Origin of the sequence: Flavobacterium cellulosilyticum (assembly GCF_004349355.1) — a bacterium.
Classification (GTDB): Bacteria; Bacteroidota; Bacteroidia; order Flavobacteriales; family Flavobacteriaceae; genus Flavobacterium; species Flavobacterium cellulosilyticum.
The window spans coordinates 1-57,671 of record NZ_SMFK01000010.1; the positions used below are offsets into that span (position 1 = coordinate 1).

At 33.4% G+C, this 57,671-nt stretch carries 39 protein-coding genes, 2 rRNA genes, 1 other RNA gene and 2 pseudogenes (1 of these 44 running past the window's edge); 29 read left to right on the forward strand and 15 right to left on the reverse strand.

Translation table 11 applies throughout. The annotated features are described in order from the left end of the window. The 3 genes from E0F76_RS13475 to rnpB all read left to right on the forward strand — a co-directional run. A 23S ribosomal RNA gene (locus tag E0F76_RS13475) occupies positions 1–164 on the forward strand; the annotation flags it as partial. Between the two features lie 178 nt (positions 165–342). Beyond that, positions 343–452: ribosomal RNA gene (gene rrf / locus E0F76_RS13480) — 5S ribosomal RNA — on the forward strand. Positions 453–631: 179 nt separating this feature from the next. Continuing rightward, positions 632–944, forward strand: an RNA gene (rnpB, locus tag E0F76_RS13485) — RNase P RNA component class A. Positions 945–1,048: 104 nt separating this feature from the next. Here the strand turns inward: rnpB and E0F76_RS13490 are convergent. Beyond that, positions 1,049–1,426, reverse strand: a complete 378-nt coding sequence (locus tag E0F76_RS13490) for a DoxX family protein (protein WP_132007022.1) — start codon at positions 1,424–1,426, stop codon at positions 1,049–1,051. Between the two features lie 95 nt (positions 1,427–1,521). Here E0F76_RS13490 and E0F76_RS13495 point away from each other — a divergent pair, with 95 nt between their 5' ends. The 4 genes from E0F76_RS13495 to E0F76_RS19355 all read left to right on the forward strand — a co-directional run bounded on the left by E0F76_RS13495 (position 1,522) and on the right by E0F76_RS19355 (position 6,655). Then, a complete protein-coding gene (locus tag E0F76_RS13495; RefSeq protein WP_132007025.1) occupies positions 1,522–2,808 on the forward strand; it encodes an anthranilate synthase component I family protein in 1,287 nt (428 codons plus the stop codon). Between the two features lie 69 nt (positions 2,809–2,877). Further along, on the forward strand, positions 2,878–4,188 hold the full coding sequence (tilS, locus tag E0F76_RS13500) for a tRNA lysidine(34) synthetase TilS (RefSeq protein WP_132007028.1): 1,311 nt from the start codon (positions 2,878–2,880) through the stop codon (positions 4,186–4,188). Further along, positions 4,185–6,224 carry a protein-disulfide reductase DsbD family protein gene (locus E0F76_RS13505; protein WP_132007031.1) on the forward strand — a complete coding sequence of 680 codons (2,040 nt, stop codon included), beginning with the start codon at positions 4,185–4,187 and terminating at the stop codon, positions 6,222–6,224. The genes tilS and E0F76_RS13505 overlap by 4 nt, the downstream gene beginning before the upstream one ends. A gap of 266 nt (positions 6,225–6,490) precedes the next feature. Continuing rightward, positions 6,491–6,655 carry a hypothetical protein gene (locus E0F76_RS19355; RefSeq protein ID WP_165932707.1) on the forward strand — a complete coding sequence of 55 codons (165 nt, stop codon included), beginning with the start codon at positions 6,491–6,493 and terminating at the stop codon, positions 6,653–6,655. A gap of 195 nt (positions 6,656–6,850) precedes the next feature. Here the strand turns inward: E0F76_RS19355 and E0F76_RS13510 are convergent, their stop codons facing one another. The 7 genes from E0F76_RS13510 to E0F76_RS13540 form a co-directional block, all read right to left on the reverse strand. Continuing rightward, entirely contained in the window at positions 6,851–8,161 is a 1,311-nt protein-coding gene (locus tag E0F76_RS13510; protein WP_132007035.1) for a TolC family protein, read from the reverse strand. 5 nt (positions 8,162–8,166) lie between these two features. Beyond that, positions 8,167–9,249, reverse strand: a complete 1,083-nt coding sequence (locus tag E0F76_RS13515; protein WP_132007038.1) for an efflux RND transporter periplasmic adaptor subunit — start codon at positions 9,247–9,249, stop codon at positions 8,167–8,169. A 6-nt stretch (positions 9,250–9,255) separates the two neighbouring features. After that, the gene (locus tag E0F76_RS13520) at positions 9,256–12,351 is read right to left on the reverse strand and encodes an efflux RND transporter permease subunit (protein WP_132007041.1); all 3,096 of its coding nucleotides are present in this window, start codon (positions 12,349–12,351) and stop codon (positions 9,256–9,258) included. Positions 12,352–12,503: 152 nt separating this feature from the next. Next, a complete protein-coding gene (locus tag E0F76_RS13525) occupies positions 12,504–12,908 on the reverse strand; it encodes a hypothetical protein (protein ID WP_132007044.1) in 405 nt (134 codons plus the stop codon). 293 nt (positions 12,909–13,201) lie between these two features. Then, the gene (locus E0F76_RS19725; protein ID WP_246022064.1) at positions 13,202–13,360 is read right to left on the reverse strand and encodes a peptide-methionine (R)-S-oxide reductase; all 159 of its coding nucleotides are present in this window, start codon (positions 13,358–13,360) and stop codon (positions 13,202–13,204) included. 361 nt (positions 13,361–13,721) lie between these two features. Further along, positions 13,722–13,931, reverse strand: coding sequence for a hypothetical protein (locus E0F76_RS13535; protein ID WP_132007047.1), 210 nt, complete (start codon positions 13,929–13,931; stop codon positions 13,722–13,724). Beyond that, entirely contained in the window at positions 13,932–14,978 is a 1,047-nt protein-coding gene (locus E0F76_RS13540; RefSeq protein WP_342773091.1) for a LacI family DNA-binding transcriptional regulator, read from the reverse strand. 133 nt (positions 14,979–15,111) lie between these two features. Here E0F76_RS13540 and E0F76_RS13545 point away from each other — a divergent pair, with 133 nt between their 5' ends. From E0F76_RS13545 to uxuA, 11 genes and pseudogenes are all read left to right on the forward strand, one after another. Continuing rightward, positions 15,112–16,119, forward strand: coding sequence for a sugar kinase (locus tag E0F76_RS13545; protein ID WP_132007053.1), 1,008 nt, complete (start codon positions 15,112–15,114; stop codon positions 16,117–16,119). Between the two features lie 43 nt (positions 16,120–16,162). Beyond that, positions 16,163–17,212 (forward strand): sugar kinase, encoded by a 1,050-nt coding sequence (locus tag E0F76_RS13550; RefSeq protein ID WP_132007056.1) that lies wholly within the window; start codon positions 16,163–16,165, stop codon positions 17,210–17,212. A gap of 10 nt (positions 17,213–17,222) precedes the next feature. Beyond that, positions 17,223–17,672, forward strand: a complete 450-nt coding sequence (locus tag E0F76_RS13555; RefSeq protein WP_132007059.1) for a YhcH/YjgK/YiaL family protein — start codon at positions 17,223–17,225, stop codon at positions 17,670–17,672. 5 nt (positions 17,673–17,677) lie between these two features. After that, positions 17,678–18,343, forward strand: coding sequence for a beta/alpha barrel domain-containing protein (locus E0F76_RS13560; protein WP_132007062.1), 666 nt, complete (start codon positions 17,678–17,680; stop codon positions 18,341–18,343). A 467-nt stretch (positions 18,344–18,810) separates the two neighbouring features. Further along, positions 18,811–18,960, forward strand: a complete 150-nt coding sequence (locus tag E0F76_RS19360) for a hypothetical protein (protein WP_165932708.1) — start codon at positions 18,811–18,813, stop codon at positions 18,958–18,960. A 172-nt stretch (positions 18,961–19,132) separates the two neighbouring features. Next, entirely contained in the window at positions 19,133–19,309 is a 177-nt protein-coding gene (locus E0F76_RS19365) for a hypothetical protein (protein ID WP_165932709.1), read from the forward strand. 179 nt (positions 19,310–19,488) lie between these two features. Beyond that, complete coding sequence (locus E0F76_RS13565) at positions 19,489–19,875, forward strand: cupin domain-containing protein (RefSeq protein ID WP_132007064.1); 387 nt, start codon at positions 19,489–19,491, stop codon at positions 19,873–19,875. 474 nt (positions 19,876–20,349) lie between these two features. Then, positions 20,350–20,949, forward strand: a pseudogene (locus E0F76_RS13570) (polysaccharide lyase family 7 protein); the annotation flags it as partial. 123 nt (positions 20,950–21,072) lie between these two features. Further along, positions 21,073–21,360 (forward strand): annotated as a pseudogene (locus E0F76_RS13575) (FadR/GntR family transcriptional regulator); the annotation flags it as partial. A gap of 604 nt (positions 21,361–21,964) precedes the next feature. Beyond that, positions 21,965–22,777 carry an SDR family oxidoreductase gene (locus tag E0F76_RS13580; RefSeq protein ID WP_132007070.1) on the forward strand — a complete coding sequence of 271 codons (813 nt, stop codon included), beginning with the start codon at positions 21,965–21,967 and terminating at the stop codon, positions 22,775–22,777. A gap of 18 nt (positions 22,778–22,795) precedes the next feature. Then, positions 22,796–23,956 carry a mannonate dehydratase gene (uxuA, locus tag E0F76_RS13585; protein ID WP_132007073.1) on the forward strand — a complete coding sequence of 387 codons (1,161 nt, stop codon included), beginning with the start codon at positions 22,796–22,798 and terminating at the stop codon, positions 23,954–23,956. A gap of 756 nt (positions 23,957–24,712) precedes the next feature. Here uxuA and miaE read toward each other — a convergent pair. Next, positions 24,713–25,294, reverse strand: coding sequence for a tRNA-(ms[2]io[6]A)-hydroxylase (gene miaE, locus E0F76_RS13590; RefSeq protein ID WP_132007076.1), 582 nt, complete (start codon positions 25,292–25,294; stop codon positions 24,713–24,715). A gap of 106 nt (positions 25,295–25,400) precedes the next feature. Between miaE and E0F76_RS13595 the strand changes: the two genes are divergently transcribed. Then, entirely contained in the window at positions 25,401–26,642 is a 1,242-nt protein-coding gene (locus E0F76_RS13595) for a glycosyltransferase (RefSeq protein ID WP_132007079.1), read from the forward strand. A gap of 53 nt (positions 26,643–26,695) precedes the next feature. Here E0F76_RS13595 and E0F76_RS13600 read toward each other — a convergent pair whose 3' ends face one another. The 5 genes from E0F76_RS13600 to porU all read right to left on the reverse strand — a co-directional run bounded on the left by E0F76_RS13600 (position 26,696) and on the right by porU (position 35,174). Then, on the reverse strand, positions 26,696–28,333 hold the full coding sequence (locus E0F76_RS13600; protein ID WP_132007082.1) for a pyruvate dehydrogenase complex dihydrolipoamide acetyltransferase: 1,638 nt from the start codon (positions 28,331–28,333) through the stop codon (positions 26,696–26,698). A 6-nt stretch (positions 28,334–28,339) separates the two neighbouring features. Continuing rightward, entirely contained in the window at positions 28,340–29,338 is a 999-nt protein-coding gene (gene pdhA / locus E0F76_RS13605; RefSeq protein ID WP_132007085.1) for a pyruvate dehydrogenase (acetyl-transferring) E1 component subunit alpha, read from the reverse strand. Between the two features lie 237 nt (positions 29,339–29,575). After that, positions 29,576–30,058: a cytidine deaminase gene (cdd, locus tag E0F76_RS13610; protein ID WP_132007088.1), complete on the reverse strand. Its 483-nt coding sequence runs from the start codon at positions 30,056–30,058 to the stop codon at positions 29,576–29,578. 69 nt (positions 30,059–30,127) lie between these two features. Continuing rightward, the gene (porV, locus tag E0F76_RS13615) at positions 30,128–31,300 is read right to left on the reverse strand and encodes a type IX secretion system outer membrane channel protein PorV (RefSeq protein ID WP_132007091.1); all 1,173 of its coding nucleotides are present in this window, start codon (positions 31,298–31,300) and stop codon (positions 30,128–30,130) included. A gap of 37 nt (positions 31,301–31,337) precedes the next feature. After that, complete coding sequence (gene porU, locus E0F76_RS13620) at positions 31,338–35,174, reverse strand: type IX secretion system sortase PorU (RefSeq protein ID WP_132007094.1); 3,837 nt, start codon at positions 35,172–35,174, stop codon at positions 31,338–31,340. A gap of 216 nt (positions 35,175–35,390) precedes the next feature. Between porU and gldJ the strand changes: the two genes are divergently transcribed. From gldJ to E0F76_RS13670, 10 genes are all read left to right on the forward strand, one after another. Next, positions 35,391–37,073 carry a gliding motility lipoprotein GldJ gene (gldJ, locus tag E0F76_RS13625; protein WP_132007097.1) on the forward strand — a complete coding sequence of 561 codons (1,683 nt, stop codon included), beginning with the start codon at positions 35,391–35,393 and terminating at the stop codon, positions 37,071–37,073. Between the two features lie 69 nt (positions 37,074–37,142). Next, entirely contained in the window at positions 37,143–38,426 is a 1,284-nt protein-coding gene (locus E0F76_RS13630) for a UDP-N-acetylmuramoyl-tripeptide--D-alanyl-D-alanine ligase (protein ID WP_132007100.1), read from the forward strand. A gap of 559 nt (positions 38,427–38,985) precedes the next feature. Beyond that, positions 38,986–40,320 (forward strand): T9SS type A sorting domain-containing protein, encoded by a 1,335-nt coding sequence (locus E0F76_RS13635; protein WP_132007103.1) that lies wholly within the window; start codon positions 38,986–38,988, stop codon positions 40,318–40,320. Positions 40,321–40,431: 111 nt separating this feature from the next. Beyond that, on the forward strand, positions 40,432–43,248 hold the full coding sequence (locus E0F76_RS13640; RefSeq protein WP_246022065.1) for a helix-turn-helix and ligand-binding sensor domain-containing protein: 2,817 nt from the start codon (positions 40,432–40,434) through the stop codon (positions 43,246–43,248). A gap of 344 nt (positions 43,249–43,592) precedes the next feature. Continuing rightward, the gene (locus tag E0F76_RS13645; RefSeq protein ID WP_132007106.1) at positions 43,593–46,715 is read left to right on the forward strand and encodes a glycoside hydrolase 5 family protein; all 3,123 of its coding nucleotides are present in this window, start codon (positions 43,593–43,595) and stop codon (positions 46,713–46,715) included. 12 nt (positions 46,716–46,727) lie between these two features. Further along, positions 46,728–48,605: an Ig-like domain-containing protein gene (locus tag E0F76_RS13650; protein WP_132007109.1), complete on the forward strand. Its 1,878-nt coding sequence runs from the start codon at positions 46,728–46,730 to the stop codon at positions 48,603–48,605. Between the two features lie 13 nt (positions 48,606–48,618). Further along, positions 48,619–49,455, forward strand: a complete 837-nt coding sequence (locus E0F76_RS13655) for a glycoside hydrolase family 16 protein (RefSeq protein ID WP_132007112.1) — start codon at positions 48,619–48,621, stop codon at positions 49,453–49,455. Positions 49,456–49,603: 148 nt separating this feature from the next. Continuing rightward, a complete protein-coding gene (locus tag E0F76_RS13660; protein ID WP_132007346.1) occupies positions 49,604–53,077 on the forward strand; it encodes a hypothetical protein in 3,474 nt (1,157 codons plus the stop codon). Positions 53,078–53,130: 53 nt separating this feature from the next. Beyond that, complete coding sequence (locus E0F76_RS13665) at positions 53,131–54,561, forward strand: MFS transporter (RefSeq protein ID WP_220398926.1); 1,431 nt, start codon at positions 53,131–53,133, stop codon at positions 54,559–54,561. Between the two features lie 10 nt (positions 54,562–54,571). After that, positions 54,572–56,275 carry a family 16 glycosylhydrolase gene (locus E0F76_RS13670; protein WP_246022066.1) on the forward strand — a complete coding sequence of 568 codons (1,704 nt, stop codon included), beginning with the start codon at positions 54,572–54,574 and terminating at the stop codon, positions 56,273–56,275. A 46-nt stretch (positions 56,276–56,321) separates the two neighbouring features. Here the strand turns inward: E0F76_RS13670 and E0F76_RS13675 are convergent, their stop codons facing one another. After that, a protein-coding gene (locus tag E0F76_RS13675) for a triple tyrosine motif-containing protein (protein WP_132007118.1) crosses the window boundary here: on the reverse strand, positions 56,322–57,671 show its end. Its footprint extends 1,524 nt past the window's final position; 1,350 of the gene's 2,874 nt are visible here — the last part of the coding sequence; the start codon falls outside the window, past its right edge; it ends in the stop codon at positions 56,322–56,324.

The following is a 57,671-nucleotide window of genomic DNA, read 5'->3' on the forward strand; positions in this document are numbered from 1 at the left end:
GCTACGTTTGGAAGGGATAAGCGCTGAAAGCATATAAGCGCGAAACCCACCACAAGATGAGATTTCTTTTAAGGATCGTGGGAGATGACCACGTTGATAGGCTATAGATGTAAAGGCAGTAATGTCATAGTCGAGTAGTACTAATAATCCGTAAGCTTATGTACACCCTTTTCCCTGGGGCAACTCAGGGAAGAAACTTTCTAATTCAATACTTTTTTCTTTATCTCAGTATGTTAAGATATTTGTCCGCCGCGCGGACAGTCTGAAAGTCAAAAGTCAAAAGTCGAAAGTGTCCTAGGKACATTAAGACATTAGACATTGAAACTTTACGACAAATAGCCTTAAGGTGGTTATTGCGGCGGGGCTCACCTCTTCCCATCCCGAACAGAGTAGTTAAGCCCGCCTGCGCAGATGGTACTGCAGTTATGTGGGAGAGTATGTCGTCGCCTTTCTTTATTGAACCCCAACCTGAAAAGGTTGGGGTTCTTTTTTTTATTGGTATGCCCTGTTCACCTAAGGGCTCGGTTCGTCGCATTTCTTGGATCAAGCGGAAAAGTTGAAAAAGGATAGTAAAAAGATGTTAAACTAAAGACCTAACAATAGGAAACCATATTAAAAGTACTAAATTTGCAATGCAGACCACCTTATCGTCCATGCGTTGGTATGGGAGGAAAGTCCGGACACCACAGAGAAGCATAGCGGGTAACGCCCGTCGGTTCCAATATCGGGATTAGGACAAGTGCAACAGAAAGTATGTACAGGTAATGCTGTAGTGAAACCAGGTAAACTCTATGCGGTGAAATTTCAAGTATATCGGCATTTAAGGGTTCTCGCCCGTTGTCGAAGGGTAGAAAGATGGAGTGCGTGAGTAATTACGTGCCTAGATAAATGATAAGGCTCCGATTTATCGGAGACAGAATCCGGCTTATAGGTCTGCATTTTTTAAAATTAGTTAAAGCATCTTTGAAAGCTGCAATTTTATCCCAGATTTGCAAATTAGATTAAATTTTAAATGGAAATATGTAATCTGCAAATCTGTGGGTTTAAATTATTTGGCTTTAAACAGACTTTTGTAATTTTCCCAATGAGAAAAGATCAAAAATAGGTTTCCAAAAAACACAAATAAAGCGAATGGAATTCCTTGTGGAGTTAAGAAAAAATTAATAAAAACAATATTAATGGTTACAGGAAAAATAAGGATATTCGCGAGGGTTACATAGCGGCCAGTAATAAAAGAGAGTCCGCAAATTAATTCTACTGATTTTGCTAATGGCATCAAATAAGAGGAAGCTACTAGACCTAATTGAAATGCCTTGAAATCACCTTCAAATGTTGGTTGGGGAAACAACTTCAAAAAGAAGCCAATAGAGGTCACAAGAAATACAATGCCGATTGTAATTCGAATAAATAATGTAGCATATTTCATAGCATACTGTTTTAAAGGTTAATAGTATCATAAATATAAGGAAAAATCTCAATATAATTTATCGTATTTTTGTTTTTTTTAATAAAATTATTCTTTTGAGAACATCAATAATAAAAAGGATCCAAAATCCGAGCCAGTTCAAACAACTATTATTATCATGGGCACATCATTATCGGGAAGTAATTTTCATGGACAGCAACGATTATCCACAAAAGTATTCCAGTTATGATTGTATTCTTGCAATTGATGCATTTACAACCATAAAAACCGATTGTTTTAATGCCTTCGAAGATTTAAAACAATACCAGCAAAAGAATAAAGATTGGCTTTTTGGTTATTTGTCTTATGATTTGAAAAATGATATTGAAGCATTAAATTCTGCAAATTTTGATGGGTTACAGTTTTCTGATTTATTTTTCTTTCAGCCTAAAAAACTGTTTTTATTAAAAGGAAATGAACTCGAGATTCAATATCTTAGGATGTGTGATGATGAAATAGAGGAGGATTTTGAGAAAATAAGTACTGAGTGTTCAGTACTTAGTATTCGGTCTTCTACAATTGATATAAAGCAGCGAATATCTAAAGAAAAATATCTTGAAAAAGCTTCTAAAATATTAGATTATATTCATCGAGGAGATATTTATGAAGCTAATTTTTGTATGGAATTTTTTGCTGAAAATGCAATCATTAATCCATTAGATAAATTCATAAAACTCAATGAAATTTCGAAATCACCTTTTGCAGTGTATCTTAAAAACAACACTCAATTTTTACTTTCTGCTTCTCCAGAACGCTATTTAAAAAAAGAAGGAGAAAATCTTATTTCTCAACCTATAAAAGGAACGGCAAAACGATTTATTGATGCTTTCGATGATGAAAAGTCTAAAAACAAATTGGCTTTGGATCCTAAAGAACGTTCGGAAAATATTATGATATCGGACTTGGTTAGAAATGATTTATCAAAAACTGCTCAAAAAGGATCTGTAAATGTAGAAGAATTATGTGGTATTTATTCTTTCGAACAAGTACATCAAATGATTTCTACAATAACAGCAAAACTCGACAGTCAATACACTGTTGTAGATGCAATAAAAGCTTCGTTTCCAATGGGAAGTATGACCGGCACACCAAAGGTTTCAGTTATGAAAATTATCGAAGAATTAGAAGAGACTAAACGAGGTTTATATAGTGGAGCAGTAGGTTATTTTACTCCTAATGGTGATTTTGATTTTAATGTGGTTATTAGAAGTATTTTATACAATCAAAAAAATAAATACATTTCTTTTTCGGTTGGTAGCGCCATAACTTCGCTATCTATTCCTGAAAATGAATATGAAGAATGTTTACTCAAAGCAAAAGCAATGCTTGAAGTATTGAGTTAATGTATAATCATAAATTTGGTTTATAATTAATATTTTGTACTAATTCAGTTGAAATAACTAAATTTGAAAATGCTAGAAAAACTCCAAATTCATATTGCTCAAAATTTCGATTTTCTTAAGAATAAAAAATTACTACTGGCTACCAGCGGTGGTCTGGATAGCATGGTGATGGTGCATTTACTGCATAAGATGTCTTTTACTATTGCAATTGCCCATTGTAATTTTCAACTTCGTGGTGTAGAAAGTTTTGAAGATCAAAATTTTGTAAATGAATATGCTAGAGCAAATAAAATTCCAATATTTATCACCCAATTTGATACTAAAGCTTTTGCCGAAGATTATAAAGTTTCGACGCAAGTGGCTGCTCGCGATTTGCGTTACAGCTGGTTTTATGAGCTTTTAGAAAATGAAGCATTCGATTATATACTAACAGCGCATCACGCCGATGATAATATTGAAACATTTCTAATCAATCTCGTTCGAGGAACAGGTTTGGATGGTTTGACAGGAATTCCTGCTATAAATGGCAGTGTCATTCGTCCGCTAATGATTTTTTCTCGTCTAGAAATTGAGTCGTATGCTATAGAAAATACTATTTCATGGAGAGAAGATAGTAGTAATGCATCGGATAAATATTTACGAAATAAAATCAGACATCATCTAGTTCCCCTATTGAAGGATTTGAATTCGGATTTTCTTTCTACTTTTCAAAAAACGCAAGCTTTTTTACAAGAAGCCCAAACACAAGTCGAAGATGCATCGATTATGGTCTACCAGCAGGTTGCAAAAGAAAAAGATGATCAGGTTTTTTTTGATTTAAATCAATTGAAACGATTGCCCAATTACACTTCTTATTTGTATCAATGGCTCAATGAATATGGTTTTATGGCCTGGCAAGATATATATAACTTGGTTGATGGACAGTCAGGAAAACAAGTGTTTTCTACTAAGTACAGATTGTTAAAAGATAGAGATTTATTAATTTTGAGCTCTTTTAATCTTGAATTAGAACAGAGAGTATATAGCATCGAAAAAGACCAAATAGAAGTTAAATTTCCCTTAAATCTCTCCTTTTGCAAAGTAGCTGACATTAGCTTAGGTTCAAATAAAGCTATCTTTGTTGATGAAGATGAACTTGTTTATCCATTACGATTACGTAAATGGCAAAAAGGTGATAGTTTTCAACCATTTGGGATGGAGGGTCAGTCAAAAAAAATAAGTAAATATTTTAAGGACGAAAAATTGTCTTTGATAGAAAAAGAAAAAATCTGGCTTTTATGTTCCGAAAATAAAATCATTTGGGTTGTTGGTTTACGCCAAGACGAACGATTTAAAATTAAGAATACAACATCAACTATTTTACAAATAAAATTAGAATGAAGAAAAATATTATTTTTTTATTGGTGGCAATTTTGGCTTTTGTCAATGGACATGCACAATTATTAGATCCAGTAAAATGGACAACTAGTATAGAGAAAAAATCAGAAACTAATTATATATTGACATTTAAAGGTGTTATTGAAGCTGATTGGCATTTGTATTCCCAGTTTACTCCAGATGGAGGTCCATTGGCACTCGAAGTCGTTTTCAAGAACCAAAAAGGGAATTATACTTTAGTGGGCAAAGCCAAAGAAAGTAAAACAAAAACAGCTTACAATGATGTTTTTGAAGTGAATGAAACTTATTTCGAGAAGAAAGCACAAATTCAACAAGAGATTGCAATTGTAAATTCCAAAAACACAAAAGTTGAAGTTTCTTTAAACTATCAAGTGTGCAAAGAAGTTTGTATTAATCAAGAAAAGAAATTCAGTTTTGAAATTCCTACTAGTGCTGCTGCAACACCAAAAGTTGCAGCCGTTGAAAAAACTATTGTAATTCCTGCTGAAATTGACACTGCCAAAGTAGATTCATTGGCACCAAGTTTAGGAACGAGCTATTCCATGGAAGCAGTGCCTGAAAAAGCTGTTCCTGCAGAAAATAAAACCGAATCGCAACGCGGATTATGGTCCATCTTTTTTATTGCATTCCTTTCAGGATTTGCGGCTTTGCTTACGCCTTGTGTTTTTCCAATGATACCTATGACGGTAAGTTTTTTTACAAAACAAAGCAAAACAAGAGCAGCCGGAATTAGAAATGCTATTATTTATGGGGTTGCAATCATCTTAATATATGTATTATTAGGTCTTTTGGTCACTTGGATTTTTGGAGCCGATGCTTTAAATGCACTTTCTACTAATGTGTGGTTTAATATTATTTTCTTTCTATTATTAGTTGTTTTTGCATTCTCGTTTCTGGGAGCATTCGAAATTATGTTGCCTAATTCTTGGTCTAATAAAGTAGATAGCCAAGCCGATAGAGGAGGAGTAATTGGAATTTTATTCATGGCTTTAGCATTAGCTATTGTTTCCTTTTCATGCACAGGACCCATAGTTGGAACCCTTTTAGTCGAAGCTGCTTCTAAGGGTGGAATAGCGCCAGTAATCGGAATGTTCGGTTTTTCATTAGCCTTAGCTTTACCCTTTATGTTATTTGCTATGTTTCCGGGATGGTTGCAATCGTTACCAAAATCAGGAGGATGGCTCAACACGGTAAAAGTAGTTTTAGGATTTCTTGAATTAGCATTAGCTTTTAAGTTTTTATCCAATGCGGATTTAGTCTTACAATTGCATTTATTAGAAAGAGAAGTTTTCTTGGCGATTTGGATAGCCATTTTTGGAACATTAGCGTTTTATTTATTTGGAAAAATTACTTTGCCACATGATAGTCCAATAGCTCATATTTCAGTAGGTAGGTTGTCTTTAGGAATAGTTGTTTTATCCTTTACCATTTATATGATTCCGGGACTTTGGGGAGCGCCTTTAAAATTAATAAATGCTTTCCCACCACCTATGGAGTATAGTGAAAGCCCATTAGGATTTGGGGGTTCGGGTGTAAGTGTTGCAACTGATAAATTGCCGGAAGGTGCAAAATTAGGACCACATCAAATTGTAGTTTTCGATGATTATGATAAAGGAATGGCTTACGCCAAAATAGTGAACAAACCTATAATGCTCGATTTCACAGGTTTTGCTTGTGTAAATTGTCGTAAAATGGAAAATAATGTTTGGTCGGCCCCAAAAGTTTTGTCCATTTTGAAAAACGAAGTGGTACTGATATCCTTATATGTTGATGATAAACGTGATTTGCCAAAAAACGAGCAATTTGTTTCTAAATCTACCGATTCAGAAATTGTAACAATTGGTGATAAATGGACGGATTTTATGATTACGACTTATAAAACAAACACCCAACCTTTGTATGTATTAACAGATTTAAAAGGAAATTCTTTGAATGTAACAAAACCAACAATTAGTTATGTTAATGTTGATGAATTTGAAAGTTGGTTAAAAGTAGGGATCTCAAAATTTAAAAAATAAATAAAGTAGGTATTGCTATTTTATCTAAGATAAACAGCTACAATTACAAAGCTGTTTTTCTATGATTTATGATTTTTTTAATAAATCTGTGAAAATCTGTGGAATCTGTGTCAAAAAACGAGTTTTTCAACTAATTAATTTAAATCTGACAGATATATTTGAACTTGCTTTAAGTATCGATACCCTTAAAAAATACAAACCAGACCCAGAAACTTATAAATGGGACGCAACTAAATTAAGTCAGCAACCGCAAAATATGATCATGATTGCAGCACACAGATAAGATTTTAGCCGGAGCAATAAATGCCGGGCTGCAAAGTGGTTTTATAATGCGTGAAGGCCAATCGTTGTATTCCCTTTCGGATATTCCTACTTATGAAGTCAAATATATTTATGAAATGGCGCTAGTTGTAATCGAAAAATACAAATAATGATTTACGGAAGTCAATAAAAAAAGGGAACTAAATTGAATTAATTCCCTTATATGACTGTCCGTTACTACTATCAATGTGTTTTATTTTGCCATTTCGAGAGAGGATTTGGTAAAAATTTACCAAAATAGTTTTAGTTTCATTGGGTATTAATTCATAAAAAGTGCGATTGAGAAATCGCACTTTTTTTTAGGTCTATAAATTATCTCCTTTTGCCACTTTCAAAGCGTATTGTGCTTTATTAAAATCAGAAATAATTTTTAAATAATCCAGTTGTGCCTGCAGATTAAATTGCTGTGCCTGATAGACTTCAAAGGGTTTTGCCGTACCTATTTTTTGGCGTTCAATACTTTGATTTACGGCTTCGATTGAAAAGGCCAATGCTTGTTTTGCAACGGAAATTTGCTCTTCTGCCATTTGAATTTCGGTAGTTGCCACGACAATTTCCTGCTGATACTGATTTTTAAATTGCGATACTTTATTTTCTTGCAAATCAATTCTCGCTTTCCCTTTTTTAATATCGCCCTGGTATGAAAATCGCCCAAACGGAATATTCCAAAGCAAGGAAACGTTGACCTGATAGGTTGTGTGCAAATTATCCGAGTACCTCCCAAAAGCACCGTTATCAGCACCGATTCGGAGCTTTGGCAACAACAATCCTTGATTTACTGTCTTATTTTCGGTTTGCAATGCATGTAGTTCCGATTGTAATCCTAAATATTGAGGATGCGTTTCAATCGTTTTTTCTTCCGCTAATGAAGGAGTTAATTCGAAGGGAACCAAGTTGGTTTCGGTACTGATCAGCTGCGTTTGTTGTTCCAAATTTAAAAGATTCGACAGCAATGCTGATTTTTTATACCATCCTAATTTTGCCTGAAACATTTCAATTTTTAAATGATTGAAGTTGCTGTTTGCCAATAAATATTCCGATTGATAACGCAATCCGGCATCAACCTGAATTTTCAATTGTTGCGACAAAGTATCGGCCTGACTCACTAATCGTTGCAAGGAAATATATTTCAATTGCTCGTTTTGCATATCAAAATACACTTCAATAGACTGAAGTATTGCTTTGTTTTTTTCGGCAATACTAAAATAGTCGGCTGCCTGTACTTTTTGTTTGGCTGCCAAAGTCTGGTAAATGCCTTTGCTAAAATCTATTTCGGCACTGATCCCTAATCCAGCCCAAAGGTTATTTTGTTCAACATCAGTAAATATTCTGCCATCGGTATTCATAGCGGCACCGCTTAAGTAATGAGTCGTAAATCCGGCATAAAGATTGGGCAACCACCACTCTTTGGCTTTGGCTTGTTCAGCAACTGCCAGTTCGTGTTTTAACAGATACTCTTGAACGGTAAGGCTATTTGCACCTGACAATTGCATGACCGTTTCCAAATCGATTGGGAATCGTTCTTGCGCATGTGTCGGGCAAGAAAGTACAACCATGACCATAACTCCTAAGAGCTGTTGCATTGGTTTTATAAAGTTTCTTTTCGTTATTTTCATTCTTTTTATTTTAAAATAGGTGCAACAATTTGTCCTTCATTAACCAATCCTTTTCCATTAGTAATAACCTGCGTTTTTGGAGTGATTTCGGCATTTATAACCTCAAAATATTCGGTATCTGACAATCCCATTTTAACAGGAATACGTTTGACTACATTGTTTTCTACCACTAATACAAATACTTCATTCTTATAATTTACTTTGGCAACAATGGGCAATGATAAAATATTCTCCCTACTTTGAAGACGAAGCAAGACTTTAGCATACATTCCTGTGATTATTTTCCCTTTGCTGTTGTCAATATCTATTTCAACCTGCATCGTACCGGAGCCACTATCAAGTACTCCCGAGCTTCTGCTAATAGTAGCCTTGTAGATTTCACCTGACAATTCTGGAAAAGTAACCTGCACAGCAACACCGGTTTTTATGGCAACAGCATCTGATTCTGGAACCGGAAGACTGAGCCTAACAGGATTTACTTCCTGAATTTCAACAATGGCTTTGGGGTTCGATTCTTCTAATCCGTTTTGCAACATTGCGCCATTATCCACAAAACGCTTGCTGATGATTCCTGAAAAAGGCGCTTTTATTGTTAGAAACGAAATCCTGTTTTCGATGGCATTTAAACTTGCTTTTGAAACTACGAAATCGGCCTCGGCATTTTCAACAAACTGGATTGGCGTTAAGGCCGGGGTTTTCTCAAAAACAGATTTTAAGCGATTATAAGTTGTTTTTTTTGCCTCGAATTCGGCTATTAACTTTATTTGCTGTTGCATTAATAACGGGTTTTTTAATACAGCAATCGTTTCTCCTTTTGAAACTTTGTCACCAATATCTTTTGAAATACGGGACAAAACCCCACTTTCCATAGCATAAATGGTGACCACTTGATTGGGTTTTGCTGTTCCTGTGATTAGAACCTCTGCAGTAAACGATCTATTTTTGGGCAACTCTACTGCGACTGTCTGCGCGTTATCTGATTTTTTATTTGGATTATTCTTAACTTGATTTTCATTTTTGCAGGCTGAAAATAAGAATCCAACTAATAACAGAAAGATTCCTTGTTTTATATTTAATAATGATTTCATGAATTTTTATTTTTTTGCGATAAGTGAATAAAATATAGGGATAATGTAAAGCGTGATCAGCATCGCCATAAATGTTCCGCCAATGACTACAATGGCCAATGGGACATTAGCCTCTGAACCGGGGTTGGTTGCTAAAGCTGTTGGCAACAATCCTAAAATAGTGGTCGAAGCGGTCATCAATACTGGTCTAAAACGGTCTGAAGATCCTTCGATGATGGCTTCTTGTTTTGATTTGCCTTCTATTAATAATGCATTGATTCGATCTACCAAAATGTTTCCGTACGAAACTGAAATTCCCACCATCATAATAATTCCCATGATGGCTTGAATGCTCATATAAGTTCCTGTAATCCACATTAAAAAAGCTACCCCGATAATCCCGAAAGGAAAGCTCAGAATGATAATCAACGGTTTTCTAAACGATCTGAAAAGTGGCGTAATGATCAAAAAAGCTAGTATAACTGCCAGTGCCAATCCCATTCCTAAACCGCTAAACGACTCTTTAATAATAGCAACTTCCCCCTGAAAATTAATTTCATAACCTGAAGGAACTTGCATATTGCTGATGATTTCCTGGATTTCATCTGAAACGCTTCCTACATCCTTTCCTTCTACATTGGCGTAAACATTAAATTCTCGGCTAAGCTTATGATGATTGATTTCCACAGGGTTTGAGCCATCGGTAATTTTAGCAAAATTGCGAAACGGAATAGTTTTATCTTGCAAACTGCTTCCAACACCTACGTTTTCCAGCACAAATTGATTATTTATTTCACTCTCCGGATAGGTAACTCCAACATAGTAGTGGTTTCCGTTGCGTTCATCAATCCAAAAAGATTTGTTGAAAGTAACAGATGAATTTAAGGCTGAAACCATGTTTTTAATCGCATCAACGGGTTCAATACCTAACGATGCTGCTTTTATTCGATCAATATCAATATTTTTGGCTGGCTGATCCAATCGCTGCAACACCCGCACGTCTCTGGTGGCAGAAAGTGCCGCAACGGTATCCCTGATATTTTCGGCCAATTGGCGTAAAACTTTTAAGTCGTTCCCTTTCACCTGAATGTCTATTGGAGCTGGTTTTCCTTCGTTCAAAGCGGCCGTAATCATGCCGCCTGTATTAAAACTGACTTCTACTCCAGGAAATTTTTCGTGAAACAATTTTCGCAAGCGACGAGCATATTCAAACGTACTCGTTTGATGACTTTCTTTAAGTTGTACACCAATAAAAGCATCTTGTGTTCCTGAATTTGGCGTATAAGCCGCAGGCAAGTCATAGAATACACCTACATTTCCAATAATTTGTTCCAAATCATCAGCCGTTTCCTTTCGAATAACCTGCTCCATTTTGGCAATCGTGGCATTGGTGTTTTGTAGGGTTGTACCGGATTCCATACGCACCATAATTTCCATTTGCCCCACATCAGATTGCGGAAATAATTCGTATCCAGTGTTTTTTAGTATAAAAATAGATAGCATAAAAAGCACGATTGTTATCGCTAAAATTGGTACTCTAAATTTCAGAACTGTGGGTAAACTATTTTGATATTTTCCTCCCAACCGATCAATATAGCGTTGAAATTTTCCCAAGAAGTTTTTCTTTGGCTTTTCATCTGATTTTGGCAATTGATTTCTAAAGAAAAAAGCCGCCATCAAGGGAATTAGCGTTAGGGCAAATAGGTAAGAACCAATCATAGCTCCGGCAACGGTTATGGCTAAGGGCGAAAAAAGAAACTTTGTTATTCCTGTTAAAAAAAACACCGGAAAAAAGACGACTATAATTACCAAAGTAGAAGCCAATACTGGGTTTGCAACTTCTAGTGCGGCATCCTTGGCTGCTGCAAAAGAACTTTTACCCATTTTTAAATGTTTGTCTATATTTTCTAATACTACTATGGAATTATCTACGAGAAGTCCCAATACCAAAGCCAATCCGCCCAAGGTGATGCTGTTAATGGCTTGTCCCGAAATAGACAGCACAATAAAGGCAAACAAGACTGAAAGTGGTAAGCTGATAGCGACAATCAGTGCCGATTTAAAGTTTCCTAAAAATAAGACCAAAATAATCACCACTAAAATTAATCCGCCTAAACCCGCATTTTCCAGACCAGAAATTGCATTTTTCACATAAGAAGATTGGTCAAAAATCACGTTCAATTTTACATCCTTTGGCATTCTTTCTTTCAAACTTGGCAAAGCAGCTTTTACGGCCTCTACGGCCGCAATCGTATTGGCTCCCGGACGTTTAAAAATAGGTAAATACACTTGCTGTTTCCCGTCTACTCGGGCAATGTTGGTTTGGATCGCACTGGCATCTTTGGTTTGTCCAATGTCCTTAATAAAGATAGGTTTCCCGTTTTTGTGAGTAATTACGATGTCGTCAAAATCTTTTACATCTACGATAAGTCCTTTGGCATCTACACCGTAACTTATAGTTCCTATTTGGGCAATTCCCGATGGAATCATGGTCGTGTTTTTTTGAATAGCATCCGAAACTTCTGTTTGAGAAATTCCCAAAGCTTCCATTTTTAAAGGATCAACATACACATAAATCATACGCAAGGAACCTCCGTAAGCCGCAGGAGCAACAATACCTTCTACCCCGCTTAACATCTGGCGCAAGTTCAAATAGGCTACATCGTACAATTCTTTTCCGCTTTTTACATCACTGCTTACGGTGAGTAACATCAATGGTTTTGAAGCCGTAGGATCGAAAGGCTGAATCATTGGAGGCATTGTTCCCGGTGGCTGATAATACATATCGCTTACTGCATAGGAGGAGGTATTTGCCATTGCTTCGGCGGGCTCAACATCTTCTCCGTAGAAATTGGTAACAACACTCACTCCCATAATACTTTTGGAGAGTTGTTTTTCAATTCCGGGCGACTGACCAGTCCAGCGCTCCATGCGACTGGTGATGTCTTTTTCGACTACTTCGGCTGGCATTCCCGGATAAAGGGTAATAATTTGCATCGCCGATTTTTTAAATTGTGGCAGTATGTCCACAGGCATTCGTGGGATAAGTACCCCGGCAATTACCGCTACGATAATGGAAAAGACCAGTACCAAATAGGGGTTTTTGAAAGATGTTTTAATCATTATTTGTGCTTTAGTTTAAAAATTGTTTTTGATAAATGCCATAGCATAGTACGCTGTAAACAATAGTAAAACACTACTGAAACAGGCATAAACAAGTACGCCTTTCTTGATTGAAAGCGAATAAAAGCTATTGCAATCTGTCAGAAAGGGGATTAAACTAAAGGGGGGCCGCGATGCGGATGGTCTGAAATGATGCTTGCCGAACGGCAATTGGGTTCTTCAAGAAATAAATGAGGTTTTATTGCTTTTGAATTGAAAGTAAATTCATAATTAGAAGTAATTACGACAAAAGGACTAACGGATAAAATTAGGCAGTCAATTTGTGGTTGTTGAAACTTTGCTGATTTCAAAACCTCATGTTTGCAATGCATTGGTGGCCAAATAACGGATTGTTCACCCGTGTATTGTCTTCTTAATTCGCAATTTGAAATTTTTTTATGATCCGAATCTCCCGCATGGTCATGTTCGCCTAATGGATGTGCCAAACAAATTAATTGCCACGGAAATAGAATTATTCCCATCAAAAAAAGTAATAGTATGGACTTTTCTTTTTGCATTGTGACAAATCTACCAAAAATTGTCTGGATAGAAAAGCAATAGTTGTACTATCTATACTAACGATATGTCCACATATTTTTTCTTATCAAATCTTATTGCAGAGTAAGGAGTTATAAAAAATGATCTTGACATTTACATCGACTCAGATTGTGATCTTAAAAGCTTTTAATTCTTCCAAAAATGCACTTATATTTTGGTTGGCAACCTAAGCAAACTTCTTGATTCATTTCTTCGGAAGAAAAATATTTTTAGATGTGGGTTTCATTTGAAAAAGAATATAAATCAGTATTCCTTAATTTATTTTTTGAAAGAACTTCGCTGATGAATTCATACAATAACGCAACCTTGTTGGATTAGGTCCATCGTCAAAAAGATGACCTAAATGACAACAGCGTTCGCAGATAATTTCACCACGAACCAATCCTAGGCTTTTATCAACTATTTCTATCACTCTGTTATTATTAATTGGAGCATAAAAACGTGGCCAGTCCCTTCCGGAATAAAACAGCGGTAATTACATCCCGCACAAGAATAATTGACTTTTTTATGATTATCATTAAATTCATTTTGGAAAGGTCGTTCAGTTCCTTTTTACGCAAAATGTAGTTTTGATTTTCGATTAAGTCTTTTTTCGATTTATTATCTGTTTTTATAACTTTCTTTAAAGAAGTGTCATTCGTTGACAATATTTGTTCCTGAACAATTCTGGACTAAACGATTCCAATCTCCATTGGATTTCTTATAGGCTATAAACCCTAGCGCAACAACAGGCCATAATAATAGGTGTTAGTATACTTTCATGACTTTACAAATTAGGTTTTAATTTTTGGAACATATGAATAAGTATAATCTTTATTGTAAGTCATAAGATTATTTCCCCCTGCATAAGAAGAGCGTACACCTAAAAGGGGCAAATTTTGTTCAACTGTTGAGGGATTTAATTGACTACCCTTATCTTTTACTACATCATCCACCGTTTTCAGTACTACAACAGGATAGCATTTTTTTTTATTTAACTCCAATTATTTATCCTTATTTGGAATATAATTTTCTCGTACGATAATTTCTAAAGGGATAATGGGAAGCTCATCAATAGCTTCTTTTAATACCACTTTTTTATACAAATGATTGATACCTAGATAACCTTGTTCTTCAGGCTTTTGATGAATTAAAAAATCGATAACACCATTATTCAGGTATTCTAAATTTTGTTTTAACAATTCATAACCAACAATTCGAATCCCTTTCAATTCGTTTTCTTTAATAAATTTAGCTACGACATGAACTCTAGAATTAGGAATAAAAACACAATCAATCCCATTAAACATATCCGTTGATAAGTGATTTTCAGTGTCGTATTTTATACTTACTTCAGTGAAATTAAATTTTGGAAGTTCTTTTTTTTCTTCAAAGTAAGAATAAAATCCTTTGATTCTTTGCAAATATACATTGGTTCTAGAGGTGCTTTCCAAGAAACGTGTTATTTGAATAATCAAGACATTAGTTTCTTCTTTCATGCCAAAACTGATTAGTTTTCCACCTAAATAGCCACTTTGATATGAATCTTGACCTATATATGTAATAGTATCAATTTCAGGTATGTTAGAATCAATTAACACAATTGGACTGTTTTTTTTCTTGTATTCAGTCAAAAAAGAAACCGATTCTTCATAAAAAATGGGTGCAAATAACAAGCCGTCATATTCATTTTCCAAGATATTATTTGCATTAGTATTAAAAGAAGTAGTATTATAATCGTAATAATAATAGTCAATTGTTACACCAAAATTAGCAAACTCCTGAGCCGCTTTGATTATCCCAATTACGGGTGCTTTCCAATATTCAAGTCCTTCATTTGAAGGAAGGAAAACTGCAAATATGAATTTTTTATTAAACGCCAAATTACTGGCAAAAATATTCTTTTTATAACCATGCTCTTTAATAATTGCATTTACTTTGGCTATGTTTTCTTCAGTAACTTGACCACGATTGTGTATAATTCTATCGACCGTTCCTACTGAAACATTAGCAATTTCTGCTATTTTTTTAATTGTTATGATAGCTATTATCTTTTATATTTTTTGTAAATTTAACTATTTTTCAAAATAATGACTATTTTTTTGGTTTAATTTTGTTAGTATTTAGTTTAAATATTTTTATATTTGCAGCCCACGTGTGCGAACACGATAAAATAATAATTTTATGTCTAATCGAATTGTAACTTTCGGTGAAATTTTATTAAGGCTTTCACCTCCAAGTCATTTGCGTATTACGCAAGCTACATCTTTTGACTCCTATTATGGTTGTGCAGAGGCTAATGTAGCTGCTTCATTATCTAAGTTTGGTTTGCCTGTAAAATTTGTTACTGCAGTTCCAGATAATGAATTAGGAGAATCATCTTTGAGTATGTTGCGTTCGTTTGGAGTGAATCCGATTGTATCGGTGCAAGGAAAAAGATTAGGTATTTATTATTTTGAGCAAGGAGCTTCTGAACGTCCTGGGAAAGTAGTTTATGATCGAGAAGATTCTTCTTTTTCGACGTTAAAAATGGGAATGATTGATTGGAGAACTATTTTTAAAAAAGCAAATTGGTTTCATTGGTCTGGAATAACTCCATCTTTGTCTCAGGATTTGGCTAATTTGTGTAAGGAAGCTTTAGAGGTTGCGACTGAAATGGGATTAACTATTTCGGCCGATTTGAATTACAGACCCAAGCTTTGGCAATATGGCAAAAAAGCCAATGAAATAATGCCTGATTTGGTACAGCATTGCGATCTCTTATTAGGTGGCGTAGATGAATCTGAAAGTGTTTTAGGAGTACCTAGAAATGAATTAGATACAGACGATATTGTTTTTGCTAATTGGATGAAAGTGTATCCTAGATTAAAAAATATAGTCTCCACACATCGTATGGACGCCAATGCTTCATCTAATGGTATTAGCGCTTCATTGTGGAATGGAAAAAAATTACTGCATTCTCGCAAATACAATATTTCTCATATTATTGATAGAATAGGTGCAGGAGATGCTTTTATGGCAGGAATTATTTACGGATTGATTACCTGGCCAGAAGATCATCAAATGGCCTTGGAATATGCAGTAGCTGCTACCTGTTTGAAACATTCTATTTCGGGCGATATCAACTTGGCAACCGTAAATGAAATAAAAGCACTTGTAAGTGGCGCTGGAGGCGGAAGAGTTTCCAGATAAAATTTAAATTATAAATACAAATTACAATTAAAAATAAAAAAAAATGGCGAAAAAAGTAGTAACGTTTGGTGAGATAATGTTAAGATTAGCACCACAAGGATTTTTAAGATTTTCACAAGCAGACAATTTTGATGTTGTATATGGTGGTGGAGAATCTAACGTAGCAGTTTCATTAGCAAACTATGGGATTTCAGTAGATTTCGTAACTCGATTACCAAAAAATGATATTGGTCAATGTGCGATGATGGAAATGCGTAAAAGAGGCGTTGGAGTAGATAAAATTATTTGGGGTGGTGAGCGTTTAGGAATTTATTTCTTAGAAACTGGAGCTGTATCTAGAGGAAGTAAAGTAGTATATGACAGAGCACATTCTTCTATGTCTTCTATCGAACCAGGAATGATCAATTGGAAAGAAGTTTTTGAAGGAGTAGAGTGGTTTCACTGGACTGGTATTACTCCAGCAATTTCTCAAAGTTCTGCTGATGCTTGTTTAGAAGCGGTTAAAGCGGCTAGCGCTTTAGGAATTACAATTTCTACGGATTTGAATTACCGTGCTAAATTATGGAATTTCTGTGATAGCGCACAAAGAGAAAAAATCATGACTGAATTAACATCTTATTGTGATGTTGTTTTAGGAAATGAAGAAGATGCTGAAATGCACTTTGGAATCAAACCTGCTGGAGCAGCAGTTCAAACACATGGACATGATGTGAAAGCAGAAGCTTTCTTATCTGTTTGTCAACAAATGATGGAAAAATTCCCAAAAGCCAAAAAAGTAATCACTACTTTAAGAGGTTCTATATCTGCATCTCATAATACATGGGCTGGAGTTTTATACGATGGAAAAGAAATGTTACAAACGCGTCAATATCAAATTACGGATATCGTTGACAGAGTAGGTGGTGGTGATTCATTCATGGGAGGTTTAATCTACGGATTATTAACTTATCCTGATAATGATCAAAATGCTTTAGATTTCGCAGTTGCAGCTTCTTGCTTAAAACACACTATCAAAGGAGATGCTAACTTGGTAACTGTTGATGAAGTAAATAAATTAATGGGTGGTGATGCTTCAGGTAGAGTTGCTAGATAATTAAGGAATTATGATACTAGATACACTAAATAACGGATCACAATACACAAGCTTACATCCTTTGTTTGCAAAAGCTTTTGATTTCATGAGTCAAAATGACTTAGTAAACTTGGAAGATGGTGTTATACAAATTGAAGAAGGTCTAAAAGTAATTGTTAGTAAAGCAAATGGAAAAACGGCAGAAGCTAGTTTAACTAAATTTGAATGTCACGATAAAAACATAGATATTCAGGTTTGTGTAAGCGGATTGGAAACGATTTATTGGAAACCAAGAGAGAAATGTGTAACTCCAAACGGTGATTACAATCCTGAAAAGGATGTACGTTTCTTTAATGATACTCCAGACATGAAATTTCAATTAACAGACGGACAGTTTGTGATATTTTATCCAGGCGATGTTCATGCTCCAATGATTGGAGAAGGTGAAATCAAAAAATTGGTATTTAAAGTTAAAATTTAAAAAAAATGAGTAAAATTCAAAATGTAACTGACGCAATTATTGCACAAGGAATGCTTCCTTTGTATTTTAATGCAGATGAAAACGTAACAATAGAAGTATTAAGAGCTATTTATAGAGCGGGAATCAAAGCGGTAGAATACACAAGCCGTGGAGAAACGGCTTTAAGCAACTTTACTAAAATGGTAGAAGTTCGTAATGCTGAAATGCCTGATTTATTATTAGGTATTGGAACTATTAAAAACCAAAAACAAGCAGAAGAGTATTTTGCTGTTGGAGCTGATTTTTTTATCAGTCCGGGTTTTGTTCCAGAAGTAGCAACTTATTTAGCTGCTAAAGGTGTTTTATATAGCCCAGGTTGTATGACTCCAACTGAAATAATTGCTGCTGAAAATGCCGGAGTAAAATTCATCAAATTGTTCCCTGGAAACATGCTAGGACCTGATTTCTTAAGCGGAATCAAAGATATTTTCCCAAATCTTGTATTTATGCCAACTGGTGGTGTTGATACAACTTCTGAAAATATAAGTGGATGGTTTAAAGCAGGAGTTTCTGCAGTAGGAATGGGAAGCAAATTAATCAGCAAACAATTAATGGCTGATAAAGATTACGCTACAATCGAATCAGAAACTGTAAAAGTTTTGGCTCTTATTAATACAATTAAGAGTAAATAATTTTTTGTTTGAACTTAATCATAAATGATTTTAGTATAGTCTAATCTATTTTATTTTAAGTTTCTCAACCATTTAAAGGCTGTCTTTTATAAGACAGCCTTTTTTGATTTTAAATTTTTTTTAAATAATTATTCAGTATATTTAGCTAACCTAATTGGTAAACCAATCAAATAACATGAAAAATAACACTCTTTTATTTCTTTCTCTATTTTTATTGTTAAATGGATTCATGCATCGTAATGAAAATTCTACTAATCCTGAATTGGTTCGCAATGCAAAAGAATGTAATAGTATAGAGATGAAAATTCTCAATTTGTTGGAAAAGGAACAGACGGTACAAATTTAGGATTAATCCATAAAAAATAACAATGGAAATTAAAACCAGACCATTTATCAAAACACTTGCATTAGGACTATTGTTCTTATTTAATTGTATTGCAACTGCGCAATAACACCCTTGTTTGGTTTTGACTAAAGAAGGAGTTCGTGAAATCCGATCTCAATTAGGAAAATTGCCACTATTTGATACATCACTGGCAGATGTAAAAACGGAAGTCGATGCTGAAATTGCTTTTGGTATCGTAGTTCCGGTTCCAAAAGATTACTCTGGTAGATAAACCCACGAACGGCACAAAAAAAACTTTAGAACCTTTTGGTAAATCTAATGGTTATCAACATTTATGGAATGAAGGTTCTGCACTTTTGACATCAACTACAAATTCAAAAATATTGTGGATGAATGAGGGAAGTTTTTATACGTTAACTTGAGCTATTTAGCCTAACGATCAAGTGTACTTTGTTAGAACAGGTGCCAATGACCACAACTTTGATATAAGAAGAGATCCAGGAATTGTATTTAGAAAAAAGAATACTCAAAATACTACTTTTATATATGTTATCGAAACACATGAAAGTTATAGTACCGTTTCAGAATTTGCAAAGAATGCAACTAGTAATCTAGAATAAGTAAAAGTTGTTTTTTAGACACCAATTATAGTCCAGTAGAAATAAAAGATAAATCAGGTGTTTGTAACCTATTTATTTTGGCAACAAAATACAATAAAGAAACTCAAAAACATAGTTTATAAATCAACAACAAAACTTACCAATGGGTAGGGCCGTATTATAAATAAAAATTTAAAAAAATGGAAAGATTTAGTCAAAAGTTTATTGTCACAAAAGAAATGGAATGGGAGAAATTGGGTGGCGGAGTATCAAGGAAAATTTTAGGATATGATAATCAAATCATGATGGTACTAGTGAAATTTGAAAAAGGGGCATTAGGTGCTCCACATCAACATTTTCACACGCAAGCTACCTACTGTGTTTCAGGTAAATTTGAATTTGAAATTGATGGAATAAAGCAAATTGTAGAAGCAGAAGATGGGGTTTATATTCAGCCTAATTTGTTGCATAGCGCAGTTTGTTTGGAAGAGGGAATGCTGATTGACACCTTCAGTCCCGTAAGAGAGGATTTCTTAAGGGGTGGTGCTGTGTCTTATTTCGGAGATAAAGACGATAGCTATTTGTAGTCAGAAATTTGACACTAACTAAAAATACTATTTTATAGGTATAATTGATTAAAGTGGACAATTTGAAATGACAATTGGTGATACAACCAAGATTTTTAAAGGAGGAGAATTTTTTATATAGAACCTGAAGTAATTCATGGAGCGATTTGTCTTGAAGATGGAGTTCTAATTGATTTTTTTAGCCCAATCCGTGAAGATTTTATGGAATAATAATTTAAAATAGGTTTGTTTCGTTTCATTCATTTTTTTTTAAATATTTAATTGATTATTAAATAGTTAAAAAAAATCCATTAAAAACACACAATTATTTTTTTTTAATGGAATATGCTTGTGTATTTGGTTTTCCAATTCGGTAAGCCAATTATTTAAAGAGTGTAATTTTGAAATTTAAAATGAATACATTATTTAAATAAATGGATGTATAATACTGAAAAAGACAAATCTATTGTTTTTTAGGCATTACCATCAGGTACAACTACAGCTAATAGTCATTATTCTAGGTCAGAATTAAGAGAAACAATGGATTCTGGAAATAAGAATAGAAATTGGACATTCTCTGAAGGTGGGTATTTTAAAGAAACGTACAGAATTGATGCTGTTTCAAAAGAAGCAGATGGAAAATACAGTCTTGTAATTATTGCTCAAATTCACGGTCGTTTAACGGATGAACAACGAAATTTAATTGGTCAAAAAGACAATAATGCGGCACCAATTTTATAAATCTATTGGGATAAAGGTAAAATGCGAGTTAAAACAAAAGTGCTTAAGAATCTTAATGCTTTTGAGAAAGAAATATTAACTGCTGAAGCTTGGGGAAATGACCAAGGAATCAATTTTAAAGATAAAGTTGATTTTGACAAGTTTACTTTAGAAATTAAAGTTTCAGATGGCCGATTAGAAGTAATTCTTAATGGGAACGAATCACTAGTTTACAATGATATTAACATTAAAAAATGGGGGATTTTTGACAATTATTTCAAATCTGGAAACTGTTTTCAATCAAAGGAATCTAATGCTTTCGCTAAAGTAAAAATTTATTTACTAGAAACGTTTCATTATCAGTTTTTTACGTGATGAAAATAATTAGTTATTAAATTTTTCATATTGTTTTTTTTTGTTAAAACCAATCTGGTTAACCAGAAATTAATTTAATCTTGAAACAATGAAATTAGAAGTAATCACTAAGAAAGATAATAAAAAGTGTTCAATGGTGAAGATGCTGTTCAAGAAGATTTATTGTTTCATTTAGCTATTGCTAAAGCAAATGGAAATAGTACAATAAATAATTTGATGTTAATTATTACTCCAGAGATCATTACCAATTTTGCCACATACCATGTACGTGATGATAATCAAGCAGTGGTAGGAATAAAAGAGCATGAAGCAATTTTTCAAGCTATAAAGGAAAAAAACCCTCAATTGGCCAAACTAAAAATGAAAAAACATTTTAAAGCTTTGTATAACTATTGCTATGAAACAATATAAAATTATTAAACTGATATAGTAAGGCCACTTTATTTAAATACTATTTTACAGAAAAAGTTTGTAAATTAAAGTCACTTATTAAGATAAAACTATTCATGCAAATCATTTAAATTAAAAATTCTGGAGAAATTAAATTAGAGCAAAATTTGAAACAAAAAATGATGTATTAGATTAAGGCTAAATTTTTCAGCTATATATAAAAAAATCTAATGTAAATGTTAGATTTTTTTTTTGCTTCACTATTTTTCAAAACTTGATATTTATTATCCTTAACTTCGGCCGATTAATTATTTAATATCTGCATAAATTTTAAATTTTAGGATTAATTAAAGTGGGACATTTGTAGATTAATAGTTTTAATACTTTATTATTCTTATTCCTTTTTTAGAGTTAAAAAATAACATATTATATGATTTTACAATACAAGTTAAATTTTGTAAAGATCTTAATCTAATTGAAAATGAGTTTCTTACTATTACAAATTGAAACTAAACTCATTTGAAAAACGTCAAATATATAATTATTGGGTTTGTTAAAAAGTATTAAACTACTGACGAGTTTAATTAAATATCAAGAATAACTATAAATAAATAAAAATTAAATAATGAATTCAATATTCAATCTTAAAGGAAAAGTGGCTCTCATCACAGGTGGTGGTGGTGTATTAGGAAGCAATATGGCTGAAGTATTAGCGAAGCATGGCGTAATTACAGGAATATTAGGGCGTACTTTGGATAAAGTCGAAGCTACAGTTACTAAAATAAAAAATGCTGGAGGAGAAGCTTTTGCAGTCAAAGCGAATGTACTCAACAAAGAAGAATTGGAAGCCGCTAGAGATTTTGTAATTGAAAAATACGGACAAATAGATATATTGATAAATGCAGCTGGAGGAAATATGCCTGGAGCTACTATTGGTCCAGATCAAGCTGTTTATGACATGCAATTGGACCAGTTACAAAAAGTTATTGATTTGAATATCATTGGAACGATATTGCCATCTCAAGTGGTTTCGGAGATTTTTGCTAAACAAAAATCAGGAATTATTATTAATATTTCATCAGCAGCCGCTCAAAGACCTTTGTCAAGAGTAGTTGGATATTCCGCTTCAAAAGCAGCCATTGATAACTTTACCAAATGGATGTCAGTAGAATTAGCGGTTAAATATGGTGAAGGGATACGTGTAAATGCCATTGCGCCTGGTTTTTTTATTGGCGAGCAAAATAGAGCATTACTATTGTCTCCAGATGGTAGTTTAACGCCCAGAGGGAATAAAATTATTGAGCATACGCCAATGGGAAGGTTTGGAACTCCAGAAGATATAGAAGGAACATTACTGTTTCTATGTAGCGATATGTCCAAATTTGTTACAGGAATCATTATTCATGTTGATGGCGGTTTTGGCGCTACAAGTATATAAATTTTCAATTAAAATAGTATGGAACAAACATGGAGATGGTACGGACCCAATGACCCAGTGCAATTATCAGATGCTAGACAAGCAGGTGCAACAGGAATAGTAACGGCCTTGCATCATATAAAAAATGGACAGGTGTGGGAAGTAGATGAAATCATAAAACGAAAAAATGAAGTAGAAGCTGCTGGAATGAGTTTTTCAGTAGTGGAAAGCATACCCGTTCATGAAGACATTAAAAAGCAATCAGGCGATTATTTAAAGTACATAGAAAACTACAAACAAAGTATAAAAAACTTAGCGAAGTGCGGAATTTTTGTTGTTTGCTATAACTTTATGCCGGTTTTAGATTGGTCTAGGACGGACTTGTCGTATGAAATGCCAGATGGCTCTAAAGCATTGCGTTTCGATATCAATGAATTTGCTGCTTTTGAATTGTTTATTCTGAAAAGGCCAGGTGCAGAAAACACCTATACCGAAGAGCAAAAAGTCAAAGCCAAGTCGACTTTTGAAAAATTGACCGATGCTGAAAAAATAAAATTGCAGCAAAATATAATTGCAGGTTTACCAGGCGCTGAAGAATCCTATTCCGTTGTAGATTTCTTAAAAGTGCTCAAAGGATATGATGGTATCGATGCCACTAAATTAAAAGAAAATTTATATTATTTCCTTCGTGAAATTATACCTGTCGCTGAAAGTGTAGGGGTGAAAATGGCTATTCATCCAGATGATCCACCTTATCCAATTTTGGGATTGCCTCGAGTGGTTAGCACTGAAGCAGATTTGAAACAGTTGCTAAATGCTATTGATTCTCCCTCCAATGGATTTACGATGTGTACGGGGTCTTATGGAGTGATTGTCGAAAATGATTTACCTGGAATTGTAGATCGTCATGGCGATAAAATGAATTTTATCCATTTGAGAAGCACCCAACGCGATGTAGAGGGTAATTTTTATGAAGCGAATCATTTAGAAGGCGATGTAGATATGTATGAAGTGGTGAAATCGATCTTGAAAAAGCAAAAAGAAACCAATCGAATTATTCCAATGCGTCCTGATCACGGACATCAAATGTTGGACGATTTAAATAAAAAAACAAATCCTGGCTATTCTGGAATTGGACGACTACGCGGACTTGCCGAATTGAGGGGTTTAGAAATGGGAATTGAGCGAAGTTTATTTTAGTATTACTACGCCCGAAATATTTTTTTTGCAGATGATTTTATAATTTGTAGTGAACTAGCTTTAAAGTTATATTATGGTTTTGCAAAACGACAACCAATTTATATCTATCATTAATTCATTGCCGAAGAGCTACAGTTTGAAAACTTAGCTCAAATTTGGATTGATGGACATCATTATAAATAAAGAGCTATGCATGTAAAGGGAGTGAACGAAAAAATCATTTGAAACCGATATGGCATATTAATAGTGATTCATGGGATTTAAGCGGGACACTTTTTTTTCTATTTGTCTCATTTGCTATTTAATAGGTCGGACCAAACTGACATTCCTTGTTCCAAAATGCATACCCATTACAGATTTTTAAAAAACAGTATTCATTCATTTATTAGAGGCTGCCCGAAAATTACTTTTCGGACAGCCTCTTTTTTTATGTCTAGTATTATAATATATAGCACTTCTTTAATTTTTATTATGGACAAATGAAGTGTTAGTTCTTTAGTATTTGTATAAAATAATCAATTATTTTCATATAATATTGTACTATTCTGATGATAGAAGCATTTATACTTTAGATGAATTTAGCAAGTTGAAATATAAGTTTTAGCTCACTATTTAGAAGTAAAATAAAGGTGTCGTTCTTTCTTTTTAAATTGGAAAGTCAAATTTATTGACAGGAAATTGTTGTTTAAAATAAGAAAATCACTCCCTATTTTATAAATATGGAATGATTTTTAAATGTTTGAATGTGTGTAATGGTTATCCGTGAACAGTTTCGCTTTTGCCATAATTGGTTATCAATTTGCCTTCGAAATCAATCCATTCTTGCCAACGTTTGTCTATATCCACTTTTTCTGAATATTTTCTGGCAAAACGTAAAAAGGTTGTGTAATGTCCGGCTTCACTGATCATTAATTCTTTGTAAAATGCCGCTAATTCTTGATCTTCTATGTTTTGAGAAAGTACTTTAAATCGTTCGCAGCTTCTTGCTTCAATCATTGCAGAGAACAATAATCGGTCTACAAAAGCGTCGTTTCTACTTCCGTCTTTTTTTAAGAATTTAAACAATTCGTTGACGTAATGGTCTTTTCGTTCTCTTCCTAATTTCAATCCACGCGCTTTGATGATGTTATGCACCATTTGGAAATGCTCTAATTCTTCTTTGGCGATTTCCAACAAATCCGTTACCAATTCTTCGTGTTCCGAATTATAGGTGATAATGGTGATGATATTTGTGGCGGCTTTTTGTTCACACCAGGCATGATCAGTCAAGATTTCTTCTATGTTCGATTCTACTATGGTTACCCATCTTGGGTCGGTGGCTAATTTTAATCCTAACATCTTTTTGTATTTTGGAAATTATATGCAAAAATACAGTTTTTATTTGTGGTTAAATAGCTTAGTTTGCCGAATTATTTCCCTTATTTTGTGTTGAAAATATTTTTTTATGAATGGGAATCAGCGTGTTTTAATTATTGGATTTGTTTGGCCGGAACCTAATTCTTCTGCTGCCGGAGGAAGAATGATACAGTTAATTGCTTTTTTTAAAGAAATGGGATTTGAAGTAACCTTTGCCAGTCCTGCAATGGACAGTGATTTTATGGTTGATTTAGAATCTTTAGGGGTAATCAAAAAATCAATTGCTTTAAATTGTTCCAGTTTTGATGTTTTTGTAAAAGAGTTAAATCCTGGAATTGTTTTATTTGATCGTTTCATGATGGAAGAACAATTTGGATGGCGTGTTGCCGAAAATTGTCCTGATGCTTTACGCATGTTAGACACCGAAGATTTACACTCCCTGCGATTAGCTCGTCAAAAAGCGTTCAAAGAAAAACGACCCTTTTCGACGGACGACTTGCTGGTTGAAGATGTTGCCAAACGAGAAATTGCTAGTATTTTACGTTCCGATATTTCTTTGATGATTGCTGAATATGAAATGGAATTATTGAAAACCGTTTTCAAAATTGATGCTGCTTTATTGTATTATTTACCGTTGTTTCTGGATCCAATTGAAGAATCATCTACTCAAAATTTACCTTCATTCAAAGAACGTGAAAATTTTATTTTCATTGGAAATTTTCTTCACGAGCCCAATTGGAATGCCGTTCAGTATTTGAAAGAAACCATTTGGCCACTCATCAGAAAGCAGCTGCCAGACGCTATTTTGCATATTTATGGTGCTTACCCATCTCAAAAAGTGTTTCAATTACATAAGCCTGCCGAAGGTTTTCTTATTATGGGCCGTGCCAAAGATGCCCAAGAAGTAGTTCGGAAAGCTAGAATTGTTTTGGCTCCTTTACGATTTGGCGCAGGTATAAAAGGAAAATTACTTGAAGCCATGCAATGTGGAACGCCAAGTATAACTACAACTATCGGATCCGAATCGATGTGCAGTGATTTGCCTTGGAATGGAAAAATTTCAGATGATGCAGAAACTTTTGCAGTCAAATCGGTACTTTTATATCAGGATGAAAATCTTTGGCTAAAATCCCAAGAAAATGGTTTCAAGATTATAGAAAAATGCTTTTTGAAATCTTTGTACAAAGATCATTTTATGCTACATATTTTAAATGTTCAAACTAATTTAAAACAACATCGTTTGCATAATTTTATGGGAACATTATTGCAACATCATACGTTGACGAGTACAAAATACATGTCGAGATGGATAGAGGAGAAGAATAAATAAAAAATCCCGTTCTATTACTAAAACGGGATTTCTATTATAAAGTAACAAGCTAATTATGCTAGCATCGTCACTGGGTTTTCGATGTATTGTTTCAAAGTTTGCAAGAACTGTGCTCCGGTTGCACCGTCGATAGTTCTGTGATCGCAAGCTAATGAAAGCATCATTGTATTTCCAACTACAATTTGACCGTTTTTAACCACTGGTTTTTCTACGATTGCTCCAACTGAAAGGATGGCAGAATTGGGTTGGTTAATGATTGAATTGAATTCAGTAATACCGAACATACCAAGGTTAGAAATTGTAAAAGTACTTCCTTCCATTTCGGTAGGTAATAATTTTTTGTTTTTCGCTCTTCCTGCTAAGTCTCTAACGCTTGCACCAATTTGAGATAAACTCATTCCATCGGTAAAAGGTAAAACGGGAACAACTAATCCATCTTCAACAGCAACGGCTACACCAATATTCACATGATAGTTGATGATAATGTTATCAGCAGTCCATTGTGAATTGATTTTTGGATGTTTTTTCAATGCTAAAGCAGAAGCTTTGATTATCATATCGTTAAAAGATACTTTGGTGTCTGGAACGCTATTAATTGTAACTCTTGATTTCATTGCTTCGTCCATTGTTACCTCGATTACTAAGTTGTAATGAGGAGCAGTGAATAATGATTCAGCCAAACGCTTCGCAATGATTTTACGCATTGTAGAGTTTTTGATTTCTTCAGTAGCAATTTGTCCTGCTGGAACATAAGGTTTTGCAGCCGGAGCAGCAGATTCAGTTTTTACTGGAGCGCTACTAGTTGCAGCCGGAGCAGTTGCGGCTTTTGGAGTAAAGTTTTCGACATCACTTTTAGTGATACGTCCGTTTTCTCCAGAACCTTTCACTTGTCCTAATTGAATGCCTTTATCAGATGCAATTTTTTTCGCCAATGGCGAAGCTAAAATTCGTTGACCGTCAGTAGCTGGTTCTTGTTCAACAGCTGCAGCTTTTTCGGCTGATGCTGGTTTAGCTTCTTCTGTAGCAACTGGAGCAGATCCACCAGCGGTGAAACGACTTGCGATACCACTGATATCAGTTCCTGCAGGTCCAATAATAGCTAATAAACTGTCAATTGGAGCTGATTCACCTGCTGCAATTCCGATGTATAATAAAGTTCCTTCATTGAAAGATTCGAATTCCATAGTTGCTTTGTCGGTTTCGATTTCTGCAATCATGTCACCTTCGGATATTGAATCTCCGACTTTTTTCAACCAAGTGGCAACAGTGCCTTCAGTCATAGTGTCGCTCAAACGGGGCATTGTAACTACAATAACTCCTTCAGGTATTGCTGCAGCAGCGGCAGCTACTTCTGTTTTTGCTTCTGAAACTTTTGCTTCTTCTTTAGCCGGAGCTTCTTCTTTAGCTGGAGCTGTTGAAGCACCACCTGAAATTAAAGCAGAAATATCTTCTCCTTCATTCCCAATAATTGCTAATAAAGAATCGATTGGTGCTGTTTCGCCTGCTTGAATTCCGATATAAAGTAGAGTACCTTCGTTGAAAGACTCGAATTCCATTGTTGCTTTGTCAGTTTCAATTTCAGCAAGCATATCGCCTTCGCTGATTTTGTCACCTACTTTTTTTAACCATGTTGCCACAGTTCCTTCAGTCATTGTATCGCTCAAACGCGGCATTGTAATAATTGTAGCCATAGTGATTTATAGTTTATGGGGTATAAATGGATAATCTTCTTGGGCGTAAACTACGTCGTATAATTGTTGAATTTCTGGGTAAGGAGATTCTTCCGCGAATTTTACACATTCTTCGATTAAATCTTTTACTCTTTTTTCGATTGCAGCTATTTCTTCTGTTGAAGCAAATTTTTGATCCTTAATTACATCTAAAACTTGAGTAATTGGATCAATTTTTTTGTACTCTTCTACTTCTTCTTTAGAACGGTATAATTGCGCATCAGACATAGAATGTCCTCTATAACGGTACGTTTTCATTTCTAAAAATGTTGGCCCTCCTCCGCTTCTAGCTCTTTCAATTGCTTCTGTCATTGCTTCGGCAACTTTTACAGGATTCATTCCATCAACTGGTCCACAAGGCATTTCGTATCCTAATCCAAGTTTCCAGATGTCTGAGTGATTAGCAGTTCTTTCTACAGACGTTCCCATGGCATAACCATTGTTTTCTACAATAAAAACAACAGGTAATTTCCACAACATTGCCATATTAAAAGCTTCGTGTAATGAACCTTGTCTTGAGGCTCCATCACCAAAATAAGTCATAGTAACACCACCTGTATTGTTGTATTTATCTCCAAAAGCTAACCCAGCACCTAGAGGAATTTGTCCACCTACAATACCGTGACCACCATAAAAACGGTGCTCTTTTGAGAAAATGTGCATTGAACCACCCATACCTTTAGATGTTCCTGTTACTTTTCCCATTAATTCAGCCATTACACGTCTAGGATCAACTCCCATACCGATTGGTTGTACGTGATTTCTATAAGCAGTAATCATTTTGTCTTTAGACAAGTCCATCGCATGCAAAGCACCTGCTAATACTGCTTCTTGACCATTGTATAAATGTAGGAAACCTCGAATTTTTTGTTGAATGTATAATGCAGCTAGTTTGTCTTCAAACTTTCTCCAAAGTAGCATGTCTTCATACCATTTTAAATAAACCTCTTTTGTAACTTCTTTCATTTTGCTTCCTTTTTTCCTTTAGTATTGTGTGGTTGAACTTAAAGTAGTTGAGATAGGATTGTTTAAATTGTCCAATCTTAAAATTTATATATATTTATATTATAATTTCGTCTAAAACTTTTAATAATAGTTTAATATAACTTAATTGTCTATTAAATATAGTTGTGCAAAAATAGGACATTCCAAGGAGGTACTAAAATTAAAAAATACAATTTTAATACATTTTTGTGTTTTTTTTTATAAAACGGAATTGTCAAACATAAAAGGTAATAAATTTTTGAGTGAGTCTGATTTATATATTGAACCTTTTTCACCCATAAAATAAATTTCAATGGGAGTTCCTTGTTTAATTTCATATTCAGCTATAGATTGTCTGCAAGACCCACAGGGAGGAACTGGTGCGACAGTTGTGTTAGTGTCTGATGCTGCACTAATGGTCATTTTTAGAATTTTGCTGTCTGGGTAAAGAGTGCTCGCTTGAAAAATGGCAACTCGTTCAGCACAAAGTCCAGAAGGATATGCTGCGTTTTCTTGATTTGAACCCAATATAATTTTTCCATTTTCTAATAAAAGAGCGGAGCCCACTCTAAAATTAGAATAGGGAGCATAAGCTTTTTTTCTAACCTCAACAGCTTGCGCCATTAAGTTTTGGATATCAGTAGGTAATTCATCAGTAGCGTCATATGTCGAAAATTGGGTAGTAATAACGATTTTTTTCATACTTTTTATTGGAAAAAAAATCCAAATTTCATCGAAATTTGGATTTTAAATTTTAGTGCTTATTTTTTACTAATATTCATCATATTTATCACCAAAATTAAATGTGAGTGAGAATCGTAATGTATTTTCTAAAGGATTTTTTATTTTTGATGTTGAAAACAAATAGGAAACATCTACTTTGACCACATTGTATTTGAATCCTGCACCAAGAGAGAAAAATTGTCTTGCTCCTTTATTTGGATTCTCGTGAAAGTAACCTGCACGCAATGCAAATGAGTCTTGGTAGGAATATTCTGCTCCAGCTGAGTAAGTGAATTCTTTTAATTCTTCACTAAATCCACCAGATGCATCAGAAAAGGAATTTGTTGCGCCTTGAAACCAGCCTATTGAATTGTATTTTTCTCTTGCTAATGCATAGTCCTTCGAGTCTATAGTATTGTCTCCATTTAAATCTACTATGGTTTGTGGAGATGGAACTAATAGTTTGCTCACTTCTAAATTTAAAGCTACTTTATTATAATCATCAAGAATGAAATCAAATCCAGTTCCTATTTTTAAATTAGCAGGAAGGAAATTACTGCTAAGTTGGGTATTGTCATAGCTGATTTTTGGACCTAAATTTTGAATATTGAAACCAGCTCTCCATCGACCATTAAAATCATTATAGGCTTGTTCTTCTGATTGAAAATAACCAGCAATATCAACTGCAAATGAGCTGGCGCCAGAAGCATCTCCATTATCTGTTGCTACTTTAAGACTAGAATTAATAAATCTTGCAGCAACTGCCATGGAGAATTTTTCACTTAATTTTAAAGAATAAGAACCGTCAAAAGCAAATTCACTTGGAGAAACAATTCTTGGAACTTCATTTGGATCACCTGTTTCACGTAATTCGATATTTCCTAAACCAAAATACCTAAAACTTCCCGCAAAAGCACTTCTTTCGTTTACTCTATTGTAATACGTTAATTGACCTAATGAGATATCGTTTACTAAGTCAGTAAGATAAGGAGTGTAGCTAATCGAAAAACCTTGTTTGTCTATTGCAAAAGCATATTTTGCTGGGTTCCATTGTTGCGAAAAAGCATCAGCAGAAGTAGCTACACCTTGGTCTGCCATACCTGCTGCTCTTGCATCAGCAGCAACTAATAAAAATGGGACACCAGTAGTGATTACGTTTTCTTGCGCTTGAGCAAATGTAAATACAAATAAACATACAAAAAGGAACAGCGTTTTTTTCATTGGTTTGTAATATTAAAGGAACAAATATAGTATTTTATTAAAGGATAACAAGTTTTTCAAATTTTTCGGTTTTTGTATTTGTCAAGTTAGACTTAACGGTGAGTTTATAAACATAAACTCCTTTTCCTATTTTATTTCCAAAATCATCTTTTCCGTCCCAAGTGATTTCTTTTGATAAGAATCCTTCAGTTGTAATGATTTGGTTTTGTGTCCAAACTACTTTTCCAGTTATTGTCATCACTTGAACTTGAACTTCTAATGGTTCATAAGGTCTGTTGTGAGAAAACCAGAACTGTGTATAATTGACAAAAGGGTTGGGGTAATTCAACACATGTGTCAATGTTAATGATTCATTTCCTGCAACTACAAATTGAATCTCGGCAGTTATGGGATTATTATAAACGTCCCAGGCCTTGAATGTTATTGTATGAAGACCAACAGCTAGATTCCGAAATGGAAAACGAAGGGATCCTTTTGTATAATCATCCAAGTTCGTTTGATAATAATCGTTTACTATATACGGATTGTTTACATCTCCGTCTAATATTGCTACCATATCATGACCTATTCCACTTGCGGTATTCAATCCGCTTTCATCTTCCAATTTTGCCAATAAGAACGGCGATTCATTAGTGATACCACCTGACACAAATGTTTCGTCATTCATATATAACTGCACTCTTGGACTAATATTGTCTACAATAACATTTTCATTAATTCCTCCTATTTTAATACTTGTACTATAGCCAGTTTGGTTTTCGAAAAATTGGTTCTTTTTAGCATAAAAGCTAATTTTCCCATAGTCTAAAGGAATACGAATGTCTCTTGGAACAATAAAGCTAAATTCAAATTGTCCGTTTGTAATTGAAGCATTTCCTCTAAAAATTGTTTCACCTAAAGCTTTGAAATTTATTGTTGAGTTATTTCCATCGTTATTTAAAGTAGTCCTAGAAATTATCTTGTCAAATATTATTGTGGAAAGTTCTCCCTTGTAATTTGTTAACGGAGTGTCATTTTCATCTGTTATTTCCCCAGATATTTTCATTTTTGCCAAAGATTTAAAATCATCAAAAGCTTGCGCCACTGGGATGTCATTTACTTTTGTTAATTTTATTTTGGGTTTAGGGATGGCAAGCATAAGCGCTGGGTCGCCAATGTAGAATACAACATTTGTAGAAGAGTTTGGGTTGCTGTTTTTCGCCAATCGTAATGCTTCGGCAATGGTTGTATATTGATTTGAATTGTATGAAAATAAATATTTGGCTAAAACATCATTAAAATTTTCGGCGCTAAATTGTCCGATTTCTCGAATTGTGGTTAGCATTGAAATGGCACCGCCTTTTGGATTCCAATAAGTGTACTCTCCGGCAGTGGGACGTGAAGGGTTGTCAAATCTGGAAAAATCACAAGTTATGGTAATGAATAAAGGGTATTTGTATTGATTGCTCAGATTTTGACCATCAGTTTTTTCCCAAATGCGTTCACTTGCCAATCCATCTTCACCACCATGACCTAAATAATTAAAAACAAGAGCTCCTTTTTCGAAAGCGCTGAAAATTTCTGTTCTTGCTTTAGGATAGCGAGAACCTCCAGCAGAAGCTTCTTGAACATAAGAATCTAATAGTATTTTTGTGGCATTCATAAATGGTTTAGCTGAAACAATGTTGTCAGTTAAACTATTTTGTCTACTTTGTAAGCTGATATCTGTAGATTTGTCGGCGTCGTCGCTTATCATTACAAAATTATTTCTCCAACTTCCGTATGATTTTTGATCATGGTATTCAATTACTTTGTTCACCATTTCTTCAGCTTGGGCGGCGTCATTATTCAACATTCTTCCTACTGCAATATCTATTCCGCCAAATGATGAAATTACATTTCCTTCATTATCATCCATTAATCCATAAAAATCATCAGATGCGAAGGATGATTCTCCTGTCGTATTACTATTTAAAGCATGGTAAATTGGTACGACATTAGTATTGTTAACGGTTCTGTTTTTATAGTCGTAAGAAGCATCACCAAAAAGGTTAACGTATTTGATTCTTTTTTCATTTGAAGAAGCATTTTGATAAATGTATTTAATGCAATTCCGAATAGCGGCAATATCTTGCTTTCCGGATGAAAATTCTTGATATATTGTTTCAAGTGAAATTACTTTGACATTCAAATTGGAATAGGAACGGTGAAAATTGGCTAATTTTTCAGCTTGAGTACTTAACGATGCTGGAGTAATAATAACATAGTCAATGTCTTGAAATGTACCTTGATCATTTTTAAAAATAGTTCCTTTTATATTCTGATTAGCGATTTTTGGTTTGCTTGTTTTTAAAGGCGTGTAATAGTCTAAAGCATCAATAGCAACGTATTTTTTAACTTCTCCTAAAGTTGATTTAAAAGAGATTGAAGCTTGATTGTTATTTTCGATTTTAGTGATATTTTGACGGTCTGTAACGTCCCAAATCTGAGAAATTCCACTTGCATTAGAAATGGTATAAGTTGCAATTCCAGCAGTGGCGTTCGCTAAGTCATATTTAAACAAAAATTGTTTGCCAAAGCCTTGCAATTTACTTTTAGCAGTAAGACTAATTTTGTCGAGATACCCTTTTGATCCTGCAACTCCATTGTTATTATAGGACAATTTTATTTTTATGTTTTCAGATCCTGTAATTACAGTGTTTGAAGGTAAATTACCAACATTAAATATGGTACTGCTAGAATTTGGATTAAGTGCTGCAATTGATAGGGTTCCTGCGGCTATGTCATTTGCGGTCACTTTAAATGATGTGTTCGTATAGGCAATACCTGCTGCAGAAATACTAAGTTTCACTGGCATAGAGGTGTCAATATTTGGAAAACTGAACACGAACTCTTGATCCTGTTTAATTTCAAAAGATTCACCGTACCACTGGCGGCCTAGACGAGCAATGTTTATCAGGTCTAATTCATGAAACTGGTCGTCGTCATAAGAAGTTAAGGTTAATGTACTACTTCCGCTTGGTTGAGTTAAATTTTCGATTCGTTTTCCATCATTTCCTTGGACAGTAATATAGTAATATGATTTAGTGTCATATAAATTAACATAGGTTTGACTTTCAGCATTCCAAGTATCAACTCCCTCAGCATAAAAGAGGATGTAGTCATCATTATTAAAAACGCCGTCACTTTCACCAATTACTTGAATGGCGTTTTCGGCTAAATCATTTGGATAGGAAATACTATTGGATAATGGTAACATGCGACCTCCATTTCCAAATAATTTTAATTTTTTAGGATCAATTTTACTCACATCGAGACCTAATTGTTGCAAAAAACTTTTGGAGATTTTATAAACTCCTGATTTTTCAACATAAAATTGATACCAATCTCCTGTTGCTAATACAGAATTGATTGTTTGACTTGTTTTTTTGTTAGTTTGTGCAATTCTAGAAGAATTAGAATTGCTAATGGAATATGAAAATGATTTGATTCTTTTGTATCCAAGTTCATCTTTCACAATTGGTGAGAGGGTCAAAAAACTTTGACTTAGATCTCTCGATTTGTCTGTTTTTATAGATGCCGAAGGTGATTTTGGGATGTTTTCAAGGTTTAGATCTCCCAGTTTTTCAACAGCAATTGACTCATAAACTATATTTGTAATTTGCACAGACTTTTCATCGGAAGAAACCGATTCGCTTAGATTTAAGGAGTATAAAAGAGTCTTTTTTGAGGCGTCGTAATAATAATAACTTCCGGTAAATTGAGGGACATTAATTTTAGAATCACCAAAAAACATTTCTGTTTTTTCAAGCCATTCAATAGTTATATCTCCTTTAATTTGAGAAAATGAGAGGAATGGAATTAAGGATATGCAAATCAAAAATATTTTTTTCATTGTTTTTTTAACGTATTTTGGAACATATTATTGCAATCTGTAAAAATATACCATTTAGTGTAATTATAAATAATAAAAAGTATAAATTTGCGTTCAAGTTGTGTATATAATCTGAATATATAATAGACCTACTATAAATTATTAAAAAAAAAGTTTGTTGCGATTTAATCGTAAATTATTATATTGCACCACCTAAATTATTACCTATTAAAGAGTATGAAAGTAAACAAAATAAGAGTCTTACAGTTGATATTGTCAATAATGATGATAGTAAGTTTTGCTAGTTGTAGTAAAAAATCTAGCTCAAAAAGTGCGTCAAGAGCTACAGGCTGGAATGTAGATGGCAGAAAAGCTTCCGCAAATAAGAATCAAGAGGCAGGTCCAGGGCTAATATTTGTAGAAGGTGGAACTTTTACAATGGGTAAAGTTGAAGATGATGTTATGCATGATTGGAATAATACTGCAACTCAACAGCATGTTCAGTCCTTTTATATGGACGAAACCGAGGTGACTAATGCTATGTATTTAGAGTATTTAGACTGGGTTAAGAAAGTGTTCCCGCCAACCGAAGAAAATTATAAAAACATTTACTTAGGAGCATCCCCAGACACACTTGTTTGGAGAGATAGATTGGGTTATAATGAAACTATGACCAACAATTACTTAAGACATCCTTCTTATGCCAATTATCCGGTTGTAGGAGTCAACTGGTTACAAGCAGTAGAATTTAGTAATTGGAGAACGCAACGTGTAAATGAAGCGTTACTTGAAAAAAACGGTTATCTTAAAAAGAATGCCAAAACAAATGATGTTTCAGCGGAACAAAATTTTGATACTGAAACCTATTTGAATTCTCCAACGTCAGCTTATGGAGGTAATGCTGAAATTGTTTTGCCAGGAAAAAAAGGTGCTAGAAAACCTGCTAGGGCTGGAAAAGATGGAAAAACAGTCGAGGCAACAAATATATATGCGCAAAGATCTTCTGGGATTCTTCTACCTGAATATAGACTTCCTACTGAAGCAGAATGGGAATATGCAGCTGCTGCAGATGTGGGGCAAAGAGAATATAACATTTATAAAGGACAAAAAAAATATCCTTGGTCAGGAAGTTATACACGTTCTGGAAAAAGACAAAGCAAAGGAGATCAATTGGCCAACTTCAAACAGGGCAATGGAGACTATGGTGGAATTGCAGGATGGTCTGACGATGGTGCCGATATTACAAATGCTGTAAAAAGCTATCCAGCAAATGATTTTGGATTATATGATATGGCTGGTAATGTTGCCGAATGGGTTATGGATGTTTACAGACCTATAATTGATAATGAAGCAAACGATTTCAATTATTTTAGAGGAAATAAATACACCAAAAATAAAATTGGAAAAGACGGTAAAATTGAAGTTATTACTGCTGAAAATATTAAATATGATACTTTAAGCAATGGAAAAATAATAGCAAGAGCTTTTCCAGGTCAAATTGCTCAAGTACCAGTTGATGAAAAAGAAACTTATTTGAGAATCAATTTTGATAAAAGTGACAATGTCAATTATAGAGATGGTGACAAACAATCTTCTAAATATTTCAAATTTTCTGACTCTGAATCTGATCCTAAAAAAATAGAAAGCGAAAGAATGTATAATTCTCCTGAGCACAATGTAACTACAGATAGTTTAGGGCAAATGGTTAGAAAATACGATAAATCAAATAATAGAACAACTTTGATAAACGACAACATCAGAGTTTATAAAGGAGGTTCTTGGAGAGATAGAGCCTATTGGTTAGATCCAGCTCAAAGAAGGTATTTTCCTCAAGATATGGCAACTGATTATATAGGATTTAGATGCGCAATGTCTAAAGTAGGTCCAAAATCTTTAAAAAGAAAATCAGCTAGAAATTAAAAAACTAATTTATAATACAAGTAAAAGCCCTTTGATTAGGGCTTTTACTTTTTTAAATCTATTTTAGATATGGATATCAATCACATTCATAGGTTATTTTTAAAATGCAATTCAGTTTCAATAGACACTCGAAAAATCGAACAAAAATCAATGTTTGTTGCAATTAAAGGTGAAAATTTTGACGCCAATACTTTTGCTCTAGAAGCGCTTCAAAAAGGAGCTTCTTATGTGATAATTGATAATACAGATTATTACATTGACCACAGAACCATTCTGGTAGATAATAGTCTAAATACACTACAGGAATTGGCTAAATTTCATAGACAGTATTTAAAAGTGCCTATAATTGCTCTTACTGGTAGTAATGGTAAAACCACTACTAAAGAACTTATCAATGCTGTGCTTTCAAAAAAGTACAAAACTAAAGCCACCGTTGGTAATTTAAACAATCATATTGGTGTTCCTTTAACATTATTGTCTTTTACCACTGAAACAGAAGTTGGTATTGTGGAAATGGGAGCCAACCATAAAAAAGAAATTGAATTTCTTTGTGAATTAGCTCAGCCTGATTTTGGTTATATAACTAATTTCGGGAAGGCTCATTTAGATGGATTTGGAGGAGTAGAAGGTGTTATTGAAGGTAAAAGTGAAATGTACGTCTATCTTTCGGAAAACAACAAATTAGTTTTTGTGAATTTGGACGATCCAATCCAAATAGAAAGGACTAAAAATATAAAAACGTTTACATTTGGAATTAAAAAAGAAAATGCAAATGTGGATATACATTCCATAACGGCAAATCCTTTTGTTGTTATTTTTTATTCTAATTTTAGAATTGAAACTCATTTAATTGGCTTGTATAATGCTAATAATATAAATGCGGCACTCACAATTGGGAAATACTTTGAAGTGGCTGATTTAGCAATACAAGAAGCTTTGGAAGGATATGTTCCGGAGAACAACAGGTCTCAACTTTTGACCAAGGGAACAAACCAGATTATTCTAGATGCCTATAATGCTAATCCGAGTAGTATGGCCGTTGCAATTCAGAATTTTGTGCAACTCGATTCTCAGTGCAAGATTATGATTTTAGGGGACATGTTTGAGTTAGGCGAAGATAGTCTTAGAGAACATCAGGAAATTGTGGAAGCTCTTTTGAATGAAACTGACATTGCTTGTTACTTTATTGGCAAAGATTTTTATTTAAACAAAAGCGATAGAAAAGACTTTCATTTCTATGAAACCTTTGATGAGTTTTCAAATTATATAAAAAAGAATAAGATAGAAAATAGTTCCATTCTAATTAAAGGATCTAGAGGAATGGCTTTAGAACGAACATTAGAATTTTTGTAAGAAAGAAATTTGAAAATAATAAAAAGCGTCATCATTTACTTAGGAGACGCTTTTTGAATTTATAAATAGTATTAAAAAGGGATTTGATGTTCTTTTTTAATTCAGTCATTTTTTCATCCTCGAAAATAGGACAAAAGAAAGTTTATTTTTCTTATATTTTGGAAAATTAATCTAGCATAATTTTTAAAGTAGAATTCTTTTTGGTTTGATTTTAGAAAAATTACTTATTAAAAATTCAATATTTTATATAAAAAAATAGAGGTATTGCTTTTTATACGACGTTTTTTTATAGAATTAATTTTATTTCAAATTATTTCGCATATTGTTTCTGCTAATTTACCTATACATTAGCTCATCAATTGTCTGAAATTGGCACTTTTATTTTTTATATTGTTATAAGAAGTGCTATTATAAGTGGCTGATTATCTTGGTATTATTGGTTTTTCATGTATTGTTGTAGAATGTTTATTTTGTATAGTTTTTATGTACTTCAAAATACAAGGTTCAGTTTTTTCTTTATTAAGTTTACTAAAATTAATTAATCTAAAAACTTATTATTATGAAAAAACTTTTCTTTTTAATTATGCTAATGATTTCGTCATTAGGATTTTCCCAGCAAGAGCTCATTGAAAATTTTGAATCCACTCCTCCTTCAACATATACATTTGCAGGGTTTGAAGGGTTAGGTAGCGCCTCTATTGTAGCAGATCCAGCTGCTGGTGGAACCAGATTGAATGGATTAAAACTTGTAAGTGTGTCAACTGGTAATCCTTGGCAAGGGGCTGAGGTTATATTACAAACTAGTAAAATTAGATTGACTACTGATAAAACAGTTAAGGTAGATGTTTATTCATCTCAAGCATTTACAATGTTAGGGAAAATGGAAATGGGAGGGCCTGCCTCTGCTGCTTCAGCAACATATAATACACCTGGTGTATGGCAAACACTTACTTTTACATTTACTCAAGCATTAGATGGTACGGCTACTGCTAATGGAGATTATTCTAAAATTGTTTTTTTTCCTGGTTGGAAAGCTGATAATTCAGGATTTCAAACTCCTGCTAACTTTACAGTTTATGTAGATAATATTACTGCAGTAAAAGCAGTTATTGCACCTGATGCACTTCCTGGTACAGCTGCGCCAACACCTCCAAATAGAAATGCATCTGATGTATATTCACTATTTAGTGATACTTATGCAAATATTCCTATAGATACTTGGTCAGCACCATGGGATGATTCAGATATTGTTGATTTACAGATAGCCGGTAATAATACTAAAAAAATTACGTTTACTAATTTTCTTGGAGTAGATTTCAGTGTTGCAGGGCATCATCTTAACGCAACTGCAATGGAACGTTTTCATATTGATATTTGGACTGAAACCGCAACTTTAGATAAAAGTTTCAATTTTAAATTTTCAAATTGGAATGGAGGAGCTGCTGAAGCAAATGCGATTTCATTCTCTACTACAAATGCTAGTAGCCCAGCATTACCGAACCCAAATCCTGGAACATGGATATCTATTGATGTACCATTGACTGCAATGGCCGGTTTAAGAAATGATTTGGCACAGTTTATAATTACCTCAAATTTGGGTATTGTTTATGTTGATAATATTTATTTATACAAAGGAACTTCTTTAGGAACCACTAAATTTGAAACTTCAAATATAGAAATGTATCCTAATCCTGTTAAAAACACCTTGAATATTTCAGCAGATGCAAGTATAAACAAAATTTCTGTGTATAATGTTTTAGGACAAGAAGTTATCACTTCAAGTCCAAAAAGCAATTCTATAACAATACAAACAAGTTTCCTTTCTAAGGGAGTTTATGTTGTTAAAGCTGAAATTGATGGAAAGGTTAGTACAACTAAATTTGTAAAAGAATAAATTTTATCAAATAGTTTTTAAGAGGTGCGTTTAGAAATAAACGCACCTCTTTTGTTTTAATATAAATATATTGATATATTTATATCATTAATGTTGTTATACTTATTCAAAATGGTAAAAAACAAACTTATAGCTTTTTTTTATTTTTCTATTTTTTTTAGTTTTTCATTAAGTTTCTCTCAAGAGTTACCGCCTATTGTAAAATATACAACGGATACCTATGGAGCTGGGAATCAAAACTGGATGATTTCTCAAGATCAAAATCAATTTATCTTTTTTGCTAATAATGAAGGTTTATTAGAGTATAATGGTTCGAATTGGCAATTGTATCCATCACCCAATGAAACCATTATTCGCTCGGTTAAAGTAATTGGGGATAAAATATATACAGGTAGTTATATGGAATTTGGTTTTTGGAATCGAAACTCAAATGGATTATTAAGCTATACATCATTAAGTAAGCCAATAGAGAACCGAATTCTTAAAGAGGAACAATTTTGGAATATTTTGAATTATGATCAATGGGTCATTTTCCAATCCTTGAATCGTATTTATATTTATGACACTAAAATTGGAAGTTTCAAAATATTAGCGCCTAGTAATGAAATTATTAAGTCATTTAGGACTCCTCATTCTATTTATTTTCAAATATCCAATCAAGGACTCTTTGAAATTGATTCAGGTAAAAGTAAATTGGTCTCAAATGAACCCATTTTAAAAAGAAATAGAATAGTTAATCTTTTCGCACAGGGTGATGATCTTTTAGTATTAACTCAAAATCAAGGGTTTTATAAATTATTGGGAGGTAATTTAGTTAAATTTAATACCGAAGCTGATTCCAAAATAATGCAGAGCAGTGTGTATAGTTGTGAATTATTATCTGAAGGGAATATTGCAATTGGTACTGTGTCCAATGGTATTATTATATTAAATGAAGAAGGTAAAATAAAACATCAAATCTCTCAAGCAAATGGTTTAAGTAATAATACTGTCCTTTCTTTGTTTGAAGATAAAGAGAGTAATTTGTGGGTAGGTTTAGATAACGGTATTAATTGTATCAATTTAAAATCGCCTATACAAAGTTATATAGATGATTCAGGTGTATTGGGAACTGTTTATTGTTCAGAACTTTATAAAGGAAAGCTATATATTGGGACTAATCAGGGCTTGTTTTATAAAAATTATCAAAGTAATGAATCATTTCATTTCATAAATGGTACAAAAGGACAAGTTTGGAGCCTATATTTATATGACGACACCTTGTTTTGTGGACATGATAAAGGCACATTTATAATAAATAATGATAAAGCACTAAATATCTTTTCTTCAACAGGGACTTGGAATTTTAGGGCAGTTCCAAATCATAAAGACCTTATTTTACAAGGGAATTATTATGGAATTTCAGTACTTGAAAAGAAAAATAATCAATGGCAATTTAGAAATAAAATAAAGGGATTTGATTATTCATCAAAATATTTTGAAATAAATGCGAATGATGCCATTTATGTAAGCCATGAATATAAAGGAGTTTTTAGATTGCTTTTTGATAAAGATTTGTTTGCAATAAACGCATTTACAACTTATAAGTACCCCGGAAAAGGTAAAAATTCCTGTTTGATAAAATTTAACAATGCCATTTATTACTCTTATAAGGAAGGTGTTTTTAAACTCAATAATAAAACCAAACAATTTAATAAAGACAAGCTGTTGAGTTCTGTTTTTGAGAATGATTTGTTTACCTCTGGAAAGATGATTGTAGATAATTCAAATAAATTGTGGTTGTTTTCAAAAAATCATATTAATTATTATGCTGCAAATAAATTAAATAATAAGTTAAGTAAGAGTAGTATACCTATCCCAGTTTCATTAACAAATTCGATGTTGGGTTATGAAAACATTACTCAACTTTCCAATTCAATATACTTTTTTGGTACTACCGATGGATATTATCTGTTAAACATTAATAATTTATACAATGATGATTATCAAGTCTCCATTTCTAAAATAGTTACAAATGTATTAGATGAAACGGTTCATATTGATGATGTTCTTAAATTAGGTGTTTTTAAACATGATGAAAATAATATAACCATTAGTTATACCGTTCCTGAATACAACAAATATATTAATACTGAATACCAATATATTTTAGAAGGATTTCAAGACAAATGGACAGATTGGCATACAGAATCATCTGCAAATTTTAAAAACTTGTCTCCAGGAGATTATGTATTTAAATTAAGAGCCAAATATGCTAATTCAGATATCAAAAACACAGAAATATATTCATTTACTATTTTAAGACCTTGGTATAAAACAAATCTTGCAATTGCATTTTACATTCTCTTGTTTTTTATTCTAAACCATTTTGTTATTAAAAAATACAATACTTATCATAAGAGACAAAAAGAAAAACTAATTGAAGAAAATAATTTATTATTAGAATTTAAAGAGCTTGAAAATGAGAAACAAATGATGTATATAAAAAACGAACAGCTTTCTCAAGATGTAAATGTTATCAATAGAGAATTAGCAGCATCAACAATGAGTTTAAATAGCAAAAATGAATTGCTGGCTTTTATTAAAGAAGATTTGAAAAAAACGTCAGAAAGTGAAAGTAGGAGTATTAAATCAGTAATATCTACCATTAATAAGAACATTTCAAAAGATGATTCTTGGAATGTTTTTCAAGAAGCTTTTGATCATACAGATAAGGATTTTTTAAAAAAGCTAAAAGAAGCACATCCGTCGTTAACTCCAAACGATTTGAGATTATGCGCATATCTACGATTAAACCTTTCCTCCAAAGAAATAGCACCTTTACTAAATATTTCTGTACGAAGTGTAGAGATAAAAAGATATCGTTTGCGTAAAAAAATCGATTTGTCTCACCAACAAGGCTTGGTTGAGTATATACTAGCTGTATAGTTCGTTTAAGAGAAGAATTTAAAACTATACATTACCACAACATTTCGTAAATGTTGTGGTTTTTTTATTTCATTTACCTAGAATTAATGTTGAGTGATTCTCAGTGTTTTCTGGTGATGTTTGTAGATTATATTAAAACGAAGTGTTTTTTTTTGATTTGTATGTTTTTTATAAGGGTTATTTTTAGTTTTACTTTAATTAGTTATACTTATTTTTACTTTATCAAAAATTAATCAAATTATAGGTTTTTACTTAAATGGCACTAAACAGGTAAACACCATTAAATAGTTTCTTTTTTGTATTAATTAAGTAAAAATATTATTCAACTCAATTAAATATATCTTATGAAGAAAAATATTTTATTCCTAGTCTTTTGGTCCTTTACATTCGCAATTTATTCGCAGGCAAATAAGGTGTCATTAGAAAAAAATAATGAAGAAACAAGGCTTGTTATCAATGGAGAAGATTTCATGATAAATGGAGTGAATTGGGATTATTTTCCTATTGGAACAAATTTCAATTATAGTCTTTGGAAACAACCAGAGAGTGTCATTCAGCAAGCTTTAGATGATGAAATGTCATTGCTTAAAAATATGGGAGTTAATACCATTAGAGTTTATAGTGGTATACCTAAAAAATGGATCGAGTATATCTATACTAATTATGGAATATATACCATGTTGAACCACACTTTTGGTCGTTATGGTTTGACTATAGACGGGGTTTGGGTTCCTACAACAGAATATTCAGATGCTAAAACGCGAAATTTGCTTTTGAAAGAAACAAAAGAAATGGTGGCAGAATATAAAGACACAAAAGGGCTGCTACTGTTTTTATTAGGGAACGAAAATAATTATGGGTTATTTTGGGATGGAGCAGACACGGAGAATATTCCAATGGAAGACAGGAAATCTACAAAACGTGCCCAGGCAATGTATCAATTGTTTAATGATGCAGTAGTAGAAATGAAAGCTATTGATAATTCACATCCAATGGCGATATGCAACGGTGATTTATTGTTTTTAGATATAATTGCAAAAGAATGTCCAGATGTAGATATTTTAGGTGTAAATGCTTATAGAGGAATTTCATTTGGAGATATTTTTGAGCGTGTTAAAAAAGAATATGGTAAACCTATCTTGTTTTCAGAATTTGGTTCTGACGCTTTTAATGCTATTGCTAATGAAGAAGATCAAAATGCACAAGCAGCAATTCTTAAAGGGAATTGGAAAGAAATATATGAAAACGCTGCGGGCATTGGTAAAAGCGGAAATTCATTAGGTGGATTTACGTTTCAATTTAGTGATGGCTGGTGGAAATATGGGCAAACTAAAAATTTAGACATTCACGATACTAACGCTTCGTGGTCTAATGGTGGATATGTTTTTGACTTTTCAAAGGGTGAAAACAACATGAATGAAGAATGGTTTGGAATTTGTGCCAAAGGACCAACGGATTCTAAAGGGAATTATCAATTGTATCCAAGATCAGCCTATTATATTTTAAAAGAAGTACACCAATTAAATCCATATACCAAAGGGAAATCAGTAAGTGAAATTGACAATTATTTTAATAAAATCCAGATTTTAGATGGATCCCTTAAAGCGAGAAGTGACAAAGCGGCGTTAGAAGCACAAAAAGGAGGGAAAATAAAATTCTCTAGATTAGCTGCTGAATTTACCACTTTCAATACAGGTGGTAGTTTAATTACAACTCCAAAAGAAGCTCCTACTAACAATACATCATATCCTAACAAACTTGGTTTTGACCATATGGAGTCTTATTTTATTGGAGTTGAAGGTAACCCTGTCTCTAATATGACTGCTAATGTAGAGTTCAATATTCTTGGAAATGTAGCTCTTAATCCTATTGACGAGGTGTTTTATGAAAACAGAGGGCGTCCTGTTGTAGTAAATAGCAATAATGGAGATGTTACTTTGCAAGACGTTAATCGTGTACAAGTATACAGAGCAAGTTATAAATGGGACGAAAAATTATTTAATTTAAACGGTTTTTATAGAACCGGTCATTACCATTGGGGATATGAAGGCGATTTCTTTGGCTTGTATCCAGAAGCCAATTATGGACCGAATATAGACATCTATAACGGTAGTGCTCCATTTGGTTTTGAAGTAGAAGGAAAAAAAATATTCAAAGGTTTAAAATTAGCTTTTGGTCCGCAACTTTGGTGGGGTGCCAATCCAGCTATTTTACTTAAATATTCTAAACAAGTCGGGAAATATGATTTAACCGGTGTTTTTCACGAAGATCTAGAACAACGTGGCGCAACTGAAAGTTCTTTTGCTGTTCCTCAACCTAAAACAAGAAGATTTACATTGCATGCCAATAGAAAATTTGGAAATTTAAGTGTTGATTTAGGAGGTATATGGGCTGGTCAACCGCTCAATGGTAGAGATTATCAAGTAATGAGGGGAAATCAAGTCTTTTTAAATCAAATTGAATCCAAAGACAATTGGGGTGGAAAAATGAAATTGACCTATTTAGGAGGCAAATTCAATTGGTACGGACAAACTGCTGCACAAGGATTAGTTGCTTCTGGTGGTGCCGATCTTACTCAAACTTTTGCTGGTTGGAGACTGAAAGATAGTGGAAGCGGGAATCAGTATAACTTTTTAACAGGTTTTACTTATACTGTAGGTAAATTACAAATAGCGCCTAACTTCTTATGGCAAGAACCAGTAGAAGGTCCAGTAACAACGGATGTCGCTGCGCCAGGTAGATCTAGAAATATTCTAGATGATCCTTTTGTAGTAAGAGCCAACAGAAAGCAAGTAGCAGGTGAGTTATTATTGACTTATGATCCAACACCAGGTACTTGGATGTATGATTGGGATAATGACCGCTCAGAAGATGCCAAATTTGCCGTAAGTGCAGGATTTGTATTTCGCCATTTGCCTACTTCTCAAGATGCAGCCATTGGGATTTTAGCTAACGGAAGAACCACTTTTGCTTTTCCAGGAGCGGCTCCTGCTAAAGATTTATGGGAAGCTCAAGCAAGAATCGTATCAAAATTAAATTCTGATTTTGGTTTTATAGCTAATATATATGGTGGACCAGCTCAAAGTAATGGTAGTGATGCCAGAACAATTGATCGTTTTGGTTTGGATTTTAAAATGCTTTATAAAAAAGTGAAATTAAATTCAACTGTAAAAGTTAACGATTGGGGGCCTTATGATTATCACAGAGATTTCAATTTAACATATCCAATGCAGTTAATGACTGATCTTTCATTTGGAATTGGTAAACAAGATTGGTTTATACTTCCAGGTACAAGAATTGGTTTAAGAGGTACATGGCGTTCATTAGATCAATATTCAAATAGATATAATCCAACTCAAATAGTAAACGTTGCGGGGAATTTAGTTCCTGATCCTACGGCAGTTGGGTTTCCTAATGGTCAAGAGTGGGAAATAAGAACCTATCTTCAAATAAACATTGGTAATTAATAATATATAGATATGAAAACATATTCAATTTTTAAATATAAAAAAACAGGACTTGCCCTTATGAGTTTACTACTTGTATTGGGATGTCAAAATGACGATGCCGATTTACAAACAGCTAAATACTCTAATAATCCAAACGTATTTATTGATAGTTTTAGTGGTGGTCTAGAATATGCAGCTTTTAGTGGGACTGACATATTTGCTTTTCAAGTAGATAACAAAGTTGCCTATAATAATACAAGTGCATCCATGCGTTTTGATGTTCCTAATGTGAATGATCCTGCTGGTTCTTATGCTGGCGGGGCATTTTTCACTAAAGTAGGTAAAGATCTTACAAGTTATAATGCATTAACTTTTTGGGCTAAATCATTACAAACTGCTACTATTGGAACGGTTGGTTTTGGATTAGATTTAGGGGAAAATAAATATCAAGCCTCACTTACAAACTTAAAATTAAGTACTGTTTGGAAAAAATATATTATTCCTATTCCAGATCCATCTAAATTAAAAATAGAGAAAGGAATGTTTTATATTTCTGCTGGACCTGATCAAAATGGGAATGGTTTTTCATTTTGGGTAGATGAGGTTAAATTCGAAAAATTAGGAACAATCGCGCTTGGCGAAGGTTCAATATTAAATGGAGTTAATAAAACCGAAACTTCTTTTGTGGGAGTGAAAAAAACTATTGATGGCTTAACTTCCATATTTAATTTGCCAAATGGTATCAACCAAGCGGTCAGTTTATCACCTGCTTATTTTGTGTTTTCATCTTCTAATCCTTCTGCAGCTACTGTTGATAATCTTGGTAAAGTAACAATTCTTGCTGCGGGAACTGCTGTGATTACTGCAAAACTTGGTGAAGCAACAGCAAAAGGATCATTAACAATTAATTCTTTGGGATCTTTTACGCACGCTCCAACACCTGCACAAGATGCTGCTAAAGTGCTTTCTATTTATAGTGATAAATATACAAATGCATCAGTAGAATATTTCAATGGTTATTGGGCACCTTATCAAACTACAACATCTGCAGACTTTGTTGTCGATGGAGATAATGTATTGAATTATGCCAATTTCAATTTTGTTGGTATTCAATTTAGTAAGCCAACTGTTAGTGTGTCGAATATGTCCCATTTACATTTAGATCTTTTTATGCCAAATGCAATCACATCGGGGGCAAACTTTAAAGTACAAGTGGTCGATTTTGGTGCAGATGGAGTTTTTGGTGGGTCAGATGATACGAGTTCAACAGTGACTTTTGTTGGTCCAACACTGGTTTCTCAAAGTTGGATTGGATTGAATATCCCATTGTCAAGTTTAACGGGATTATTAGCTAAAGATCATATTGGTCAAATAATTTTAAGCGGTACAAATATTACAGGTTTTTATGCAGATAATATTTATTTTTATGACGATGGCAGTGTAATTCCGTCGGTTCCTGTAACTGCAGCTCCAACACCAACTACTGCTGCTTCAAATGTGCTCTCCATTTTTAGTGATGCCTATACCAATGTAGCCGCTACAAATTTTAATCCTAGTTGGGGGCAAAGTACCGTTGCAACACAAATACTAATTGCAGGAAATAATACACTTAAATATGCGGGACTTAATTATCAAGGAATAGAACTAGGCAGTGCTCAAAATGTATCCTCAAAAGGCTTTTTGCATTTAGATTATTATTCTTCTAATTCAACGAGTTTAAAAGTTTATCTGATAAGTCCTGGACCAGTTGAAAAAGCGTATACAATATCAGTGCCTTCCATTGGAGGATGGAAAAGTATAGATATTCCTTTAACTGCTTTTTCACCAGTAAATTTAAGCAATATCATTCAATTGAAATTTGATGGAAACGGAAATATTTATCTGGACAATATTTACTTCAAAAATTAAAAAACAGAAACAGATGGAAAACACTTTTTTATTTAAAAGATATGACCTCGTATTAACCTTTGTACTAATGATTTTATTAGTTAGTTGTAACGTAGATGACAAACAAAAGTTAGAAGATAATAACTGGCAATTGACTTGGAGCGATGAATTTGATGGTGCTTCAGGCTCACTTCCTGATGCCACTAAATGGGCTTTTGATATCGGTACTGGTAATAATGGTTGGGGTAATAGTGAATTAGAATATTATACCAAGAGATCTGAAAATATTTCTTTAAATGGAAAGGGTAATTTAGTAATCACAGCAATCAAAGAAAGTTTTCAAGGTTCTTCATACACTTCAGCAAGAATCAAGACAAAAGGAATATTCGAACAGCAGTATGGGCGTTTTGAAGCTCGACTTCAAACACCATATGGTCAAGGATTATGGCCAGCCTTTTGGATGCTTGGAAATAATGATGATTCTGTTTCTTGGCCATTATGTGGTGAAATTGACATAATGGAATTAAGAGGACAAGCGCCAAGTACAATGAGTAGTGCGTTACACGGTCCAGGCTATTCTGGTGCAAATCCAATTTTAAAAAGTTACACTTTGATTAACGATCGGTTTGACACCAATTTCCACATTTTTGCTGTAGAATGGGATGAAAATAAAATTGATTTTTTCGTAGATAGTTATTTGTTTCATAGGGTTAATAAATCAGATGTGGAAGCTAAAGGACAATGGGTCTATGACCATCCTTTCTTTTTAATTTTAAACTTAGCCGTTGGAGGCAATTTTCTAGGATCTCCAAATTCTCAAACCTCATTTCCACAAAAAATGACGATCGATTACGTGAGAGTTTATAAATAAGCTCATTTAGTTTATTCGATCTTGTTATTGTTGGTTAAAATTTACATTAGATTTTGTAATAAAGTCTAACTGTACGGTTTTCAGTTGCAATAAAGTCACTAAAAAAATATACAATAATTGCCAATTCTTATTTAAAAAAAACATAATGATGAGTACAAATCAAACCTCATTTGTTGATGATAAAATCGACATTAAAGATAAAGCTGTTTCAATGGATTTAATAACTGTTGAAGGAGAACAATTTTATAAAATAACCAACAGCGACAGTATGCGTCCCTTTTTTATGAGCATAGTAAGTGACTCTAATCATTGGATGTTTATTTCTAGTAATGGTGGACTTTCTGCGGGTAGAAAGAATGCGGAATTTGCATTATTCCCTTATTATACGGATGATAAAATAAACGAATTTGCAGATATTACGGGTAGTAAATCAATTTTTCAAATTCGATTTGATCAGAAAGAATTGGTTTGGGAACCTTTTACAGAACGGTTTAATGAAAACTATAACCTCACCAGAAATTTATATAAAAATGTGTTCGGGAACAAAGTCATTTTTGAAGAAATTCATAACGATTTACAACTCACCTTTAGATACCAATGGAGTTCCACTAATCTTTTTGGATTTGAAAAGAAATCTGAAATTATAAATGACTCTAATAAACCATATTCCATTACAGTATTAGATGGGATTCAAAATATTATGCCTCATGGTGTAAGTAGTGATTTGCAAAATAGCACCAGCAACCTTGTTGATGGTTATAAAAGAAATGAATTGCATATAGCAAGTGGCTTAGGGATTTTTGCACTTAGCGCCATAATTGTTGATAAAGCGGAACCAAGCGAAGCACTTAAAGCCAATGTTGTTTGGTCTTTAGGTATCAAAAATCCAACTTATTTGCTGTCATCAATACAGCTGCCTGCTTTTAGAAATGGACAAAAAGTAACTCAGGAAACCGATGTGAGAGGAGAAAAAGGAGCCTATTTTATTTCTAATAATTTATTTTTGCCGCCAAATACTTCAAGTGATTGGAAAATTATTGCCAATGTAAATCAAAATCAATCCCAAGTTATAGCGTTGTGTGACTCAATAATACTTGATAAAACTTTAGAAAATAAACTTTTTAGAGATATTGAATTAGGTAAACAAAAGCTTATCGCACTTAATGCAAATGCCGATGGTTTGCAGTTTACAGCAGATAAAAGAAAAGATACCCGTCATTTTTCAAATGTACTTTTCAACATCATGCGTGGTGGAATTTTTGACAATAATTATCAAATAGAAAAGAAAGACTTTACTTCCTATTTATTGCATGCCAATAAAGAAGTGTGTCAAAAAAATCAATCCTTTATTGCAAATCTTCAAGAAATAGTATCCTTTTCTGATTTGCAAGAGTTACTTGCTAAAGAAGAAGACGCAGACTTAATACGTCTAGTTGCCGAATATTTACCACTCAAATTCAGTCGTAGACATGGAGATCCAAGTCGACCATGGAATAAATTTTCGATTAACACAGTTAGTGAAATTGATGGTTCTAAAATTTTAGATTATCAAGGAAACTGGAGGGATATTTTTCAAAACTGGGAAACTTTAGTGTATTCCTATCCACAGTTTATTGAAGGAATGATTTTTAAATTTTTGAATGCCACTACTTTTGACGGATACAATCCGTATCGCGTTACCAAAGGAGGTTTCGATTGGGAAACGATAGAGCCGGATAATGAATGGTCTTACATAGGTTATTGGGGCGATCATCAAATTATTTATTTGTTGAAATTCCTTGAGTTTATCGAAAAATACAATCCAGGGAAATTAAATTCATATTTCGAAAAAGAATGTTTTGTTTATGCAGCAGTGCCTTATGTTATCAAGCCATTCGAACAGATTCTTCAAAATCCAAAAGATACTATTGAATTTGATCATGAATGGGACGCGAAAATTAACGAGAGAAAAAATGAAATTGGAGCAGACGGTGCATTACTTAAAAGCAATGATGAAGCCATTTACCATGTCAATTTTATCGAAAAAATAGTAGCTACGGTTTTAGCCAAAATGTCCAACTTTATTCCCGAAGGAGGAATATGGATGAACACCCAACGTCCAGAATGGAATGATGCCAACAACGCCTTGGTAGGAAATGGAGTTTCGATGGTGACGCTTTATTATTTAAGACGATTCTTGAAGTTTTTCCAACAAATTTTGGATAATTCCGACTTAGAAACCATCAAAATTTCTAACGAAATGGTAGAATTCTATCATGAAGTGAGAGAGTGTTTGGTAGAAAATCAGCATTTGTTATCGGGTAAAATAGACGATCATTCCCGAAGAATGATATTAGACCGCTTAGGAAAAGCCGCTTCGGATTATCGTTTTCAAGTTTACAATAGCGGTTTTTGGGGCAAGAAAAGAACCCATTCAATGGCTGGGTTGAAAACTTTTACTAAGGTGTCTTTGGATTTTATCGATCATTCTATAAGAGCCAATCAGAGGGAAGATAAATTGTATCATGCCTATAATTTAATGTCTATCGAAAAAGACGCTGTTGTTGTTTCTCATCTTTCAGAAATGTTAGAAGGACAAGTTTCCGTATTGTGTTCAGGAGTAATTTCTCCAAAAGATTCATTACAGATTTTAGATGCTTTACGTGCAAGTGCTTTATACAGACCCGACCAAAACAGTTATATTTTATATCCAAATAAAGAGCTGCCTAAGTTTTTAGAAAAAAACAATGTACCAAAAGAGAAAGTACAGCAGTCTGATTTACTTAATAAATTGCTCGAAGATTCAAATTATAGTATTGTTGATCGGGATGTAAAGGGTGGGTATCATTTTAACGGTAATTTTCATAATGCCAATGATTTAAGAGCTGCTTTAAAACAATTAAAAAACGAAGTGGTTTATAGCGCCTTAGTAGAAAAAGATTCAACAAGCATTTTGCAACTTTTCGAAGAAGTCTTTAACCATAAATCATTCACAGGAAGGTCAGGGACATTTTTTGCATATGAAGGATTGGGATCCATTTATTGGCACATGGTTTCTAAACTGCATTTGGCAGTACAAGAAATTTGCCTTAAAGCAGTAAATAGCAAAGAAGATCAAGAGGTTGTTAATGCTTTAATAGCACATTATGAAGAAATAGGAAAAGGAATAGGTGTTCATAAAGCACCAGAGGTTTATGGTGCTTTTCCAACCGATCCTTATTCTCATACACCACAACATCGTGGAGCACAACAACCAGGAATGACGGGTCAGGTAAAAGAAGATGTTTTAATTAGAATAAGTGAATTAGGAGTGGTTTTATCAAATGGAAAACTCCAATTTAAACCCACACTTTTGAATAGAAATGAATTTTTAAATCAAAATCAAGATGTTGAATTTATAGCAGTTGATGGATTGAAAAATACAATTTCATTAGCCAAAAACAGTCTGGCATTCACCTATTGTCAAGTTCCTGTAATTTATAAAATTGCTTCCGAAAATAAGTTAATAGTGAATTATAAAAATGGTGAAATTGATGTTGTTGATTCATTTGAATTAAACACTATTCAAAGTAAGAAAATATTTAATCGAACAGGCGAAATAGTGCAGATAACAATTTCGATCACTGAAGCTAGCTTGAGATAAAAAAAAAACATATTGCAAAATAATAGTATTAAATAATTAAAAACCCTTTAACTATGTCAAATATAACAACAACAATCCCAAAAGAATCGGTTCCTATGGGTCAAAAAATCGCATTTGGTTTGGGCATGTTGGCCAATCAAATGTTTCCTGCAGCTCTTGGTATTTTCATGGTTGTATTGGTGCAAAATCTAGGTTTTCCTGCTTGGATGTGGGGTGTTTTGTTTTTTCTACCAAGAATATTTGATGCTTTCTTTGATCCGATTATGGGATTTATTACTGATAACACCCGATCTATTTGGGGAAGGAGGAGAAGTTATGTTTTTATTGGGTCAATCATTATGGGGCTTTCGTTTGTTGTGATGTGGCAATTGTATCGAGAAAATGGGTTGGATTATAATTTTATATTCTTCCTTTTATGTTCGTTTGTGTTTTATTTTGGATTATCTGTTTTTAGCGTGCCGTTTGTGGCAATGGGCTATGAGATGAGTGATGATTTTCACGAACGCACCAATATTATGGCCATTTCACAATGGATCGGGCAGTGGGCTTGGGTAATTGCGCCCTGGTTTTGGGTGGTTATGTACGATCCAAAATGGTTCCCTAGTGCAGATATTGCCACGAGAACATTAGCAGTTTGGGTAGGTATTTCGTGTATGATTTTGGCAATGATTCCTGCAATCTTTATTAAAAGTAAGTCAACCAAAAATGATGACAATTTAAGACCATTAACCTTTAAAACTATTGGAGGTAGTTTAAATGAAATTCTAAACAGTTTCAAAGAAGCCTTTAGAAGTAAACCTTTTAGAAAACTTTGTATTGCCACTTTCTTGATTTTTAATGCTTTTAATACCGTAGCTGCTTTTTCGTTTTTTATTGTGGTTTATTATCTTTTTGATGGAAGTACTGCTGCAGCAGGGATTTGGCCAACACTTTTTGGTTGTGTGGGCGCTTTGGCAACTACTTTTATAGTAATACCTATTGTGGCATGGATCTCTAGAAAAACGGGTAAAAAGAATGCCTTTTTAATCTGTCAAGGAATTTCTATTATCGGGTATATTATGCTTTGGTTCCTCTTTATTCCTGGAAAACCATATATGTTTTTGTTTGCTTTGCCATTTTTCTCCTTTGGAATCGGAAGTTTGTTTACGCTGATGATGTCTATGACAGCTGATGTTTGCGATTTAGATGAGTTGACTTCGGGTAAAAGAAGAGAAGGGATTTTTGGAGCTATTTACTGGTGGATGGTAAAGTTTGGTTTTGCTATTGCAGGATTATTAACTGGTGTCATTATGACAATAGTAGGGTTTAATGCAGATGCAGTAAACCAACCAGATGGAGCAGTAACAGGATTGAGACTGTTTTATTCGGGAATCCCTATTCTAGGTACATTGATAGCCATGTGGGTCATGAGGAATTATGATTTGACAGAAGAAAAAGCAAGAGAAATAAAAAAACAATTAGACTCGAGAAAAGTCGAATTATAAAATGATAGTAATGAAAAATCACAACACCTATAAAATTATATTTTTTCTACTTTGTCAATTTTGTTTTGCCCAAGTAGATGTGGTTTATAATGATTTAGTCTGGTCAGATGAGTTTGATACAAACGGTGCTGTCGATGCCAACAATTGGTTTCATCAAACTCAATTGCCAGCTGGCGGAAGTTGGTTTAATGGAGAGCAACAACATTATACGAATCAACAAACAAACTCTTTTGTAGATTCAGGGAATTTAAATATTGTTGCAAAAAAAGAAAGTTATACCAATCAAAGTGTGACAAAACAATATACATCTGCTCGATTAAACTCAAAATTTGCTTTTAAATACGGACGTATAGATGTTCGGGCAAAAGTTCCAATTGAAACAGGTACTTGGCCTGCCATTTGGATGTTAGGTAAAAATGTAAATGAAGATGGGGGCTATTTTGATGCAACTTATGGGACTTCAAATTGGCCGGCTTGTGGAGAGATTGATATAATGGAACACGGAATTACAAGGTCACATCCAGTTAATTATATCCAAAGTGCCATGCATACACCTTCTTCCTATGGGAGTACATCAAACATAGGTGGCATGATTGCGAACTCTAATATTGATTCGAACTATCATATTTATTCGATGAATTGGTCGCCAAACCAAATTTCATTTCTACTGGATAATGTTGTCTATTATACCTATAACCCCTCCGTTAAGGATGCGAATACTTGGCCATTTGATAAAGAACAATATCTTTTATTGAATATCGCGATGGGAGGTGTTGCAGGAACAATAGCTTCTAATTTTACAGCAACTTCCATGGTAATTGATTATGTGCGAGTATATCAAAATACGACTCCAGATACTAAAGCTCCATCCAGTTTTACAGCTTCGGTTGGAGCAATAACGGGAAATTCGGTTGAATTAGCAATGAATGCTACAGATAATTCGGGAACGGTGACCTATACGGTTAATTATGGTTCTGAAACGATTTCGACATTTAGTGCATCGGGTATTCAAAAATCAATAGTGATATATGGATTATCTCCAAATACGAACTATACTTTTAATGTTTCAGCAACTGATGCTTCAGGTAATGTTGCACTAAATAATCCAATTGTACTTCCCGCAAAAACCACCGAGGACACGACAACAAAATGTTCTGGTACAGCTACACAAGCTTCTCAAAACTCTTTCTCTACAGGCTACAACTATTCATTTGAAACCATTGGAACAGATGTGAAAATTACGTTCGAACTATTAGACAATGATAAAACAGGTGTGGTGGCCTATTTATGGGAACAATCTCCTTTTTCCGAATCACAAATGACGAATGTTTCAGGGAAAATATTCACGAAAACAATTTCTGGTCAAACTGTTGGTTCGACAATTAATTATGCGGTTAAGTTTGCTTACGCCAATGGATTGTCTGTAACTAAATATTTTTCTTATGTTGTAGGAAGTAGTTGTTCATTGGGAATCGAAACTTCCGCTGAGTTGAAGCAATATTATTATCCGAATCCAGTTGAAAACTCCTTGCATTTGAAGTTTTTAGACGGACAAAACCGAATTGTTTTAATGGATTTGTTAGGCCGAAAAATTCTTGATGAGGTTGTGAAATCGTCCCATATTTTGAATATGGGTAATTTTAAATCTGGTGTTTACCTATTGAAAGTAACCAATTCTCATGGAGTCCAAAACTTGAAAATCATAAAAAAATAGAAATAATCCGATCTAAATTTCTTCTTTAACGGTACTTTATTCCCGATTAAATACTCATTAAAAAACCAGTGAGATTTTCTTTTTTATTGAGCTCAAGTTTTTTTCTTAATCTATATCGTGCTAATTCAACACCCCCAGTTGATATATTCATGATTTCTGCAATTTCTTTTGTTGACATATTCATTAATAAATAGGTCGATAAATCTAATTCTCTTGGAGATATTGTTGGGTATTTGTCTTTCAATCTTTTTAAAAAATCAAAATGAACATTTTTGATGTGTTTTTCTAAATCCTTCCAGCTATGATCCGCATTAACTTCTTTGATAATGCTTTTGTTTATTTTTGTAAATTGAAATTTAGTAGATTCATCAAAAGAGTTGGTATCAATATCTTTAATCTTTTGAATAATGCCGTTGAGTATTTTGTTTTTCTTTACAACTTGTAGCGAATTGGTAACCAATTCCTTGTCTTTGACAAGAATTTGAGTTTTAAGCTTTTCGTTTTGAAGTTTTTCTATCTTTTTTTCCAATTCTAATTGTTCTTGCCTGATTTTGGATTCTTTTTCTAAATACAGTCTTCTTTGTTCAATTTTTTCGTAGTATTTGTTTTTTCTGATTTTTGCTTTTATCCTTACTTGAGTATAATAAACCATTAATGCTATAATGAGGGCATAACAGATAAACGCCAAAATGTGTCTATACCAAGGGGGAGAAATTGTAAAAGCAACAGATGCTGCATCAGACTGTATCCCATAACTGTTCTTGGCCTTAACTTTCATGACATAGTTGCCTTCTCTTAAATTAGTATATTCTTTTGTCGAAGTAGGCGACCAGTTACTCCATTTGTCATCAAAACCAGAGAGTTTGTATGAAAACTTAATGTTCTCTATATTTTCATAGGTTGGAGTAGAAAATCTAAATTTTTCATTATTTGATTTGTACGGGATTTTTATTTTTTCAGCATTATTTGCGTTATTCCCAAATTGAACGGTGTCATTTATAAACGAAAAACTTCTAATAAAAGCTTTAGGTTTAGAAATGTATTCATTTTTCGATTTTGAATTATAATGGATCAAACCGTCAGTAAGTCCTATAAATATATTTTCGGGATCTATAGTGTTTATTGATAGTTTGTTGTAAACAAGCTGTTGTGTTAGATTAAAGAAGGGTGCAATGGTATTAGTATATCCGCCTTCTTCGTTTTTCATTAATACATTTAATGATTCTTTGTTGACATACCAAATATTACCAATCCCATCCTCATAAATTGTGTTCGTTTTGGGTATATTTTTGAATAATTGATTGACAATAGTATCTTTATAGAATTGTTTTTTAGTCTCTGAATATTCGTAAAAATGATTGTTGGTTTGAAAATAAATTGAGTTTCTGATTTTTTG

Coding starts and splice junctions, on each gene's coding strand:
- E0F76_RS13505 (WP_132007031.1), top strand. CDS start 4,185: ATGAAGAAAAATATTATTTTTTTATTGGTGGCAATTTTGGCTTTTGTC.
- E0F76_RS13550 (WP_132007056.1), top strand. CDS start 16,163: ATGGCGAAAAAAGTAGTAACGTTTGGTGAGATAATGTTAAGATTAGCA.
- E0F76_RS13560 (WP_132007062.1), top strand. CDS start 17,678: ATGAGTAAAATTCAAAATGTAACTGACGCAATTATTGCACAAGGAATG.
- E0F76_RS13520 (WP_132007041.1), bottom strand. CDS start 12,351: ATGATTAAAACATCTTTCAAAAACCCCTATTTGGTACTGGTCTTTTCC.
- miaE (WP_132007076.1), bottom strand. CDS start 25,294: ATGTTAGGATTAAAATTAGCCACCGACCCAAGATGGGTAACCATAGTA.
- tilS (WP_132007028.1), top strand. CDS start 2,878: ATGCTAGAAAAACTCCAAATTCATATTGCTCAAAATTTCGATTTTCTT.
- uxuA (WP_132007073.1), top strand. CDS start 22,796: ATGGAACAAACATGGAGATGGTACGGACCCAATGACCCAGTGCAATTA.
- E0F76_RS13670 (WP_246022066.1), top strand. CDS start 54,572: ATGAAAAATCACAACACCTATAAAATTATATTTTTTCTACTTTGTCAA.
- E0F76_RS13650 (WP_132007109.1), top strand. CDS start 46,728: ATGAAAACATATTCAATTTTTAAATATAAAAAAACAGGACTTGCCCTT.
- cdd (WP_132007088.1), bottom strand. CDS start 30,058: ATGAAAAAAATCGTTATTACTACCCAATTTTCGACATATGACGCTACT.
- E0F76_RS13545 (WP_132007053.1), top strand. CDS start 15,112: ATGTCTAATCGAATTGTAACTTTCGGTGAAATTTTATTAAGGCTTTCA.
- pdhA (WP_132007085.1), bottom strand. CDS start 29,338: ATGAAAGAAGTTACAAAAGAGGTTTATTTAAAATGGTATGAAGACATG.
- E0F76_RS13660 (WP_132007346.1), top strand. CDS start 49,604: ATGAGTACAAATCAAACCTCATTTGTTGATGATAAAATCGACATTAAA.
- E0F76_RS13515 (WP_132007038.1), bottom strand. CDS start 9,249: ATGAAATCATTATTAAATATAAAACAAGGAATCTTTCTGTTATTAGTT.
- E0F76_RS13525 (WP_132007044.1), bottom strand. CDS start 12,908: ATGCAAAAAGAAAAGTCCATACTATTACTTTTTTTGATGGGAATAATT.
- E0F76_RS13600 (WP_132007082.1), bottom strand. CDS start 28,333: ATGGCTACAATTATTACAATGCCGCGTTTGAGCGATACAATGACTGAA.
- E0F76_RS13595 (WP_132007079.1), top strand. CDS start 25,401: ATGAATGGGAATCAGCGTGTTTTAATTATTGGATTTGTTTGGCCGGAA.
- porU (WP_132007094.1), bottom strand. CDS start 35,174: ATGAAAAAAATATTTTTGATTTGCATATCCTTAATTCCATTCCTCTCA.
- E0F76_RS13580 (WP_132007070.1), top strand. CDS start 21,965: ATGAATTCAATATTCAATCTTAAAGGAAAAGTGGCTCTCATCACAGGT.
- E0F76_RS13565 (WP_132007064.1), top strand. CDS start 19,489: ATGGAAAGATTTAGTCAAAAGTTTATTGTCACAAAAGAAATGGAATGG.
- E0F76_RS13645 (WP_132007106.1), top strand. CDS start 43,593: ATGAAGAAAAATATTTTATTCCTAGTCTTTTGGTCCTTTACATTCGCA.
- E0F76_RS13510 (WP_132007035.1), bottom strand. CDS start 8,161: ATGAAAATAACGAAAAGAAACTTTATAAAACCAATGCAACAGCTCTTA.
- E0F76_RS13490 (WP_132007022.1), bottom strand. CDS start 1,426: ATGAAATATGCTACATTATTTATTCGAATTACAATCGGCATTGTATTT.
- E0F76_RS13630 (WP_132007100.1), top strand. CDS start 37,143: ATGGATATCAATCACATTCATAGGTTATTTTTAAAATGCAATTCAGTT.
- E0F76_RS13635 (WP_132007103.1), top strand. CDS start 38,986: ATGAAAAAACTTTTCTTTTTAATTATGCTAATGATTTCGTCATTAGGA.
- E0F76_RS13655 (WP_132007112.1), top strand. CDS start 48,619: ATGGAAAACACTTTTTTATTTAAAAGATATGACCTCGTATTAACCTTT.
- gldJ (WP_132007097.1), top strand. CDS start 35,391: ATGAAAGTAAACAAAATAAGAGTCTTACAGTTGATATTGTCAATAATG.
- E0F76_RS13665 (WP_220398926.1), top strand. CDS start 53,131: ATGTCAAATATAACAACAACAATCCCAAAAGAATCGGTTCCTATGGGT.
- E0F76_RS13640 (WP_246022065.1), top strand. CDS start 40,432: ATGGTAAAAAACAAACTTATAGCTTTTTTTTATTTTTCTATTTTTTTT.
- E0F76_RS13555 (WP_132007059.1), top strand. CDS start 17,223: ATGATACTAGATACACTAAATAACGGATCACAATACACAAGCTTACAT.
- porV (WP_132007091.1), bottom strand. CDS start 31,300: ATGAAAAAAACGCTGTTCCTTTTTGTATGTTTATTTGTATTTACATTT.